Raw genomic sequence first — 40555 nt, 5'->3', positions numbered from 1 at the left:
GGGCGCCCCCCGCCAGTGCGGTGAGCAGGGTGTCGTCCCCGGTGACGGGTGCGGCGGGGGTGGCGCGGTCGTCGCGGGAGGCGCGGCTGACGGCGAGGTTGGAGCGGAGCGTGCCCTCGAACAGGACGCTGCCGTGCTCCTCCACCAGGACGGTGCGGCGCAGCGAGGTGAGGTCGAGTTCGTTGACCGGTTCGCCTCCCACGAGGGTGGTGCCCCCGGCTCCGGCGGCACGGCCGGTCAGGAGGTCGACCAGATCCTCGGCGTCGCGCGGGTCGGTGGCGAGCACCGCGACGAGCTCTCCCTGGGCCACGGTCAGGTCCACGCCGTCGAGGTTGCGGTGGGTGACGCCGCGCAGTTCCACGGCGGGCGGGACCTCGGGGAGCGTGTCCGGGAGGAGCCGGTCACCGGGGGCGACGGCGTCGGGGGCGTTGAGCAGGCGCACGAGGCGCTGGGCGGAGGCGCGGGCGACCGCGAACATCTGGCCGACCATGCCCAGCGCCCGGACGGGTTCGGCGAGGAACTGCGCGAGACCGACCACGATGACGAGTTCGCCGATGGTCAGGTGCCCTTGGAGCGCCATCCATCCTGCGACTCCGGCGACGCAGGCCAGGAAGACCGCGCCGGCGGCGGTGACCAGGCCCTTGTAGAGGCCGTTGGTGGCGGCGGCGCCCACCGACGCGGTCAGGGCGACGTCGCTGGCCCGCCGGTAGCGCAGGGAGGCGTTGTGGCGAGCGCCGATACCCATGAGGACCCGCAGGCCGCCGACGAGGTCGGTGGCCATGGCGGTGGCGCGGGCGGCGGTGGCCTGTTTGGCCTCGGTGCGGCGGGTGATGCGGGCGGCGGGCAGACGCAGGAGCAGGAGCATCAGCGGGACGCCGAGCAGGACGCCGAGGCCGAGGGGCAGGTTGATGGTGAGCAGGACGACGGTGGTGACGACGATCGCGGTGACCTGGGCGATCCCCACGGCCCAGGCGCGCACGAACGTGGAGGCCTGTTCGGCGTCGGAGGTGGCCACGGCCAGGACCTCCCCGGAGCGCAGGCCGCTGCGTTCACCACGGGGGTGGAGGACGCGGCGGGCGGACTCCAGGCGCAGCAGGTGGGCCTCGCGTTCGACGGCGTTGAGGGTGAAGCGGGCGCCGGAGCGGTAGGCGAGGGCCAGGCAGGTGAAGAGGAGTGCCAGTCCGCCCACGCACCAGAGCAGGGCGGTGGTGTCACCGGTGGAGACGGCGAGGTCGATGGTGACGCCGATCGCCACCGGGACCAGGGCCTCACACACCTGGTGGAGGGAGAGCAGGAGGACGCCGAGGGTCACCCGGCCCCGGTGGCGGCGCAGGGTGCGCGCGCGCAGGGCCTTCGCGGTGGTGGGGACCGGTTCGGCGGCGACCGGGGTGGCGTTGGCGGTGGCCGCGGTCACGGGGAGACTCCGTTCGGGCTGGAGGACGTGGCGGCGAGTGGCCCCTGGGCCGTCAGGGGCGTCTCGGCCGGGGCCTGTTTTCTGGATGCTTCCGCCGGTGGTGGCGGAGCCGCCACCGGTGCGAGCGGCCATCCTCCCCGCTGCGCTGCTACGCGAGATCCGCAGCGTGGCACAGCGGGGCCCGGCACTCTCTCGCTGGCCGTGGAGCGACGGCCAGCCCGGGCTGGCTGTCCGAGCTTCGTTTCGGTGAAAGCGAGAGCACCTGGTGGTCGCGAGCGCGGAATGATCCGAAGAACAGGGCCCAGCACAGCGTAGCCATCGGTGACACGACCTCCGACCAGGATGACCCCTTTGTCGCAGATACGGGCATTGCCGACCGCCCATGATATTGGTTAGCCTAACCTCACCAACCGCCGCCACTCCTCCGCGAAGGGTCACCCGCTTGCGTATCCAACCCCCGCGTCACCGCCAGATGATCCGTGCCCGGGTCGCGCGCGCCGAGCGGACCACCGACCACTTCATCACCGTGACCGTCAGCGGCCCGGAGCTGGCCGGGTTCGAGTTCCTCGGCCGCGACCAGTGCGTGCGGGTCTTCCTCCGCCGACCCGGCCAGGAGCGATTGGTCCTGCCGGACGCCGACGACGACGGCTGGTACCCGCAGTACCGCGACATGGGCGACGACACCCGCCCCTACGTCCGCAACTACACCATCCGCCGGTTCGACCCCGAGGCACTGGAACTCGATATCGAGTTCGTGGCGCACGGCGACGGCGGCCCCGCCTCGACCTGGGCGATCTCTGCCAGCGAGGGCGACGAGGTGGGCCTGTTCCCCGAGGGCATCTACTACCTGCCCCCGGCCGAGGCCGACTGGCACCTGCTCGTCGGCGACGAGAGCGCCGTGCCCGCCCTGCTGTCCATCGTCGAGCAGGCCCCGCGCGACCTGCGAGCCAAGGTCTACCTGGAGGTCCCCTCCCCGCAGGACGTGCGACAGCTGGACGTGCCGCCGGGGGTGGAGGTGCACTGGCTGCCGCGCGAGGACGCCCACGCCACTCCGGGGCGCCTGGCCCTGGAGACGGTGAGCGCGGCGGACCTGCCCGAGGGCCGCCCCTACTGCTGGGTGGCCGGGGAGAACGCCCTGCCCACCGGCCTGCGCCGCGCCCTGGTACGCGACCGCGCCGTGTCCAAGGACGACATCACCTTCGTGGGCTACTGGCGCGCGGGCGTCGCCGGGGTCGACTGAGCGCTCCCGTTCCGGGGCCGCCGAGAGTGGCCCCGACCGGGTGTTTCACGCCACCCCTCCCCCACTGGTCACACCATCCCCAAGCCACGCTAATCTGGACCATCCCAGCTTAGGCAAGGCTAAGCTCATCTTCGCCAGCGAGGTCCCATGAACCCCGGTCCGTCCACCCGCTTCGGCCTGGTCGCCGCCGGTGCCCTGTCCACGGTCCTGCTCGCCGCGTGCGGTGGCGGCGGCTCCGGCGCCTCCTCCGACTCCTCGGGAGAGACCGCCGAGGGCTACCCCGTCACCGTCGAGACCCTCTTCGGCGACGTGGAGATCGAGGACCGCCCCCAGAACGTGGCCGCGCTCGGCTGGTCCGACGCCGAGACCGCCCTCGCCCTCGGCGTACAGCCGGTGGGCGTGGCCGACTGGCAGGACTACGGCGGCGCCGGCGTGGGCCCCTGGGCGGCCGACCTGTTCGATTCCGAGCCCACGCAACTGGGCACCATGGAGCCCAACATCGAGGCGATCGCCTCCCTGGATCCCGACGTCATCCTGGACACGCGCTCCGACACCTCCCAGGACCGCCACGACCTCCTCTCCCCGGTCGCGCCCGTCGTGGGCCCGCCGCCGGGGGTCGAGGTCACCTACGGCACCACCTGGCAGCAGCAGACCCGCCAGGTCGCCCAGGTCCTGGGGGAGGAGGAGCGCGGCGAGGAACTGGTCACCGAGTTGGAGGGCCGCTTCGAGGAGCTGCGCGGCGACAACCCCGAGTTCGCCGACCTCACCATCGCCGTGGGCGCCTACTTCGACGGCCAGTACGGGGCCTACGTGCCCGGTGACACTCGGGTGGACGTCCTCACCGAGCTGGGCTTCGAGTACAAGCCGGAGCTGGTCGAGATGGCCGACGGCGCCTTCTACACGGACCTGAGCGCCGAGCTCGTGGAGGAGCTGGACGCCGACCTCACGATCGTCTTCCCGATCGGTGACGCCGAGACCACCGCGTTCCTGAAGGAGGACCCGGTCCTCCAGGGCATCGGCTCCGCCGAGGCCGGACGCCTGATCGTCCTGGACGATCCGGAGCTGGCCAACGCCTTCTCCAGCGGCTCCACCCTGGGCATCAACCACGCGCTGGACGAGATCGTACCGATCATCCAGGACACCCTGGAGGACTAGGGGCCACCGCCGCCATGACGGTCCATGGTGTGCGTATCCCGACTGGGGCGCCTTCGCCCTGATGAAGCGCTGATCGTCTGATCCGCCCGAGGACGGCGGCACGTCGTCCGTCCCACGAGGGGCCGGGGTTCACCCCCGGCCCCTCGTGTCGTTTCCGGGCACTACCGGTACCCGAGTGCCATCCCAAGCGCCTAAGCCAGACTCATGTTTGCCTAAAACCCTTAGGCAACCATAGGATCACTTTCGGAAACGAGGAGGATCCCCATGGCAAGGGCAGGACTGACACCGCAACGCCTCACACGCGAGGGCGCCGAACTGGCCGACGAGGTCGGCTTCGACCAGGTGACCGTCTCGGCCCTGGCCCGGCGCTTCGACGTCAGGGTCGCGAGCCTGTACTCGCACGTGCGCAACTCCCAGGACCTCAGGACGCGGATCGCCCTGCTCGCACTGGAGGAGCTGGCCGACCGGGCCGCCGACGCCCTGGCGGGCCGGTCCGGGAAGGACGCACTGGTCGCCCTCGCCAACGTGTACCGCGACTACGCCCACGACCACCCCGGCCGCTACTGCGCCGCCCAGTTCCGACTCGATCCGGAGACAGCGGCGGCCAGCGCCGGAGTCCGGCACGCACGGATGACACGGGCGCTCCTGCGCGGCTACGACCTCAACGAACCGGACCAGACCCACGCCGTCCGCCTTCTGGGCAGTGTCTTCCACGGCTACGTCTCCATGGAGATGGGCGGCAGCTTCAGCCACAGCGCCCCCGACACCCAGGAGACGTGGTCACGGACGCTGGACGCCCTCGACCACCTGCTGCGGACCTGGCCCGCCCCGAACGACACAACCCACGGATGACACCATGCGCACCGGACACCACTGGACCACCACACCTCTGAGCACGGAGTTCCTGCTCGGCGCAGCCGAATGGGAGCACACGGAGCGCGGCCTGCTCCCGCACCGGTTGCCCGCGCGGGCCCGCGCCCAGAACACCGACCCGCTGCTGGCGCTGGCCGAGTCCCAGCCCTCGGGTGTGCGGCTGCTCCTGCGCACCCGGGCGACCGCGATCGAACTCGACGCCCTGCCCACCAAGCGGGTCTACGCGGGTCTGCCCGCGCGCCCGGACGGGGTGTACGACCTGCTCGTGGACGGCCGGCTCACCGCCCGGACCACCGTGTCCGGCGGCGACACCCTGACCTTCGACATGGCCACCGGCGCCGTGGACCACCGGCCCGGGCCCGTGGGCACCGCCCGTTTCACCGACCTGCCCGACCGTGTCAAGGACGTGGAGATCTGGCTGCCGCACGACGAGTCCACGCGCCTCGTCGCCCTGCGCACGGACGCTCCCGTCGAGCCCGTACCGGACCGGGGCCGCCGGGTGTGGCTGCACCACGGCAGCTCCATCAGCCACGGTTCCGACGCGACGAGTCCGACCTCGATCTGGCCCGCCGTGGCGGCCGCGAGCGAACCCGTGGACCTGGTCAACCTGGGGCTGAGCGGCAGCGCCGTGCTCGACCCGTTCACCGCCCGCGCGATGCGGGACACCCCGGCCGACCTGATCAGCGTGAAGATCGGCATCAACCTGGCCAACGGGGACCTCATGCGGATGCGTGCCCTGGGTCCTGCGGTGCACGGTTTCCTGGACACCGTCCGCGAGGGACATCCCGACACACCACTGCTGGTCGTCTCCCCGATCCTGTGCCCCATCCAGGAGGACACCCCGGGCCCCGCCGCCTTCGACACCGAGGCACTGCGGGCCGGTCGGAAGCTGTTCCGGGCCACCGGCGACCCCAAGGAAGGCGCCTCGGGGAAACTCACACTCTCTTCGATCCGGGAGGAGCTGTCCCGGATCGTGCGCGAGCGTTCGGCCGAGGACCCGCACCTGTCCTACCTTGACGGGCGCGACCTCTACGGCGAGGCGGACCACGCGGAGCTGCCACTGCCCGACCGCCTCCACCCGGACACCGCCGCGCACCACCGCATCGGCACCCGGTTCGCGGAGCTCGCCTTCGGCACCGGCGGCCCCTTCGCCCCGGCCACCGGCGCCGCCTGACGACGGGGGCGGACACGGCGGACCGGGACGGACCGGAGCGGGCCCGGCGAGCTATGCTCGCTGGGCCCGGCGGATGTGGGGCGGGCAGGAGATCCGCCCCGTCCGTGTCCGACGACCGAGCCCGCGCGTCCCGGGTGGCGCGGCCGAAGACCCACAGGAGTCCTCCCGTGACCTCACTCCCCGACCTCGACACGATCGTCTTCGACGTCCTCGGAACCATGGTCGACGAGCCCGACGGGATCAGGCGCGGCATCCGCACGGCACTGCCGAACACCGACGGCGAGGAGATGGAGCGGCTCCTCAAGGTGTGGTCCGAGCACGTCGAGGGGCGCCAGCGCGAGATCGTCGCGGGTGGTGTCCCCTACGTCAACGGCGCCGGGCTCGACCTGGAGGCGGCCGCGCACGTGGCGGCCGCGGCGGGCATCGACGACGATGAGGCGGTCCTCGATCTGGCGAACGCCGCGCTGCGCCCGGACCCGTGGCCCGACTCCGTGCGGGCGCTGGAGCGGATCGCCTCGCGCTACTCGGTGGTCGGCCTGTCCAACGCCAGCGGTGCCGCACTCACCCGCATCAGCGCGCACGCCGGGCTGCGCTGGCACCGGGCGCTCACCGCCGAGGACGCTCGCTCCTACAAGCCCCACCCGGACGTCTACCGGCTGGCGGTGGCGAACGCGGGGTGTGCTCCGGAGCGCCTGCTGATGGTCGCCGCCCACGCGTGGGACCTGCGCGGCGCGCGTGAGCTCGGCCTGCGGACCGCCTACGTCGAACGCCCGGGCGGGGACCCGCCCGTCGAGACCGACTCCTTCGACCTGACCGCGAGGAGCCTGGACGAGCTGGCGATCCAGCTCAACGCCGTCTGACCCTTCCACCGGGGCCGATCCGCCCGTCGGTGGTCCCGTGCCCACGAGTTCGAAAGAACCCGTGGGCACGGACCACTGGCGGGCCTTTCGTGTGTCCGGTCGGCTCCCCTTCTCCGAAAGTGGACGCGAGTGCCCAAGTCTGCGCTTAGAATGAAAACCGTTTTCATATCCACTCGTTCTGCGCCCTCACAGGAAGGGAGATCGGATGCGGCACGCCCCCGCTCCCCCCGCTCCCCTCACCGCCCCCGTCGACCCCGGTCCCGAACCCGCCCCCCGGGTCCGCTGGCTGGCCACACCGGCGGGCACCACGACCGCCGCCCTGGTCCTCACCCTCGCACTGGTCGTCTCCGCCGTCCTGGCGATCGGCCTCGGCTCGGCGGTCATCCCCCCGCAGGAGACCGTCCGCTACCTCTGGGCCGCTCTGAGCGGCGGCACCATCCAGGCCGACGAGCTCACGCGCTACCAGGTCATCTGGCAGATCCGCACCCCCCGGGTCCTGCTCGCCGCCATCGTGGGCGCCGGGCTCGGCGCGGTCGGCGTGGCCGTCCAGGCGATGGTGCGCAACCCCCTCGCCGACCCCTACATCCTCGGGGTCTCCTCCGGGGCCTCCGTGGGCGCGGTCCTGGTCGGAGTCCTGGGCGTCTCCGCCCTGGGTGTGCACGCGGTCTCGGCCGGGGCCTTCGCCGGGGCCCTCGCGGCGACCCTGCTCGTCTACGCCGTCTCCTACTCGCGCATGGGCGTCACCCCGCTGCGTCTGGTCCTGACAGGAGTGGCGCTGTCCTTCGGCTTCCAGGCCGTCATGAGCGTGATCGTCTACCTCGCCCCCAGCAACGAGGCCACCAGCACCGTCCTGTACTGGACCATGGGCAGCTTCGGCGCTGCCACCTGGGGCTCGCTGCCCGTGGTCGCGGCCGCCGTGGTGCTGGGCGTGCTCCTGCTGCGCTCCCGGGCCCGCTCCCTGGACGTGACGGCGCTGGGCGACGAGACCGCCGCCAGCCTCGGGGTGGACGCGGACCGTCTGCGCCGGTGGTTGTTCGTCCTGACCGCCGTCATGACCGGCGCGATGGTGGCGGTGAGCGGCGCGATCGGGTTCGTCGGCCTGGTGGTGCCGCACATCGTGCGCATCCTCGTGGGCGCCGACCACCGCAGGGTGCTCACTGTGGCGCCCTTGGCGGGCGCGGTGCTCATGGTCTGGGTGGACCTGGTCTCCCGGGTGGTGGTGGCCCCACGTGAGCTCCCCCTCGGCGTGATCACGGCGCTGGTCGGCGTGCCGGTGTTCATCGCGCTGATGCGCCGTCGCGGCTACCTGTTCGGAGGACGATGATGGACCTGCGCATCGACGATCTTTCCGTGGACCTGGGCGGAGCCCGGATCGTCCGGCGGCTCACCCTGGACGTCCCCGACGGGCAGGTGGTCGGGCTCGTCGGGCCCAACGGCTCCGGAAAGTCCACGGCCCTGCGCTGCGTGTACCGGGCCCTGGGCCCCAGCGCGGGGCGCGTCCTGCTCGACGGCGAGGACCTGACCTCGATGAGCCCGCGTTCGAGCGCCCAGCGCGTCGCGGCCCTCACGCAGGAGAACGGGAGCGACCTCGACTTCACGGTCGAGGAGCTGGTCGCGCTGGGGCGCACACCCCACCTGCGCGGGAACCAGCCGCTGAGCGACAGGGAGCGCGCTCTGTGCCGGAGTTCGATGGAGCTGCTGGACGTGGCGCACCTGGCCGGGCGCGGCGTGCTCGAACTCTCCGGCGGTGAGCGCCAGCGGGTCCTCGTGGCCCGCGCCCTGGTGCAGGAGCCGCGCGTGCTGGTGCTGGACGAGCCCACCAACCACCTGGACGTGCGCCACCAGCTGGACCTGCTCTCGCTGTTGCGCGACGTGGGCGTGACGGTGCTGGTGGTCCTGCACGACCTCAACCTGGCCGCCTCGGCCTGCGACGTGGTCGGTGTGCTCTCCGAGGGCGCGCTGGTGGACGCGGGCACGCCCGAGAAGGTGCTCACCCCCGCCCTGCTCCGGGAGGTCTTCGGCGTGGAGGCCACCGTGGTCCCCCACCCCCTCACCGGCGGCCCGCAGCTGCTGTACCGGCTCCCACCCTCAAGGAAGGACTCCCGATGAACCCCCGAATCCCGCTCCGTCCGCTCGCCCTGGTCCCCCTCGTGACCGTCTCGGTCCTGCTCGCCGGTTGCGGCGCCCAGGTCGAGGGCGTCTCCGAGGCCGGCGCCGGACCGGTCACCGTCCAGCGCTGCGGTGAGGAGGTGGAGTACACCACGCCGCAGCGGGTGGTCGCCTACGAGGGCGGCAGCGCGGACAAGCTGTTCGCGCTCGGGCTGGTCGACCACGTGCACGGCTACGTGATGCCCCCGGCCAACCCGCCGGTCGAGGAGTCGCCGTGGGCCGAGGACTACGCGGCGGTCGAGTTCCTCAGCGACGACCTGCTCAACCGGGAGCTGGTGGTGGACGCGGAGGCGGACCTGGTGGTCGCGGGCTGGAACTCGGGCTTCAGCGACCAGCGGGGCATCACCCCGGAGATCCTCGACGGCATCGGCGTCCAGAGCTTCATGCACGCCGAGTCCTGCTTCAACTACCCGGGGCACCCCGAGCGGGTGACGCCGTTCGAGGGGCTGTACACGGACCTGGAGCGCATGGGGCGGATCTTCGGCGTGGAGGAGCGCGCCACCGAGCTGGTCGAGGGCTACCGGGAACGGGTCGCGGCGGTGGAGGAGCAGGTGCCCGAGGGTGACCCGGCCAAGGTCTTCCTCTACGACTCGGGCACCGACCAGCCCTTCACCGCGGGCAACCAGGTCCCGCCGCACGACATCATCGAGCACGCCGGGGGCGCCAACATCTTCGGTGACCTGGAGCAGCGCTGGACCCAGGTGGGCTGGGAGTCGGTGGTGGAGGAGGAGCCGGAGGTGATCATCATCCTGGACTACGGCGACCAGCCCGCCCAGGAGAAGATCGACTTCCTCACCTCCTCCCCCGCCATGGCCGGGGTCCCGGCCGTGACCGAGGAGAACTTCTTCGTGCTGGACTATAACGAGGGCATCTCGGGGCCGAGGAACATCGACGGCCTGGAGAAGTTCGCGGAGTACCTGCGCGAACTGGACTGAGGACCCGACGGGGCCGCCCGGAGGAGTCCGGAGCGGCCCCCTCAGTCAGGTTCCGGAGGAGGAGACGGCGGGGTTACGCGGCGCTCCGAGGTCAGAGGCTTGCGGTGCTCTCGTCGCGGAACCTCCGCCCCAGCTCGAGGAGACGGATGAGGTGGCTGGCGAACCGCACGGTGTTGAACGCCTCCGCCATGTCCTCGCTGAGGGTGATCTCAACGTTCGCCAGACGATCGGGGCTCAAGCGGACCCGCATTCCCAGTTCCTCGTCGTCGATCACCAGGAATTCGGGGGTCTCCCGGTCGAAGTCCTGAACCGGCAGGCCAGCGGCACGCAACAGGTCCCGGATGGTGGCGCAGTAGCGCGCGAACTGCTCCGAGGACAGGACCTGAGGGTCCTCGTTGTCGACGGAGGTGTCGATCTTGTCCCACTCCTGGGCAACAATGGGGGTGGGGATGTGGACGTCGTTCATCGGCGTTCCCTCCTCGAAGGCCGCCCGAGGTGGGGCGAAGAGGCTGCAATCTCAGTACCCCACCCCGGGCGGCTGTCTCTTTTGAACGGCCCAGTCGGTAGCTCTCTGCGATCTACCCTGGACATGTTGTCAACAGTGACACGGCTCACGTAAGCTACGCAAGAAGTTGAGGCATATATGCGCGAACTTTTGTGAGGAACCCGTGGCAGCGAAGAGACAGGTCACCCTCCGAGCCCAATGGATCGGTAAGACCTTCAAGGAGCTGCGTCAGCGCAACGGCATGACCATGCAGGAGGTCGCCGAGTACCTGGGACGCGATCAATCGTCGCTGAGCAGGTTCGAGGCAGGCATACATCCACCGCGCAAGGACGATGTGGTCGCGCTCATGGACCTGTTTGGAGTGGATGAGGAATCCCAGCGCCAGGCCACCCTCCACATGGTGGGTGAGGTCTCCAAGACAGGCTGGTGGGAGAAGCATGCCAAGGATATCGGCGGCGGCTGGTTCGTCGACCTCCTCTGGCTTGAGGAGCGTGCCGAACACATGCAATTGTTCGGCGTCGCCGCGGTGCCTGGGCTACTTCAGACATCTGGCTATGCGGAAGCGTTGATCAAGGCGGATGATCCCAAGGCTGCGAAGCAGCAGGTGAAGCGCTGGGTGGATCTCCGAATTCAGCGTCAGCAAGTGCTCGATCGTGAGAGCCTGACGATTTCCGTTGTCATTGACGAGGCCGTGTTGAGACGTCCAGTCGGTGGACCCCAGGCCATGGTGAGCCAGGTGGCCCACCTCGCCAACCAAGCCCAGCGGGACAACATCGACATCAGAGTCCTGCCTTTCGCTGCTGGAGCGCACTGTGGTGGCGCGGGGTCCTTCAGGGTCATTCGTATGGCTGAACCATTTCCCACGGTTGCTCACATCGAGACCCCTGCCGGTGTTCTCTTCGCTGAATCAGAAGGCGCTGAGGAACTGGTTGACCGATACGATCGCCTGCACCAGGGGAGTCTTGACGCGGAAGCATCAATGGACTTCCTACACATGCTGGAACGGGAGTTGCGATGAATCGGGACACGTCGACCGTTATTAGTTGGCGCACAAGCAGCTACAGCTCTGACACTGGTGGGCAGTGCGTCGAGGTGGGCTGGCACATCAGCAGCCACAGCCCCAACGGAGACCGCAGCTGCGTCGAAGCGGGTCCCTTCCTGGACGAACCCCAACGGTTCGCGGTACGCGACTCCACCCAGCGCGACCTGGGTTACCTCTCCTTCCCCTCCCCCGAGTGGTCCGCGCTGCTGCGCGTCTCCTCATCCTGAGCCCTGTTCCGGGCTCTGACCACGGTCAGAGTCTTCCCCCACGTCAGCCCGGGAGCTGCTCCGCGCTCCTCGTCCCCACATGCCGAACACGCGCGATCCCGTTCCCGGGAGAGCCATACATCCCTCCCGGGAACGGCAGATGAGGGGTATGGCGGTCACACGTCCGGCTGGGAGAACCAGGACAGCACCGACCTCTTGTACCCCTCCGGCATCGGCAGACGGGGTACCTCGTCTTCGGTGAACAGCCCGGCTTCCTTGTGCTCGCTGGAGACCACGACCGGGGCGTCCGAGTCCACATGACAGCCGTAGGTGACGATGAAGACGTGCTTGTCGACCTGGGTGATGTGGTAAATCCACGAATCGAGGATCTGGGCCACCGTGACCGGCCAGCCCGTCTCCTCCTCGATCTCCCGCGCCAGGCACTCCTCCGGGGTCTCCCCCAGTTCGATCTTTCCGCCGGGGAGCTCCCACTCGTCACGCTCGTTGCGCAACAGGAGTACCCGCCCGTCACGGATGACGACGCCTTTGACTGAGACGGGGAACGTGCGCGGTGCGTAGGGGGCGTCGGACACGGGAGGGCTCGCTTTCGACATACGGGCTCGATGGTGGTGAAGCTGGCAGGCCTCAGAGATTGCCACGGGCCGCATCGCCTGGCACACATGAAGCCGGGCGGGGCGTGCATGACGACACCTCTCCTGCCGATCAGAATGAGATGACCCCCGCTCGGGCTGAGCCGGACACCCGGGGGAAACACTCGGACCCCTGAACGAAACCGGATGTCCGAGATCTCGGACGCTTTCTCCTCTCAAGCCCGGGTGTCCCGCGTCACTTTCTGCTTCGATTCCGGGAATACTCCCATTTCAGAGGCAGGAGGAGCCCCCCGTGAGCGACAACGCGACCGCTTCGAAGGCGGCCGGGACGTGGCGCCTGGTCGTCTACAGCGGTATCGGCATCTTCATGTTCTTCGTCCCGGTGACCTTCGAGGGCCGGAACGCCATCCCGCTGGACCATCTGGTGACCCTCCTCCAGACCGCGCTCGGGCCCGCGCTGCCCTACGTGATCTGGCTGCTCATCGCGGCTGGGACGGTGGTCCCCTTCATCACCGGAACGTGGCGGCACAGCAGGGTGAAGCTGGTGTTCGCCCTGCTGAACATCGTGGGCCTGGCCGTGGCGTCCATGGTGATCCTGGACGTCGGCCCGGACTGGTTCATGGGCGAGGATCTCGCGCCCTTCCTGTTCAACGCCGTGGCCGTCAACGTCGGACTCCTGGTCCCGGTCGGCGCGATCTTCCTGGCGATGCTGGTGGGGTACGGGCTGATGGAGTTCGTCGGGGTCCTGCTGCAACGCGTGATGCGACCCGTGTGGCGCACTCCCGGGCGCTCGGCCGTGGACGCCGCCGCCTCGTTCGTGGGCAGCTACTCGCTGGGGCTGCTCATCACGGACCGCGTCTACCAGTCCGGGCGCTACACGGGCCGGGAGGCGGCGATCATCGCGATCGGGTTCTCCACGGTCTCGGTCACGTTCATGGTGGTCATCGCCAACACCCTGGACCTGATGGGGATCTGGCTGACCTACTTCTTCCTGACGTTCTTCGTCACCTACGCGGTCACCGCGATCCTCGTGCGCGTCCCCCCGCTGAGCCGTATCCCGGACGACCACTTCCCGGGGGCGACGCCGCAGCCGGAGGAGGAGGTCACCGGGAACCGCCTCGGCCACGCCTGGAAGGAGGCCCGAGGGGCCCTGCTCGCGGCGCCGTCGCTGCCGCGCAACGTGTGGGTGAACTTCGCCGACGGGGTCCGGATGAGCATGTCCATCCTTCCGTCGATCATGTCCGTGGGCACCATCGGCCTGGTGGTGGCGCACTCCACCCCGGTCTTCGACCTGCTGGCCTACGTGTTCGTCCCGTTCACGTGGCTGGTGGGGCTCTCCGACCCCATGCTGGCCGCCAAGGCGCTCTCGGTGGGGATCGCCGAGGTGTTCCTGCCCGCGACCGTGGCCGCCGGGTCCGAAGACCTCGTGCTCCGCCTGGTGGTCGGTGTCGTGTCGGTGTCCTCGATCGTCTTCTTCTCCGCTCTGGTCCCCTGCGTCCTGGCCACGCGCATCCCGCTGACGGTGGGGCAGCTCGTGGTGATCTGGTTCCAGCGGGTCATCCTCAGCGTGCTCATCGCCGGTCCCCTGGCCTACCTGCTGGTCGGTCTCTGACCGCAGGAGAGCGGGTTCCCTGACCGCGAGGGGGCGGTGGCTCTGGCGAAAGTCACGGGAACCGTTGAGGCGCGGTCGGCCCGCACCGGTCGGAACGGTTCCGCACGTGGTTCCTCCCCGGCGGGAATTCGTTCCAGCGGTACGCCCAGGGCCCGCAGGAAGCGGCCAAGCACGTCCGGTCGCCACCTGTGGGCCCTGGATCGCGACCGCGCGGATGGACACACGAAGGCCCCGTCAGGACGTGGTTCCTGAACCGACGAGTGTGGTCGCGGGGAGTGGGTCGAGCAGTCAGCCGACGACACAACCGGTCGTCGGGAGTAGGGCGTTTTACCGCCAACGGTCGTTGCCACCACCAGTGTTCGCGCTTTGGCCACCGACCATTTCCCACATCGTGATGACTTCTTGCAACCAGGGAAGATGTGACTGGTCGTCGACCATACAACAGGACCGCCCCGCGGGGAAGTGGTTGACAGCGCCTCGATCGTACAGTTAATCTTCCCCAGAAAGCATTGGGAGCGCTCCCAAGTTCCCATTCGATTCTCACGTGAATTGTTTACCCCGCCGCAACACCCCCTCGGATATCAACTGATAAATTCACACTCCGCATCCTTTCCCTTCACCCCCCAGGCCGCAGCATCCACCCCCGCAGGCACGCCGCCACGCCTCTGATCTGAATTTATACAGCCGACGGTGACAGAGTCACGAGGTGCGCTATCGGCACAGGCAGAGGCCTCGGCGACCCATGCGCGAACACCCCTACGGTCTCACCTTCGAAGCAAATCCCCCATTACCCACAAGGTGAGCCAACCACTCTTGCACCTACCGCTCGCCAATCGAGGCAGACGTGGTGTCTTTTCCGGACAACCCAAGCCTTTTTGAAACGGGTCATCACATGTCACGCAACATTCTCGTAACCGGTGCCAGTGGAATGTTGGGCAGTCGGGTGATGCGGGCGCTCCGCACAGGAGTTCCGAAAGATACGCAGTTCCCGGAAACTGTGAACACTGTCACGGGTTGGTCGTACCGCAACGACGCCCCAGGGCTGCACAGAGTCGACGCGACGTCCCCGGAACAGGTCAACCGTTACTTCGCCGACCACACCCCACAGGTGTGTGTGCACTGTGTCGCCGCCCCCGATGTCCAGGTGTGCGAGCGCGCCCCGCACACGGCCCACCTGCTGAACGCCAAGAGCACCGAGAACGTCGCACTGGCATGCGAACGGTACGGCGCCAAGCTCGTCCACATCTCCACGGAGTACGTCTTCGACGGATCGGCCAGCGACGGGTACCGCGAGGACGACACCCCCGCTCCGCTCCAGACCTACGGCGAGACAAAACTCCTCGGAGAGCACCGCGCCGCCCTTGCTCCCGGTGCGCTCACGGTCCGCCTGCCCGTGCTGTACGGCGATCCGGTCCCACACCGCGCCCCCACCTGGCTCGAAGCCATGCTGGAGGCGTTGGGCCAGGGCCACTCCGTCGACCTCGACGACCACTACGGGCGCCAACCCACCTGGAGCCACGACGTGGCCGCGATCCTGGCGCGCGCCATCGCTGACGACCTCACGGGAGTCCTGCACGTGGCCGCGCAGGAGGGCGCCACCAAATACGAGTGGGGGCGGATCGTCGCCGAGGCCGCCGGACTGTCCCCGGACCTGCTTCGCCCCACCCAGCCTGCCCCCGGCGGGGTCCTCCGGCCCGAACGTCCCTGGCTGCGCACCGAACGACTGGAATCCCTCGGCCTGCTACCGCCCCCCGGGATCCGCCGACGAGCCGTCGACTACCTGCGCTCGACGGGGTCCCGACTGCGGTCTTCCCACTGAGGGCGCAGGCGTCCCGGTCGTCCGGCGGAACCACTCGCAGAAGGAGATCTCTCGTGGAAGCCATCGTGTGCAGCACCACGTGCCGACGACACTCCAAGGCGCCCGTCGGGGTGGTCGACCGCGTCCGCGGCGCTGTCCTGAACGGCACTCTCAGCCGTGTCAGCGTCCTGGCCTCGGAGGCCGCCGCAACAGACAACGAAGCGCCGACCCGGTGGTCCGGTGTCGTGGAATGGACGGTCCCGGCACTCGAACGGCAGCGCGACTGGCTGCTCACGGCCATCCTGCGCCGCGGAGCCGGAAGCATACTCGTGCTCGACTGCGCCTGCGACATCCGGCGCGGTACCGTCGAAGGGTTCGCCGAGCTGGCCGACACGACAGCACTGGTGACCGGGCGCCCCGACGCCCTCGGCCGCCCAGCCGCCGCCACGGCCGCGACCCGTCGCGAAGGTCGGCACCTGCGACTGGAGAGCTTGTTCCGGTCGGATAGGCAGTGGCCCACAGAAGACACCCGAAGACCCATGGACTACCTCGGCGCCCTGTTGGTCGGCGGTGCGGCGGACCGCGTACTCCTCGCCGACATACTCGAAGCCCGTTCCGACCACCACCGCGATGCCGCCTCCCTTTCTCCCTGGCACGACGCACTCGACTCCCTGGCCCGACGTACCCGAGTCCTGTGCGCGGAGGTGGCCCGCGACGTCCACGGGGATGAGGCGGTGATCGGGGAGCGGCTGGCCGGGGGTTCCCACGCCCGCACCTACCTCCGTCTGCCCAACGACCACGGCAACAGAACGGTCCGCAAAGAGGCCACCGGCGTCGGCCTCGGCAAACTCAACGACGAGATCGAGTGGCTGCGCGGCCTGGAACCCGACGCCGGACGGCACTTCGCCGACGTCGTCGCGCACCGGGTCGAGCCCGGCCGCGCCTCCATGGACCTGAGGTTCCACCGCCTACCCACCCTGCGAGGGCTCATCCTCAGCGAGGAGATCGACGCCGATGAGGCGGCCCTGTGGACGCGCCGAGTCCTCGCCTCCCTCCGCCGCGACGTCTACCCCGGCGGTTCCAGGCCGACCCCCACCGACTACGTGCGCCGCACCCACCTGGACCGCGTCGAGACCAGACTGGCCGAGACCGCCGCCGCGCTGCCGGACCGGCGCACGCTGTGGAACTCGGACACCCTCCTGATCAACGGTGTCCGCCTGCGCAACCCGGGTGCCCTCGTCACCGAGCTCGCCCGCGACGGGCAGGCGCTGGGCATGCTCACCCCGAACCGGCTGGTTCGTACGCACGGCGACCCGCACTTTGACAACGTCCTCATCGACCGACCGGGCCACCGGTTCGTGCTCATCGATCCCAGGGGCAACGCGGGCTACGATCCGGCCTATGACCTGGGAAAGGTCTGGCACTCCGTCAACTCCCTGTACGACCTGATCCACGGGGGCCACGTGGAGGCCTCGGCAGGCAGGGACGGCATCGACTACGCGTTCACCTCCCCCCGTCTCGTGGCGTTCTACCACCGGGTCCGCGACCGCGTTCACGCATGGCTCACCGCGACCGGCTGGCACCAGGACGACCCGCACTGGATGCTGAAGGTCCGCCTGGCCGAGGCCGCCCACATGTGCAGTGTGATGCCCTTCCACATCGCCCACGACCAGCGCGAGTCCGTCGCGCTCGCTTGCTACGCGCGCGGGGTGGAGCTGTTCAACGCGCTCCACCGTGACCTGGTCGCCGCCCGCCCCCGACCCATCCGGGCCAGGATCCGGGCCGAGCCCCGGCGAGCGGCACTCGTGGACCGCACCTCCGGCTGACCCACCGCCCAAGGCAACAGACCCGACAGAGAGGAACCCGCAAGATGCAGGTCATTCGCAGATCCGAACTGGATCCGGACCGACGCCCCGATGGTCGGACCGTGCTGCCCCTGCTCGACCTTCCCCTTGGTCCGTCAGTGGACCGCGCGGCGATCCTCCACGTTGTGCACCCCGCCGACTTCACCGAACGCAGGCACTACCACCGGCACCTCCACGAGGTGTTCTACTTCCTGGACAGCGCCGACTACTGGGTCAACGGCGCTGTGGTCCGGTTGGCCCCCGGCGACGTACTCGTCCTGGAGCCGAACGATGTTCACGGCGCGTTGCCGGTTCCCCACCCGGTCCGGATCATCGTCCACCACCTGCCCAAGGTCCCCGGTGACAAGGTGGAGGTGGAGGTGGACGAGGGCGCCATCGCCCCCGAAGCTCCCGAAGGGACGGTGCGCCGGTGACCGTCGAAGGGTGCATGTTCGACTTCTCCGGCACACTCATGCGGATCGAGCCCGTCACCGACTGGTTGCGCGCGGTCCTGACCGAGGTCGGAATCGCTGCCACCGACACGGAGATCGAGGAGTACGCAGCCCGGCTGGATCGTTGCGGGGCGCAGCCCGGGGGTTCCGACCCAACGGCTCTACCGTCCCGCCTGAACCGCTTGTGGGACGAACGCGACCTGTCCGCGACAGCTCACCGCGCCACGTACACCGCTCTGGCCCGTGAAGCGAACCTTCCGTGGGGCCAGGCCGTGTACGACGCCCTGTACACCCGCCACATGACACCGGACGCCTGGCGCCCCTACCCGGACACCTCCGAGGTCCTGGACGAACTACGTGGACGCGGCATCCCGGTGGCGGTGGTCAGCAACATCGGCTGGGACCTGCGCCCGGTGCTGAAGGCCCACGGCATCGCGGAGCCGGTTCAGGAGTTCGTCCTCAGCTACGAGCACGGCCTGCGCAAGCCTGACCCTGAGCTGTTTCGTATCGCCTGCGATGCCCTGGAGCTCGCACCCGAGGTGGTGCTGATGGTCGGCGACGACCGCCACGCCGACACCGGCGCGCTGGCCCTCGGCTGCCCCGTCCACCTGGTCGACCACCTCCCCGTGCATGCCCGTCCGGCCAGTCTGCGCCCGGTCCTCGACCTCGTCCGCCAGGGCGACGCCGACCATCAGCACCGTCGTCCCCGTTCCGGTCCGGGGGAAGCCGGAGCGGGCCCCGACAGGTAGTGCTCACCGCTGCGAGCGGCTCCCTCCCGCGGTCGACGACCCCGTGACGAGGTGTTCCCGGTGTGGGACGAACCCCGGGAATGACGGAGCACGGAAGGCAGTGGCCCCTCCTCTGCTGTGAGCGCGGCCCCTGCCTTCCGCAGCCCCGAGCTCAGTCGTCCCGGTGGACGGCCTGATCCGGTGCGGGCTGACGCCCCCAGTCCATCCGGCACCAGGGCGGCGACAGCTCCTTGAGGTCACCGATCTCCCGGGGGGAGAGGTCGGCGACGTCGGCGGCCTCCTCGTGACGGGCGAAGACGGTGTCCACGTACCGGTGCCCGGTGTCGGGGGCCACGAACACCACCCGCCGGTCCGGGGCTGCCGCCGCCTCCCAGCGCGCCACCAGGTAGGCCGCGCCCGTGGAGAGCCCGGCGAAGACCGCGTGGCGGCGCAGGAGGTCCGTGCTCCCGGCCAGGGCGGCGTCGAAGCCGGTCCAGTGCACCGTGTCGTAGAGGGTGTGGTCGACGTTGCCGAACGGGATCGAACTGCCGATCCCCGCGATGATGATCTGCGGGTCGGTGACGTGGTCACTGCCGAAGGTGACGCTGCCGAACGGCTGCACCCCCACGAGCGGGGTGTCGGGGGCGCCCTCCCGCAGGTAGCGGGCGAGCGCCCCGGTGGAGGCCCCGGATCCGACCCCGCCCACCAGGGTGAGCGGGCCGTCTCCGGCCTCCTTGCGGATCTGGTCGGCCACCGCGCGGTAGCCGAGGCCGTGGACGACGTCGTGGTACTGGCGCATCCAGTGGTAGTCGGGGTTCTCGCGGAGCACCTGTCTGACCCGTCGGACCCGGCGGTCCTGGTCCAGCCGGAGGTCGTCCGAGGGCGGCATCTGCTCCAGGGTGGCACCCAGGACCGCGAGCTGGAGACGCAGGGGGCGGTCGACGGTGGTGGAACCGATGATGTGGCAGTGCAGGCCGAACCGGTGCGCGGCCAGGGCCAGTCCGTAGGCGTAGATGCCGCTGGAGCTGTCCATCAGGGTGTCACCGGGCCGGACCACCCCGGTGTCCAGCAGGTGGCGCACGGCCGCGAGCGCGGAGGCCACCTTCATGGACTCGAAGCGCAGGCACAGCAGGCCCCCGCCGAGGTCGATCAGGTCGGGTCTGGCGATGGCTTCGGAAACGTGGTCGTCCAAGGTGGCTCCGAGGTGATCGAGGGTGGAGGGGCCGGTGGGGAGGGGGTCGGGGTCGAGGTGACCCCGGTGAGGACCGGCCGCGCGGAGGGGTCCGCCACGGCGGGCAGGGCGCCGGACCTCGTGGCCGTGGAGAACACGCGGTGAGGAGTGAGCCCAGCGGCCTGGAGACGGTCGATGGCCGCCTCGAGGCGTTCCACGAGACCGGGAGCGGCCGCGTCGAAGAGCACACCGGCCACGTTGCCGCTGTGCGCCACCTGGATGCCCGCCGCCCCGCACTCGCGGGCGACCTCCCGCAGCGTGCCCAGCTCGTCCTTGGGCAGCACACGCTGGTTGAGGATGGCGCTCTCGGTGCTGACGTGCCCGACCCCGGCCACGTCTGCCTCGGTGATCGCGGTACGCAGCGCGGCACGCAACCTCTCGTAGACGGCGATGTCCCCCCGTCGTGCGTTCCCCGCCAGGGAGAGGGTGTCGACCGGTTGGCCGCTTCCGGTCAGGCAGCCCACGACCGCCATCTCCGGCAGCGCGGGGCCCAGCTCCTCCAGGACCCGGCCCTCACGCTGGGCGAACAGCAGGGGGCGGTCGCCGAACATGACCGGGTCGCTGGCGCCCTCCGCCGCGACCGCCACCCCGGCCACGGACTCCGGCGTCAACTCCACGCCGAGCCCCGCCGCGACCGCGCGCACCGCCGCCGTCACGTCACTGGTGGACGACCCCATGCCGAGGCCCGGCCGGGCCCCGCCCCGGACACTGAGGAAGCCGCCCGCCCGCGGGGTCCCGGCCACACGCGCGCACTCCTGCACGGCGAGCTCGGCGGCGCGGGCCGCCTTGGCCCGGTCGGGCGGGTCGACGACGACGTGGCGGGGCGCACTCGCGGAGAACGGGGTGAACACCGCCCGGGTGCGGGGCTCGGCCATCGGCAGGGTGACCAGGCCACGGGTGGGACGTCCCCGCTCGTCCAGGAACACGCCCTGGAGGATCTCGCCGTGGTGGCAGGTCGCCTGTCCAGTTCCTACGGTCACTCTCGGGTTCCTTCTCGGTAGCGGTAGAGGTGGGTCGGTTCGGCGCTGAACTGTGAGAACGGGAAGGGTTCGGCGGAGACCGCGGTGACGCCGGAGCCGAGGAAGGCCCGTGCGACCGCGCTCCCGCTCTGGGCGTACAGGACCAGCGGCAGGTCCCGTTCGCGGCAGCGCTCCAGGATGCGGTCGAAGGTGCCGTTGCCCAGAGTCATGCCGGTGGCCACGACCGCGTCGGCCTCGGCCAGGACCTCCTCCATGTCCGGGTTGACGGGGTCGCCCCACTGGGTGCGGCGCAGGTTGAGGTCGCAGGGCAGGCACAGGCCGCCCCGCTCCCGGATGGCGGCCACGAGGGGGTTGACCACGCCGATCAGGGCGATCCGCCTCCCGTCGGGTTCGGGGAGGAGTCCGGCGATGGCGCGGTCGCGGGCGACGGCGCGCTCCTCGGGGGTGCCGTACGGGAGGGTGACCCGTTCGGCACGGGGGTCCTCGGAGTGGGGTCGGGCATGGCCCAGGTAGGCGTCCAGAGCGGCCAGCCGTACCGGGGCCGGGGCTCTCAGGAGGTCGGCCAGGGGTCTGCCGGACAGGTCAGCGCAGATCTCGGGGTCCAGCTGGCCCGGTTCGAAGGAGCACGCGCCGAAGGCCCGTCCGATTCGCACCAGGACGTACTGGTTGAGGTAGGTGACGTCGCCTCCGGCCAGGCGGGTTCCGTGGTGGACCCAGAACACGCTGGTGGCGACGGGGAGGTCGGGGGTGTCGAGCACCGACTGCTGGAGGGCCCGGAGGTCGAGGGTGCGCTGGGGGTGGCTCACTTGGCGTTCTCCCGGGTGAGGCGGAACAGGTAGGTCAGAACTCCGTCGTTCCAGTCGTGCAGGTGGTGGACGTGTGCGGTGAACCCGCTGTCGACGGCGTGCTCGATGATCCCGCGCAGGTCGGCGGTGTTGGAGGCGACGAAGTAGACCTGGCCGCCGGGGGCCAGGAGGTCGCGTTCGGCGAGCTGGGTGAAGAAGGCGTCGGTGACGGGGCGCCCGGCGCAGACGTTGCGGACGACGTCGGGATCGTCGCTGACGGGCTGGCTGACCGCTGGCGGGTTGAAGGTGACGACGTCCAACCGGGGTTCGGGCGGGAACTCGGCGAACAGGTCGGAGACCAGCGGGACGAACTCGGTCCCTTGGCGGGACTCCCCCGCGCCGACGACGCGCCGGTAGTTGTGCTCGGTGGCCCGCACACTGGCCGGGTGGACGTCCGCGGCCAGGATCCGGGCGGCGCCGCGCAGTCCGGCCACGGCGGCCTCCACGCCGAGCCCGGCGCCCATGGCGGCGTAGACGCGTCCGCGCACGTCGATGTCGTCGTCGAGGATGCGCTGGTGGATCATGCGGCTGGTCGCGCCGGGGAGGAACACCTCGGGTGGGACGTCGAACTCCCACCCGTTCCAGGTGTAGGAGCGGAGGGTGTGCAGGTCGACCTTGGGCCGGTTGAGGCCGATGATCTGCTCGGGCGGCAGTGGCGGGGGCAGCTGGGCGATCTGATGGGGGTCCACGCGGGGCCTTTCGGGGCTGTCTGCGGGCAGGGGGCACCGGTCGGTACGTCCTGGGGGGTACCGGTTCCGACGACCATAGCGAAAACGATAATCGTTGTCACCAGAAGCTCTTCACTCCACGGGGTCGCTGCCCCGTTACCGCGAGCGCCAATCCCCACAGAAGCGGACATCCGCCGCGCCGCAGGCAAACCACCCCGGCACACCACTCCAGTTTCACGAAGAGCGACGCAACTGATAATCGTTTTCAATAGAGTGAGACCCTACCCACCCCGAACCGAGATGAGTACTCCTCGTGTCCACGACGCCGAACACGACCCGCCCACAGGAGCGCCGCGGCGCACCGCTGCTCCGGCCGACCTTCGTCCGCCTGTGGTGCGCGACCACCGCGTCCGGCCTGGCCACCTGGGCCATGCCGTTCATCCTGGGCCTGGCGGTCCTGCACGGTTCGCTCAGCGCGGTGGGCCTCGGACTGGTCCTGGCCGCCCGCACCGCCGGCTTCCTGGTCGCGGTCCCCCTGGGCGGCCTGTTCGCCGACCGCCACTCACGCCGGGCGGTGGTCCTCTGGTCCGGGCTCGCCGCAGCCCTCGCCAGCCCCGTCCTCGCGGCGGGGCTGGGCGGTTCGATCGCGCTCATGACCGTGGCCGCCGCGGTCGTGGGCGTCGGCCAGGGGGCCTGCCGACCCGCCTTCCAGGCCCTGACCGCCGAGGTGGTGCCGGTGGAGGACCGCCAGCAGGCCAACGCGGCCCTGACCTTCTCCGTCCGCGGGGTCACCTTCCTGGCCCCCGGGCTGACCGCCCTGCTGGCCACGGTCACCAGCCCCCAGGTGCTGCTGCTGGTCACGGCCGCTCTGTGGCTGGCCGCCGCGCTGCTGCCCCGTGGCGGCGACACCGCGCCCGTCGAGCGCCCCGCGCGGGCGCCCTTCCACGTGGAGTTCATCGAGGGGCTCACCGAGGCGCGCCGCCACAGCTGGTTCCTCGCCGGTCTGGGCGCGCTGACGGTGGTCATCGCCCTGGGCTACTCGGCGACCAACGTCCTGCTCCCCCTGGCCAGCCGTGACCACTACGGAACCGAGGCCGTCCTGGCCGGGGCGCTGACGGCCTACACGGCCGGGGCGCTGATCGGAGCGCTGCTGGTGGCCCGCTGGAAGCCGCGCGCGCAGGGCTGGTGGGCCCTGTTCGGCCTCGGCCTATACGCCCTCGCCCCGCTGAGCCTGGTGTTCCCCGTCGGCGGGCTCTGGGTGTTCGCCGCCTACGCCGTGGTGGGCCTGGGTGTGGAGCTGTTCAACGTCCCGTGGTTCACCGCCGCCCAGCGCGAGGTCGCCCCGGACAAACTGGCCCGGGTGTCGTCACTGGACTTCCTGTTCGCCTACGGTCTGGCCCCGGTCGGCCTGGCCCTGATCGCCCCCGCCGCCCAGGCCTTCGGGGCGCAGAACGTGCTGCTCGCCTGCGCCGCCCTGTGTGTCCTGGCCCCGGCGCTGGCCGCCCTGGCCCCGGGCGCCCGCGACTTCCGCACACCCCGCGACTGAGCCGGGCCCGGCCCGGCGCAGCGGTTCCACCCGGGCCTCGGGCGCGTGCCCCAGGAGCGCGCGGGGGCCGCGCTCACCGGGCCGGGCACGGGCCGGTGTCAGCACCGGACCGACCGCGACCCCTGGCGTGCGCCCCTCGACCCGTGGCACCCTCCGTGTGACCGGGGGCCGCCCCCCGGCCACACGGCTCAGACGGTGGGGTCGAGTCGCGCCGCCTCGTCGGAGGCGCTCTGGGGGATCACGATCTCCAGGCTGACGCCGACCTCCTGTATGGCGCGCGCGGACGACTCGGCCAGGCGGTCGTCGGTGATCACCATGGAGAAGCTCTCCAACGCGGCGACCTTGAAGGTTCCGAACGCGCCGTACTTGTCGGCCCCGGCGACCAGCACCGACGAGGACGCGGCCGCCATGGCCGCGCGCTTGACGGCCACCTTGGACCGTGAGGGCGTGGTCGAACCGCGTCCGATGTCCCACGAGCTGGTCGACATGAAGGCCACGTCGATGTTGAACTCCGCGACCGTCTCGGCGGCCATGTCGCCCACCGCGGAGCGGTTCTCACGGTCGATCTGCCCGCCGACGAAGTACAGGGACAGGTCGGGGTGGTCGGACAGGGAGGCCGCCGTGGTGAGGTCGTTCGTGATGACGGTGAGGCCGGTCACTCCCCACAGGGACGGCACGAGGTGTCCCAGGGTCGTTCCGGCGTCCAGGTAGATTGTGTGGCCGTCCTCGACCAGGGCGGCGGCGGCCTGGGCCATCGCGCGCTTCTCGTCCAGGTCCACACGGGACTTGTCCAGGTAGGAGGGCTCGGAGCGGACCTGTGAGGCGAGTTCCACGCCGCCGGGGACCGACCGGACCCGCCCCTCTTCCTCCAGGGTCATGATGTCGCGGCGGACCGTCATGTGCGAGACACCGAGGATGTCGCAGAGCTCCTTCACGCTCAGCACACCCGTACCGCGCAGTTCTCTCAGGAGCAGTTCGCGCCGTTGCGCCGGGATCATCGTCCTCCTTCGAGTGCGTTCACAGATACATGCTAGCGAGTGTTACCAGATGATACGAGGCGTGATAATTGTTGACGCGCATGTTCCTCTCCTGTTAAACAGGGCGTGTTGCCGTTACGGGTGAGGACAACGTGTCCACCGTGACGTGAGAGAAGGAGAACCATGCAAGCCACCAGCACCACGGGCACGCCCCCGCCGACCGTGCGCTACGCGATCACCGGGGCACGGGGCGGGTTCGCCCGCACACTGCTCGCCCAGACGCCGCGCATGGACCGGCTGCGCCCCTCGGTCCTGTGCGACCTGGACACCGAGGGAACCGTCGCCCTGTGCGCCGAGCTCGGTTACCCGGTCGACGCGCTGAGGGCGTGTTCGACCCCGGGCGAGCTGGCCGCGCTCACCGGTGACGAGATCGCCGTGATCGACGACGCCGCCCTGCTCGAACACGCCGCCTACGACGTCCTCGTCGAGGCCACCGGCAGCCCTGCGGCGGGCACCGACGCCGCACGACTGGCCATCGGGACCGGACGCCACGTGGTGATGGTCTCCAAGGAGGTCGACTCCGTCTCCGGCGTCGCCCTGGCCGAACTGGCCGAGGAGCACGGCGTCGTCTACACGCCCGGCATCGGCGACCAGCCCGCCAACCTCATCGAGTGGTACGAGCGCACCCGACTGCTCGGGCTCGACGTCGTCGCCATCGGCAAGTCCGGCGAGTACGACCTCGTCTTCGACCCCGCCACCGGGCGCGTACGCCAGCTCGACCAGGAGATCGACGCACCCGAGCTGGCCTCCCTGCTCACCCTCGGCGAGGACGTGCCCGCCACCCTCGCCGCCCGCGCCCGGGCCGTGTCCGACATCAAGCGATCGGCCGCCGCCGACTACTGCGAGATGGGCGTGGTCGCCAACTTCACGGGCCTGGTGCCCGACGTGGAGACCCTGCACTACCCCGTCGCCCGCACGGCCGAGCTCGCCGACGTCTACTCGCTCGCCGAGGACGGCGGAGTCCTCACCCGCTCCGGCGTCGTGGACGTCTTCAGCGTCCTGCGCCTGCCGGAGGAGGCCTCCTTCGCGGGCGGCGTCTTCGCCGTGGTGCGTACCGGGGACGACGTCTCCTGGTCACTCTTGGCACAGAAGGGCCACGTCGTCTCGCGTTCGGGACGCTACGCCTGCCTCTACCTGCCCTACCACCTCATGGGCGTCGAGACCCCGCTGAGCATCCTGGCCGCCGCCGACCAGCACCGGGCCGCGGGCACCCGTCCCCCGGCCCCGCACGCGGTGCTGGCCGGACGGGCCCGCACCGCGCTCGCCGCCGGAACACGGCTCGACATGGGCGGACACCACCACGACGTGACCGGTGTGGCTCCCGTCCTGCTGGACTCCGCCGACGCCCCCGCCGACGTCGCTCCGCTCTACCTTGCGGCGCACACCACCCTGAAGCGCGACGTGGCGGCCGGAGAGCTGCTGCGCCTCGGCGACCTCGCCGACCCCGAGGACACCCTCCGCGACACCTGGAACCTGGCGCGCTCGCGCTCGCCTCTGAACACCGGAGAGCAGTGACATGTCGGACGTCCTCACACTGCTGGCGTTCCTGGGCGCCATCGCCGTGCTCGTGCTGTTCATCGCACGCTTCAAGGTCCACCCCGTGGCCACGCTTTTCATCGTCGTCGTGGCGCTGGGACTCGTCCTGGGTATGGGCGGCACCGGAACCATCGAACTGGTCAAGGACGGCTTCGGGAGCACGCTGGCCAACGTCGGCCTCCTGATCATCTTCGGCTGCGTCCTGGGCAAGATGCTCGAACTGAGCGGCGCGGCCATGAAGATCACCGAGACGGCGCTGCGCCTGTTCTCGGAGAACAAGGTCCCCTGGGCGATCGCCCTGGCCTCCACCGTCCTCGGCATCCCGCTCATCGCGGACACCGCCGTGGTCATGCTCATCCCCATCGTGTCCGCCCTGGCCTACCGCACGGGCATCTCGATGATGAAGCTCGGCCCGATCCTCTACATCGGCGCCTACGTCATGACCTCGGTCATCCCGCCCGGTCCCGGCCCGCTCGCGTCCGCCTCGCTCCTGGACGTCAGCATGGGCGAGGCCATCATCTACGGTCTGGCCGTGGGCGTCCCCGGCATCCTGGCCGCCACGATCTACCTGTCGCGGACCAAGACACACGTGCCGCCCAAGCCCGAGTTCGTCGAGCACCTGGCCAACGCTGGCAGCGGTTCCTCGGGGGCCGCCGGGTCGACCGGGTCCGCCGACGCCTCCTCCGACTCCGTCACCGGCGGCGACGAAGCACCCCGTGTCGGTCTCTTCGGCTCCCTGCTGCCGATCCTGGCGCCCATCGTCTTCATCGTGTTCGCCTCCCTGACCGCCCCGGTCCTGCCGGAGGGTTCGTGGTTCACCGCGACCGTGCTGTTCGTCGGTGAGCCGACGATGGCGCTGTTCCTCGCGTGCCTGCTCGCCCTGCCCCTCTTCCGGGGGCGCTGGCGGGACAAGGCCACCCTCAACGACCTGTTCGAGTCCGGTCTGCGCATCGCGGCCATGCCCCTCGCGCTGACCGGTGTCGGCGGCGCGCTGGCCACCATCATCCGGGAGACCGGGGTGGCCGAGAACGTCGCGGGAACGATCGAGAGCACCGGGTTGTCCCCGGTCATCATCCCGTTCCTCATCGCCGCCGCAGTGTGCACCATCACCGGCTCCAACATCCTGGGCGTCATGACCTCGGCCGCGATCATGCAGCCGCTCCTGCCCGCCCTCGACCTCTCACCGCTGGTGGTGTACCTGGCCTGCGCGACCGGCGCGCAGATCATGAAGCACGCGAACTCCTCCGGTTTCTGGGTCACGACGACACTGTCGAACATGACCGTGGGGCAGGGCATCCGCTCCATCGGGGTGGCCTCGATCATCTCCGGTGTCACCGGGTTCGCCGTCCTGAACGTCATGATCGCGACCGGTCTCGTCTAGCCGAAGGCGTTCCGTGGGGGCCTCCTCCACGGAACGCCTCACCCGTTCCGTCCACCACCACCGATCCACAGGAGAACCCATGGCGACTCTCGGCGCGATCGCCGACGATCTCACCGGAGCCACAGACCTCGCCATCACACTCACGTCCGCGGGCTTTCGCACCACTGTCGTCCTGGGAGCGGACGCGGACGGCGAGCGGCGCACGCTCGACGCCGTCACCGACGGGGCCGACGCCGTGGTCGTGGCCCTGAAGTCGCGCACGATGCCCGTCGACGAGGCCGTCAAGGTGTCGTTGGACGCGCTGGCCTGGCTGCGCGGCGCCGGGTGTGAACGGTTCTACGTCAAGTACTGCTCCACCTTCGACTCCACCTCGGATGGCAACATCGGTCCCGTATCCGAGGCGGTCCTGGAGGCCCTGGGCGAGGAGGTCACGGTCATCGCCCCGGCCTTCCCCGCGAACCGGCGCACCGTCTACCGGGGCCACCTGTTCGTCGGCGACCAGCCGCTGGACGAGTCACCGATGCGGCACCACCCGCTGACGCCCATGACCGACTCGAACCTGCTCCGCCTCCTCGAACCCCAGGTCAGCCGCGGCGCGGACGACGTGGCCCTGGTGCCGTGGCCGGTGGTGGCCGAGGGCGCCGACGCGGTGCGCGCCGCCATCGGCGCGGCCCGTGAGTCCGGCGCCCGGTTCGTGGTCGTCGACGCCCTGCGCGACGCCGACCTCAGGACGCTCGCCGCCGCGACGGACGACCTGCGTCTGCTCACCGGTGGCAGCGCCCTCGCCCAGGGCCTCACCGGCCCCCGGAGCGACGACCTCGCGGAGTTCGCGCTGCCGGGAGGTCCGCGCGTGGTGCTGTCCGGCAGCGCCTCCCGGGCCACCCAGGGGCAGGTGCGGCACGCCCTCTCCCTGGGCGCCGGACGCCGGATCCGCGCCGCGGAGCTGCGGTCGGACTTCGACTCCGTGGTGTCCGCCGCCGTCACCGCCGCGCTGGACAGCGAGGACGTCCCGTTCGTCGTGTACGCGACCGCCTCGCCGGAGGACGTTGTCGACACTGCGGACGCGCCGGTCATCGAGCAGGCTCTGGCCGAGATCGCGGAACGCCTCGTGGCCGCCGGAACCCGTGCGCTCCTGGTGGCGGGTGGTGAGACCAGCGGAGCGGTGGTGCGTCGGCTCGGTGTCGGCTCCCTCGCCCTGGGACCCGAGGTGGACCCGGGGGTGGCGTGGATGCGCGGTCTCCGCGACGGCGAGGACATCCACCTCATGCTGAAGTCCGGGAACTTCGGCGCCGAGGACCTGTTCGTGCGGGCGTGGGAGGAGGGCGCGTGAACGAGCAGACGCTCCGCGCCGCGGAGGAGTTGTGCGCGGCGGGACGGCGCGCCGTGGACCTGGGGTTGAGCCCGGGGTCCTCGGGCAACGTCTCGGTGCGCGTCGGCGGCACCGTCCTGATGAGCCCCACCGGGGTCTCCCTGGGGGATCTGGATCCCGAGGGGCTCGCGGTACTGGACGACGAGGGGACGCACCTCTCCGGTCCCGCCCCGTCGAAGGAGTTCCCGCTCCACCTGGAGATGTACCGCAGGTCCGGTGGGGCGCGCGCCGTCGTGCACCTGCACTCGCCGCACTCCACGGCGGCGTCCTGCCTGCCCGCGTGGTCGACCACGTCGGCGCTGCCGCCCGTCACGCCGTACCTGGTCATGCGTGTGGGCCAGGCTCCCCTGGTTCCCTACGCGGCGCCCGGGAGCCATCAGCTGGCCGAGAACCTCGCGAAGCTTCCGGGGCGCTTCGACGCGGCGCTGCTCGCCAACCACGGCTCCCTGGTCGCGGCCTCGTCCCCGGGGGCGGCCCTGGAGGGGGCGGTCGAGCTTGAGGAGGCCTCGCGCGTCGTCGTCGCCCTCAGGGGAAGCACGTTCTCGGTGCTCTCCCCCGAGGAGGTACGTGAGCTGACCGACCGCTACGGGACCACCTGGGACGTGTGAACCTCCGCTCCCCGTCGGCGTCCCTCGGGATGAGGGGCGGACAGCCGTCGGCGGGGAGCGGGGCAGTCCCGGCCCCGCCGACGGTGCGGGCCGTGCGGCTCAGCTCAGCGCGCCGACATGGCGCCGACCGATCCTCAGGAGTTCGAGGTAGCCCTCAACCTCCCAGGCCGAGCGGCCGACGAAGAGGCCGCCCACACCGGGGACGCTCAGCAGGTCGGCCGCGTTGTCGGTGGTGACCGATCCGCCGTACAGGAAGGCCCCGACGCGGTCGCCCCACTCCGCGGAGAGGGCCCCGTGCACGACGGCGACCTCCTCCGGACGCGGTGCCCGGCCGTGCTCCCCGATGGCCCAGATGGGCTCGTAGGCGACCAGGACGCGTCCGAGGCCGNGGGCCGGGGGGGGAGGCCGCCGAGAGCGGCCTCCACCTGCCCGAGCACGTGGTCGACGGAGCCTCCCCGGGCGAGGACCTCCGCGCTCTCGCCACAGCACACCAGCGGGGTCAGCCCGTGGCGTAGGGCGGCGCGGACCTTGAGGCGCACGGTCTCGTCGGTCTCGCCGAAGTGCGCTCGGCGCTCGGAGTGGCCGATCTCGACGATCCGGGCCCCCGCGTCGGCCGCCTGCGGTACCGACAGCTCTCCGGTCCAGGCGCCCGCGTCCTCCCAGTGGGCGTTCTGCACGCCGGTCAGGACGGGCCCGCCCCCGAGGACGTCCGACACCTCCGCCAGGGCGGTCGCCGGGGGGATGACGAAGGCGGTGACCCCCGGCACGCCCGCGCCGACCTCCGCGAGCAGGCGTCGCGCGTAGGCGACGGCCAGGGCCCGGGTCTTCGTCATCTTGAAACTGGTGCCGATCCAGAGCTGCGGCCGCCTCACCGGCCCGGTGTCCCGGTCCCTGGGGAGCCGGTGCCCGGTTCGTAGGCACACAGAGCCGCCACCTTCTCGGCGGAGGGCGAGGAGGTGTCGAAGCTGTAGGTCAGCCACTCGCGGACGAGCCTGCGGCCCAGTTCGATCCCGACGACCCGCTGGCCGAGGCAGAGCACCTGGGCGTCGTTGGACAGGACCGACCGTTCGACCGAGAACGAGTCGTGGGCGGTGACGGCGCGCACGCCCGGCACCTTGTTGGCGGCGATCGCCACGCCGAGGCCGGTACCGCACACGAGCACAGCCCGGTCGACCCGGCCCTCGGCGACCAGGCGTGCCGCCTCGACCGCCACGTGCGGGTAGTCGGTGTCCTGGTCGGAGGCGACCCCGACGTCGATCACCTCCGCCACGCCGGTGTGGGCGGCGAGGTCCTCCTTGAAGACCTCCTTGTAGTCGAAGCCCGCGATGTCGGAGCCGACTGCGACGCGCATCTGCATCAGTGGTTCTCCTCTTGGAGGTCGGGTGCGTGTCGGGAGTGTGTTTCCTGCTGGAAGCGGGGGGTCAGCGCGGTGACGATCAGGGAGAAGGAGACCGCTCCCGCGTCGGGGGTGCCGAGGCTGTTGTCGCCGTGTGCCCGGGCCCGTCCCCGTCGGGCCGGGATCGAGGCGGTGGCGTCGGCCGCGCGGCGCGCGGCCGCGGCGCCCTCCGCCCAGGCCGCGTGCGGGCCCAGGTCACCGAGGGCCGACGCCAGCCGGTCCACGAAGGGCACGGCCGCGTCGACGAGTGTCTTGTCGCCGGGGCTGGCCCCGCCGAGGCGCACCACGGCGTCGACCGCGGCTCGGGCACCCGTCACGGCGCGTTCGGGTCCCACCCTCCCGCTGTCTCCGAGCACGGAGCCCAACGCGGTCAGCGCCGCTCCCCAGAGAGCGCCGGACGTGCCGCCCGCGCTCTCCGACCATGCGGCCCCGGCGCGCGTCAGGACGGCGCGTGCTCCGGCACCGAGCACGACGGCCCGATCCGCCGCCTCGGCCGCGGCCTCGGCCCCGCGCCGCATGCCGATGCCGTGGTCGCCGTCTCCCGCGACGGCGTCGATCTCGCCGAGTCTGCGCTCGTGGGTCGCGACGGTGTCGCGCACGGTTCCCAGCGCCTCGGCGATCAGTGCGCCAAGAGCCCTTGAGGGTTCGTCTCCGGGGGTCACCGGCGGCGTCCGCCTGGCCGCCGCGAGGTCGTCGGTGCGTGGGGGGCGGGGCGTGAGGTGTCCGCGCCGGAAGGCGGGTGTCACGGCGGGGGCCGCCCAGAGCCGCTCCAGTTCGGAGTCGAGGAAGGTGAGGGTCAGGGAGAGCCCCGCCATGCCCAGACTGGTGATCTGTTCGTCCACGACCGGCGCCACGACGGTGAGGCCCTCGGCGGCGAGCCGCTCACTCACCCGGCGGTGGACGACGTACAGCTCCTCGTACTTGGTGGCGCCGAGGCCGTTGAGGACCAGCGCCACGCGCTCGGAACCACCGACGGCCCCGGCGGCCGCGCCGCGTTCGGCGAGCACACCGTCCACCAGCAGGTCGGCGACCTCGTCCGCGGTCGGCAGGGGGCGCTGCTCGATACCGGGCTCACCGTGGATGCCCAGCCCCACGCCCATCCGGCCGGCGCCGACCGTGAACAGGGGCCGGTCCGCGCCCGGGAGGGTGCAGCCGTCGAAGGCCAGCCCCAGGGACCGGGTGGCGGCGTTGGCCCTGGTCCCGGCACGGTGGACCGCCGCGATACCGAGCCCCGCCTCCGCTGCCGCGCCCAGGATCTTCAGGACCGTCAGGTCACCAGCGATCCCCCTGCGCAGGGCGGTCTCGTCCGCGGGCCCGGAGGCGACGTCGTCGGTGACCGCGAGGACGCGCACGTCCAGCCCCTCGGCCCTGAGCTGTTCGGCCGCCTGCCCGAAGTGGAGCACGTCACCCGCGTAGTTCCCGAAACCGAGGACGACACCGCCGCCGTTCTCGGCCGCGCGCGCCACGGAACAGATCTGGGAGGCGGAGGGTGAGGAGAAGATGTTGCCGCAGGCGGCCCCGTGCGCGAACCCGGGGCCGACCCAGCCCGCGAACGCCGGATAGTGGCCGGTGCCTCCCCCGAGGACCGTGGCGACCTGCCCGTGCGGGGTGGCGGAGGCCCGCACCACTCCCCCGTGCACGACACGGATCGCGTCCGGGTGCGCGGCGCCGAATCCGGCGAGCGCCTCGGCGGCGAAGTCGGCTGGGTCGTTGACCAGGAGTGTCATGCCTGCTTCTCCCCTCTGGCCCGGGCCGCCACGGGGAGTTTGACGGCGAGGACGCGACGCACGTAGTCGCGGTTGCGCGCCGACACCCCCAGCCCGTCGCCCCCGTAGTGCTCGGTGCAGACCGGGCCGTCGAACCCGGCGCCCAACGCGAGCTCGAACGCCCTCCGGTAGTCGATGACGCCGCCCTCCAGAGGGGCGGGCACGGTGAAGTAGGCGCCGGTCGCGGGGTCGAAGTCGCGGTGGTAGTTCTTCACGTGCCAGTAGTTGACGTAGGGCAGGACCGGGACCAGCAGTTCCTCCCAGTGCGGTACCGGGCGGTGCAGACGGACCAGGTTGCCGATGTCGGGGTTGATCCCCACGTTGGGGAGCCCGATGTCGCGGACCATCCGGACCGCGCTCTCCGGGATGCCGAGGTAGGTGTCCTCGTACATCTCCAAGGACAGGCGCAGCCCGTGCCGCGCCGCGCGTTCACCCGCGGCGCGCAGGCGTTCCACCGCCAGCGACCAGGAGCGCTCGTCGTCCACCGGATCCGAGCCGCCGGGTTCGTGCCAGAACCAGAGGGCCCGCCGCTGTGCCTCGGTCAGGGGCCGGTGCAGTCCGGCGCACACGACGGTGGTGCCCAGCTCGGCGGCGGCGTCGACGGTGCGCAGCAGGTAGTCGAAGTTGTCCTCGGCAACGGCCGGTTCGGGGTCGATCACGCTGCGGCGGGTCACGGAGATCGCGGAGACGCCGAGCTCGTGGGTCCCGAGGACTCGGGCCAGTTCCCGCAGGCGCTGACGGGAGAGGTCCCCCGGCCGCAGCCAGGAGTCGGTGAGGTCCACGTGGGCGAACCCCTCGGCGGCCACCTCGTTCAGTACCGCGGACCACGCCGCGGCCGGTGCGTCCTGAACCGGTGTGCCGTCGGGTGCGGTGTCGGGGAACTGGAGGAGCGCGGCACCGATCGGCCAGTCCTGCGCGGTATGGGGCATCAGTCGTCTCCGGGGGTCGGTCCTGAGGGGGCTGCGCGAGCCGGCGTGGGACACCGGTCCGGGCACGGACGGAGCCCCAGCGGGCTTGGAATCATAGACCCTATAGGATCTTTCCGATGCCGAACAGAGTTGACCGACGAGTCACACCACCGTCGGGCTAGGATCGGGTGGAGATGAACAAAAGAGAGACCACCTCCACCGGGGGTTCAACCACGAAGGGCACCGTGGTCGCCCGCCGGGCCCTTCGGGACGGCGTGTACGACGCGATCCTGGAGAAGCTGCTCGACGGCTCCGCACCCCCGGGGAGCTCCCTGGGCATCGACTCGCTCGCCCGCGAACTGGCCGTGTCCCCCACGCCGGTACGCGAGGCCCTGGTCCAGCTGGAACACACCGGCCTGGTGTCGCGTGTGGCGCTCAAGGGGTACCGGGTCGCTCCGCCCATGACGCCCGAACAGCTGGAGGAGCTCTTCGACATGCGCACGATCCTCGAGGTCGCCGCGGTCGAGCGCGCGGCGGGGCGCTCCGACGACCTGCTGCCGGAGCTGCGCGTGGCCCACGCCCAGCACGTCCTCGCCGCTCACAAGGTGCGGGAGGTTCGCGGAGCCGGCGAGACACCTCCCGACTTCGCCGACCTGCGCGAGTACTTCGCCGCCGACTGGGAGTTCCACCTGACGATCATCAGGGCGGCGGGAAACCGTTTCCTGACGCAGTCGGCCGAGTCCTTGAGCGCGCACGTCCACCGGCTCCGACAGACCGTCCAGCACGGGACGATGGACATGGACCAGGCGATCGCGGAGCACACCGCGATCCTCGCCGCCTTCGAGTCCGGCGATCCCGAGGCTCTCCGCGCCACCATGCGCTCCCATCTGGAGGCGGTGGCCCGCCGGGCCTCGGCGGAGGGCTGACCCCTCACAGGTCAGCGCGGCGGTGGGCCCTCTCCGGCACGGGAGAGGGCCCACCGCCGTCTCTTGTTCGTTCGATTTTGTTTCGCCCTCTTGTCAATCCTGTGTCAGACACCTAGCTTGGTCCGATATCCAATAGGATCTTTGATGTCGCTCAGGTTGCGCGTCAGAGAACTCCTCCACCCCCTGGACGCAAGAGGGCCTGACATGAAGCCATCACCGCGCATGGCACTGGCAGCGCCAAGCGCCTGCATCCTGCTCGCGGGATGCACGGTGTTGAACGCGAGCCCCGCTCCCCCCGACGACTGGACCCCCCGCGGTTCGGTCTCCGCACTCGTCGCCTTCGCCCCCGGCGGCGGCAGTGACCGCTCCGCCCGCGTCGTGGCCGAAGCGCTCAACGACCTCGACGCCGGGTTCAACGTCAACGTGGAGAACAGGGAGGGGGGCTCCGGCGCGGTCGGCTGGGCCACCTTCATGTCCGAGCAGGGTAACGGCAACGCCCTGCTCGTGGCCGAGAGCGCCCTCAACACCCTGCCCCTCGTCTACGACGTGCCCTTCACCTACCGCGACTTCACCCCCCTGGTCATGTTCGCCCAGGACTCGCGGATGGTCGTCGCCTCCCACGACGCCCCCTACGAGACCTGCACCGAACTGATCGAGGCCAGCCAGGACCAGAGAGTCAAGACCGGATCGAGCGGCCGGACCGGCGCCGACTCCCTGGTCACGGCGGAGTTCGAGAGGAACGGCGGGCAGTTCTCCGTCGTGCCCTACGGCTCCACCGGCGAAGTCCTCACCGGACTGCTCGGCGGCCAGATCGAGGTGGCCCCGGCCAGCGCCGCCTCCGCCAAGCCCTACGTGGAGAGCGGCGACTTCAAGGCCCTGTGCACGCTCAGCGAGGAGCGGTACGACGACCCCGTGCTGGGCGACGTGCCCACCGCCGTCGAACAGGGTCTGGACGCCGAGGTCACCATCTGGCGCGGTGTCCTGGCCCCCGACGGGATCGCCCCGGTACAGCGGGACTACTGGATCGACTCGATCCTGGAAGCCATGGACTCCGACACCTACCACGACTACATCAAGGACGACCTCCTCATCCCGGCGGTCCTCTCGGGCGAGGAGTTCGAGGAGTACCTGGCGGAACACGACGAGGAGATGGCGGAGGCGTTCCGGTGACCGGTGACTCCACTCCCCACCCCACCGGCGCGGACACCGGCGGCGCGCCCCGGGCCCGGCCCTCGGTCCTCGCCGCGCACGCCGCGCTTTCGGTCCTCGGCGCGCTCTTCTTCCTGGGCTCGTTCGCCTACCCCTGGACCACGGCCGAGGACGGGACCGTCGGACCCGGGGCACTGCCCCGCGTGGCCGGACTGGCCCTGGCCGTCATCGGCGTCGTGCTCCTGTACCGGGAGACGCGCACCGGGACGGTCCTCCAGGGCGACGGCCACGTGGAGGACGACTCCGAGCGCTCCGCCGAGGAGCACCGGGCGATCCGCCGCAAGCTGGTCGTCGTCTCGGCGGCCCTGGTCTGCACCGGCGCGCTCATTCCCTTCCTGGGCATGCTGCCCGCGCTGGCCGTCCTGACCCTGTTCCTGACCATCGGCGTCGAACGCCTGCGCTGGCCTGTCGCGCTCACCGCCTCCGTGGGCGTCCTGGTCGTGTGCTACCTGCTCTTCGTCGTGCTCCTGAGGGTTCCGCTTCCCCTCGGCGTGTTCGATCCGACCCTGTGGAGCGCCCCGTGATCGACAACCTCGTCGTGGGTTTCAGCGCCGCGCTCACTCCCGAGAACCTGTTCTGGTGCTTCGTGGGCGTCCTGCTCGGCACCGTCATCGGCATCCTGCCCGGACTCGGGTCAGCCACGGGCGTGGCCATCCTGATCCCGGTCACCCTCACCTTCGACCCGCTCACCGCGCTCATCATGCTCGCGGGCATCTACCACGGCTCACAGTTCGGAGCCACGACCACCGCCATCCTGGTGGCCACACCCGGTGAGGCCTCCTCCGTGGTCTCGACCTTCGACGGCTACCGCATGGCGCGCGCCGGACGGGCGGGACCCGCCCTGGCCATCTCCGCGATCGGTTCGTTCACGGCGGCCTTCGTCGCGCTGATCGCCCTGACCACGCTGGCACCGATCTTCGCCAACATCGCCCTCGGCTTCGGCCCGCCCGAGATCCTCGCCGTCATGGCCCTCGGCCTCTGCACGATCGTGGTGTTCTCCGGAGGCAACCTGCTGATGGGCGCCGCCCTCGGCCTGGTCGGCGTCCTGATCTCCAGCGTGGGGGTGGACGTCGGATCGGGGACGCCCCGCTACACCTTCGACCAGGTGGGCCTGTTCGGCGGCCTGCCCTACGTCGAGGTGATGATCGGGCTCTTCGCCATCGGGGAGCTCCTCAACCAGCTCCACCGCGGGATGGCCACCCCCATCCGCGCGCGTTTCCGCGACCTCCTCCTCACGCGCGAGGACCTTCGCCGCTCGGCCCCGGCCACCGCGCGCGGCACTCTGGTCGGCTTCGTCCTCGGCTGTCTGCCCGGGGCGGGGACCACGCTCGCCTCCTTCATGGCCTACGGGGTCGAGAAGCGGTTCTCCCGGAACCGCGCCCAGCTCGGCACGGGCGCGATCGAGGGCGTCGTCGCACCCGACGCCGCCACCAGCTCGGGGTCCAACGCCAACTTCATCCCGACGCTGGTCCTGGGGGTCCCCGGCGGCGCCACCACCGCCGTCCTCCTTGGTGCCTTCCTGGTGTACGGCATCCAGCCGGGGCCGCTGCTCTTCGAGAACCAGCCCACCCTGGTCTGGGGCCTCCTGGCCTCGTTCTTCGTCGGCAACGCCATCCTGCTCCTGCTGAACCTGCCGCTGGCGCCGGTCTTCGCCCAGCTCCTGCGGATCAGGTACTCGATCCTCTACCCGTTGATCATCGTCACGAGCCTGGTCGGCGCCTACTCGATCAAGAACAGCATGCTGAGCGTGTGGATCGTCATCGTGTTCGGTTTCGTGGGCTACGCCATGAAGCGACTCAACCTGCCCGTGGCACCGCTCGTGCTCGGCCTGGTCATCGGCCCGCTCTTCGAGACCGCCCTGGTGCAGACCTCGGCACTGGGCGAGGGTTCGGTCCTGCCGCTGCTCGCCTCCAGCGGCACCGCGCTCGCCATCCTCGGGGTGGCCCTGCTGCTGATCGTCGGCCCCGCCGCCGTGAAGGCGCTCCGGTCCAAGCTCCGGGGGAACGGCGACGCCGACGGCCACGAGGACACCACCCACGCCACGACCACCGACCCCACCGGGACCACCGAGCCGAAGGCCGCCAGCTCCGCCGAGGGCCACACCGCGAACGACGGCACCGACACCGGTCACAAGCCCCAACCGCCAGAAAGGCAGTCATGACCACCTCTTCCCAGCCCCGCCCCCGCGTCGCGATCACCCTGGGAGACCCGGCAGGGGTCGGACCCGAACTGATCGCGAAACTGCTGTCCCGCCCCGAGAACACCGAGGCCGCCGACATCGTTCTCATCTCCGACCCGGACGAGCTGCGGTCCGCGGGCGAGGACGCGGGGGTCCCCATCGAGTACGGCGACGCCGGAAGCGGGCTCCCGGTCCTCCACGACAACAGCGCGGCCCGCCCCGTCGGAAGCGAGGCCGGCTTCGAGCGCCGCAAGGCGACCGAGGCGGGTGGCAGATGGGCGCTGGCCAACCTCGCTGTCGCCCTCGACATGGTCAAGGACGGGCGGGTGGACGCCATCCTGTTCGCTCCGCTCAACAAGTCGTCCCTGCACCTGGCCGGGATGGCGGAGAACGACGAGCTGCGCTGGTTCGAGGAGGTGCTGGGGGTCGACTCCTTCACCTCCGAGCTGAACGTGCTCCCGGGCCTGTGGACCGCGCGCGTGACCTCGCACGTGTCCATCGCGGACGTGCACTCGGGCATCACACGCGACAACGTGGTGGAGGCCGGTCTCCTCCTCGACCAGGTACTGCGCGGCTCCGGGCTGGCCTCCCCCAGGATCGGCGTGTGCGCGCTCAACCCGCACGCCGGGGAGAGCGGCAGGTTCGGCCGCCACGAGATCGACGTCATCAGTCCGGCCGTCGGCGATCTCGCGGACCAGGGTCTGGACGTCAAGGGCCCGTTCCCCTCGGACACCATCTTCCTGCGCGCCAGGAGCGGCGAGTTCGACGGCATCCTGACCATGTACCACGACCAGGGGCAGATCGCCATGAAGCTGATGGGGTTCGACGGAGGCGTCACCATCGCGGGCGGGCTCCCGGTCCCGATCTGCACGCCCGCCCACGGCACCGCCTTCGACGTGGTCGGGCAGGGCGTGGCCAACACCGGGTCCATGCAGAACGCGTTCGACCTGGCGGTGCGGATCGGCGGTCGGCGTTCCGTCGACGCCTGACCCCGGATTCCGCTGTCCGCCCCGGAGGCACACCACCGGGGCGGACACCCGTCGGCGGCCCGCGGGGACTCGACACGCTCCCCGGGGCCGGGGCGCCGTCAGGGCTGGACCAGCACCTTGAGGACCTCCCGCTGGTCCATCAGCCGGTAGCCCTCGGGGACGCCGTCGAGATCGGTGGGGTGGTCGAAGACCAGGCCCGGGTGGACGTTGCCCTCCAGGATGTCGGGGAGCAGTTCCTCGATGTAGGAGCGCACGGGGGCGGGTCCTCCGGTGAGGGTGACGTTGGCGGCGAACATCGCCGACATCCCGATCGGCCCCTGCTCGTACTGGGGCAGGCCCACACGGCTGACGGTTCCTCCGGGGCGGGCCACGCCCAGCGCCGTCTCGTAGGCGTCCAGGTGGCCGACGGCCTCGATCACCACGTGGGTGCCCTGGCCCCGGGTCAGGTCCCGGACCAGTTCCACCCCCTCGGCGCCGCGCTCGGCGACCACCTCGACGGCGCCGAACTCGCGGCCGAGGTCGGTGCGGTCCTTGTGCCGGCCCATGAGGATGATCTTCTCGGCTCCCCTTCCCCGCGCGGCCAGCACGGACATCAGGCCCACCGCGCCGTCGCCGACGACGGTGACCGAGGTGCCGGGACCGACCCCGGCGGTCAGGGCGGCGTGGTGTCCGGTGGGGTAGACGTCGGCCAGGGTCAGCAGCGAGGGCAGCAGGGCGGACTCCTCGCGTACCGGCAGCCGGACGAGCGTGCCCTGTGCCTGGGGCACGCGGACCACCTCCGCCTGCGCCCCGCTGATCAGCCCCCCGTTCACGCACGAGGTGTGCAGGCCCTCCCGGCACAGCCCGCACGTGTGGTCGGCGTAGGAGAACGGCGACACCACGAGGTCGCCGGGACTGACCCAGGTCACCTCTGATCCGGTCTCCTCCACCACCCCGACGAACTCGTGCCCGGCCCGGACACCCTCATGGGAGGCGGGCATACCCCGGTAGGCGTGCAGGTCGCTGCCGCACACGCACGTGCGCACCACGCGCACGAGGGCGTCGGTGGGATCGACGAGCTCCGGGTCGGGAACGTCCTCCACCCGTACGTCACCGGCGCCGTACATCAGGGCCGCTCGCATCGGTTGCCTCCTTCGGGGTCGGACCCGCCCGACCACTGTGACTTTGAGTGATGTTTTGATTACGACTCGCAAGATAGCGTGTTCGGCCGCCTCCCGGGGCGGGTTCGGCGGCTCCGAACGCCGTCGCCGTCGGGTCGCTGGAGTCCGTCGGTCCGTCGTGGCACGATGAGTCGGGTGACCAGTAGATCCACCTCCGAGCAGCACCTGAGTGATCTCGCCCGCCTGCGCCGCGTCCGGGACCG

General features: G+C 70.8%; 39 protein-coding genes and 1 pseudogene (1 of these 40 only partly in view). 26 read left to right on the top strand and 14 right to left on the bottom strand.

Going from position 1 to position 40555, the window contains the following annotated elements; translation table 11 throughout:
• A partial coding sequence (locus D452_RS29060; RefSeq protein WP_017547144.1) for an ABC transporter transmembrane domain-containing protein occupies positions 1-1414 on the bottom strand: 1414 nt, incomplete at its 3' end.
• A gap of 472 nt (positions 1415-1886) precedes the next feature.
• Between D452_RS29060 and D452_RS0126405 the strand changes: the two genes are divergently transcribed.
• The 8 genes from D452_RS0126405 (at position 1887) to D452_RS0126370 (ending at position 9820) form a co-directional block, all read left to right on the top strand.
• Positions 1887-2654, top strand: a complete 768-nt coding sequence (locus tag D452_RS0126405; protein WP_017547143.1) for a siderophore-interacting protein — start codon at positions 1887-1889, stop codon at positions 2652-2654.
• A 147-nt stretch (positions 2655-2801) separates the two neighbouring features.
• On the top strand, positions 2802-3809 hold the full coding sequence (locus D452_RS0126400) for an ABC transporter substrate-binding protein (RefSeq protein WP_017547142.1): 1008 nt from the start codon (positions 2802-2804) through the stop codon (positions 3807-3809).
• Between the two features lie 264 nt (positions 3810-4073).
• Complete coding sequence (locus D452_RS0126395; protein ID WP_017547141.1) at positions 4074-4661, top strand: TetR/AcrR family transcriptional regulator; 588 nt, start codon at positions 4074-4076, stop codon at positions 4659-4661.
• Between the two features lie 4 nt (positions 4662-4665).
• Positions 4666-5856 carry a GDSL-type esterase/lipase family protein gene (locus D452_RS0126390; RefSeq protein WP_017547140.1) on the top strand — a complete coding sequence of 397 codons (1191 nt, stop codon included), beginning with the start codon at positions 4666-4668 and terminating at the stop codon, positions 5854-5856.
• A gap of 167 nt (positions 5857-6023) precedes the next feature.
• Complete coding sequence (locus D452_RS0126385) at positions 6024-6716, top strand: haloacid dehalogenase type II (RefSeq protein WP_017547139.1); 693 nt, start codon at positions 6024-6026, stop codon at positions 6714-6716.
• 205 nt (positions 6717-6921) lie between these two features.
• Positions 6922-8040 carry a FecCD family ABC transporter permease gene (locus D452_RS0126380; RefSeq protein ID WP_017547138.1) on the top strand — a complete coding sequence of 373 codons (1119 nt, stop codon included), beginning with the start codon at positions 6922-6924 and terminating at the stop codon, positions 8038-8040.
• Positions 8040-8825: an ABC transporter ATP-binding protein gene (locus D452_RS0126375; RefSeq protein WP_017547137.1), complete on the top strand. Its 786-nt coding sequence runs from the start codon at positions 8040-8042 to the stop codon at positions 8823-8825. Before D452_RS0126380 ends, D452_RS0126375 begins: the two co-directional genes overlap by 1 nt.
• Positions 8822-9820, top strand: coding sequence for an ABC transporter substrate-binding protein (locus tag D452_RS0126370; RefSeq protein ID WP_017547136.1), 999 nt, complete (start codon positions 8822-8824; stop codon positions 9818-9820). Before D452_RS0126375 ends, D452_RS0126370 begins: the two co-directional genes overlap by 4 nt.
• Before the next feature lie 91 nt (positions 9821-9911).
• Here D452_RS0126370 and D452_RS0126365 read toward each other — a convergent pair whose 3' ends face one another.
• On the bottom strand, positions 9912-10286 hold the full coding sequence (locus D452_RS0126365) for a hypothetical protein (protein WP_017547135.1): 375 nt from the start codon (positions 10284-10286) through the stop codon (positions 9912-9914).
• Positions 10287-10488: 202 nt separating this feature from the next.
• Between D452_RS0126365 and D452_RS0126360 the strand changes: the two genes are divergently transcribed.
• Both D452_RS0126360 and D452_RS29335 read left to right on the top strand, forming a co-directional pair.
• Positions 10489-11343 carry a helix-turn-helix domain-containing protein gene (locus D452_RS0126360; RefSeq protein WP_017547134.1) on the top strand — a complete coding sequence of 285 codons (855 nt, stop codon included), beginning with the start codon at positions 10489-10491 and terminating at the stop codon, positions 11341-11343.
• Positions 11340-11594, top strand: coding sequence for a DUF397 domain-containing protein (locus tag D452_RS29335; RefSeq protein WP_051061369.1), 255 nt, complete (start codon positions 11340-11342; stop codon positions 11592-11594). Before D452_RS0126360 ends, D452_RS29335 begins: the two co-directional genes overlap by 4 nt.
• A 155-nt stretch (positions 11595-11749) precedes the next feature.
• On the opposite strand, the gene D452_RS0126350 is transcribed toward D452_RS29335, so the two are convergent.
• Positions 11750-12187 carry an NUDIX hydrolase gene (locus tag D452_RS0126350; RefSeq protein ID WP_051061368.1) on the bottom strand — a complete coding sequence of 146 codons (438 nt, stop codon included), beginning with the start codon at positions 12185-12187 and terminating at the stop codon, positions 11750-11752.
• 289 nt (positions 12188-12476) lie between these two features.
• On the opposite strand from D452_RS0126350, the gene D452_RS0126345 reads away from it, so the two are divergent.
• The 5 genes from D452_RS0126345 to D452_RS0126325 all read left to right on the top strand — a co-directional run bounded on the left by D452_RS0126345 (position 12477) and on the right by D452_RS0126325 (position 18639).
• Complete coding sequence (locus D452_RS0126345; protein WP_017547131.1) at positions 12477-13796, top strand: YjiH family protein; 1320 nt, start codon at positions 12477-12479, stop codon at positions 13794-13796.
• Between the two features lie 892 nt (positions 13797-14688).
• Complete coding sequence (locus D452_RS0126340) at positions 14689-15615, top strand: SDR family oxidoreductase (protein WP_083927632.1); 927 nt, start codon at positions 14689-14691, stop codon at positions 15613-15615.
• Positions 15616-15668: 53 nt separating this feature from the next.
• Positions 15669-17420, top strand: a complete 1752-nt coding sequence (locus D452_RS0126335) for a phosphotransferase (RefSeq protein ID WP_017547129.1) — start codon at positions 15669-15671, stop codon at positions 17418-17420.
• 44 nt (positions 17421-17464) lie between these two features.
• A complete protein-coding gene (locus D452_RS0126330) occupies positions 17465-17872 on the top strand; it encodes a cupin domain-containing protein (RefSeq protein ID WP_017547128.1) in 408 nt (135 codons plus the stop codon).
• Entirely contained in the window at positions 17869-18639 is a 771-nt protein-coding gene (locus D452_RS0126325; protein WP_169336579.1) for an HAD family hydrolase, read from the top strand. Before D452_RS0126330 ends, D452_RS0126325 begins: the two co-directional genes overlap by 4 nt.
• A gap of 151 nt (positions 18640-18790) precedes the next feature.
• Here the strand turns inward: D452_RS0126325 and D452_RS0126320 are convergent, their stop codons facing one another.
• Genes D452_RS0126320 through D452_RS0126305 form a run of 4 tightly spaced genes read right to left on the bottom strand, consistent with a single transcriptional unit; the run spans position 18791 to position 22363 of the window.
• Positions 18791-19810, bottom strand: a complete 1020-nt coding sequence (locus D452_RS0126320; RefSeq protein WP_017547126.1) for a pyridoxal-phosphate dependent enzyme — start codon at positions 19808-19810, stop codon at positions 18791-18793.
• Positions 19768-20829 (bottom strand): GHMP family kinase ATP-binding protein, encoded by a 1062-nt coding sequence (locus D452_RS29055; RefSeq protein WP_017547125.1) that lies wholly within the window; start codon positions 20827-20829, stop codon positions 19768-19770. The genes D452_RS0126320 and D452_RS29055 overlap by 43 nt, the downstream gene beginning before the upstream one ends.
• Entirely contained in the window at positions 20826-21635 is an 810-nt protein-coding gene (locus D452_RS0126310) for a Rossmann-like domain-containing protein (RefSeq protein ID WP_017547124.1), read from the bottom strand. The genes D452_RS29055 and D452_RS0126310 overlap by 4 nt, the downstream gene beginning before the upstream one ends.
• Entirely contained in the window at positions 21632-22363 is a 732-nt protein-coding gene (locus D452_RS0126305) for a class I SAM-dependent methyltransferase (protein WP_017547123.1), read from the bottom strand. The genes D452_RS0126310 and D452_RS0126305 overlap by 4 nt, the downstream gene beginning before the upstream one ends.
• A gap of 292 nt (positions 22364-22655) precedes the next feature.
• On the opposite strand from D452_RS0126305, the gene D452_RS0126300 reads away from it, so the two are divergent.
• Entirely contained in the window at positions 22656-23888 is a 1233-nt protein-coding gene (locus D452_RS0126300; RefSeq protein WP_017547122.1) for an MFS transporter, read from the top strand.
• A 188-nt stretch (positions 23889-24076) separates the two neighbouring features.
• Here D452_RS0126300 and D452_RS0126295 read toward each other — a convergent pair whose 3' ends face one another.
• Positions 24077-24886 (bottom strand): DeoR/GlpR family DNA-binding transcription regulator, encoded by an 810-nt coding sequence (locus D452_RS0126295; RefSeq protein WP_017547121.1) that lies wholly within the window; start codon positions 24884-24886, stop codon positions 24077-24079.
• 162 nt (positions 24887-25048) lie between these two features.
• Between D452_RS0126295 and D452_RS0126290 the strand changes: the two genes are divergently transcribed.
• The 4 genes from D452_RS0126290 (at position 25049) to D452_RS0126275 (ending at position 29819) form a co-directional block, all read left to right on the top strand.
• Complete coding sequence (locus D452_RS0126290) at positions 25049-26440, top strand: NAD-binding homoserine dehydrogenase (protein ID WP_017547120.1); 1392 nt, start codon at positions 25049-25051, stop codon at positions 26438-26440.
• Between the two features lies 1 nt (position 26441).
• Positions 26442-27842 carry a GntP family permease gene (locus D452_RS0126285; protein WP_017547119.1) on the top strand — a complete coding sequence of 467 codons (1401 nt, stop codon included), beginning with the start codon at positions 26442-26444 and terminating at the stop codon, positions 27840-27842.
• Positions 27843-27921: 79 nt separating this feature from the next.
• Positions 27922-29172 (top strand): 3-oxo-tetronate kinase, encoded by a 1251-nt coding sequence (gene otnK / locus D452_RS0126280; RefSeq protein ID WP_017547118.1) that lies wholly within the window; start codon positions 27922-27924, stop codon positions 29170-29172.
• Complete coding sequence (locus D452_RS0126275) at positions 29169-29819, top strand: class II aldolase/adducin family protein (RefSeq protein WP_017547117.1); 651 nt, start codon at positions 29169-29171, stop codon at positions 29817-29819. Before otnK ends, D452_RS0126275 begins: the two co-directional genes overlap by 4 nt.
• A gap of 99 nt (positions 29820-29918) precedes the next feature.
• On the opposite strand, the gene D452_RS31800 is transcribed toward D452_RS0126275, so the two are convergent.
• The 5 genes and pseudogenes from D452_RS31800 to D452_RS0126250 all read right to left on the bottom strand — a co-directional run bounded on the left by D452_RS31800 (position 29919) and on the right by D452_RS0126250 (position 33910).
• Positions 29919-30308, bottom strand: a complete 390-nt coding sequence (locus D452_RS31800; protein WP_275040752.1) for a triose-phosphate isomerase — start codon at positions 30306-30308, stop codon at positions 29919-29921.
• Positions 30281-30652: pseudogene (locus tag D452_RS31795) on the bottom strand (triose-phosphate isomerase); the annotation flags it as partial. The gene D452_RS31800 and the pseudogene D452_RS31795, both read right to left, overlap by 28 nt.
• Positions 30653-30687: 35 nt before the next feature.
• Positions 30688-31176 carry a ribose-5-phosphate isomerase gene (locus tag D452_RS0126260; RefSeq protein WP_017547114.1) on the bottom strand — a complete coding sequence of 163 codons (489 nt, stop codon included), beginning with the start codon at positions 31174-31176 and terminating at the stop codon, positions 30688-30690.
• Complete coding sequence (locus D452_RS0126255) at positions 31176-32942, bottom strand: dihydroxyacetone kinase family protein (RefSeq protein ID WP_017547113.1); 1767 nt, start codon at positions 32940-32942, stop codon at positions 31176-31178. The genes D452_RS0126260 and D452_RS0126255 overlap by 1 nt, the downstream gene beginning before the upstream one ends.
• Positions 32939-33910, bottom strand: coding sequence for a sugar phosphate isomerase/epimerase family protein (locus tag D452_RS0126250; protein WP_017547112.1), 972 nt, complete (start codon positions 33908-33910; stop codon positions 32939-32941). Before D452_RS0126250 ends, D452_RS0126255 begins: the two co-directional genes overlap by 4 nt.
• Before the next feature lie 173 nt (positions 33911-34083).
• Here D452_RS0126250 and D452_RS0126245 point away from each other — a divergent pair, with 173 nt between their 5' ends.
• The 5 genes from D452_RS0126245 (at position 34084) to D452_RS0126225 (ending at position 39192) form a co-directional block, all read left to right on the top strand.
• Positions 34084-34815: a GntR family transcriptional regulator gene (locus D452_RS0126245; protein ID WP_017547111.1), complete on the top strand. Its 732-nt coding sequence runs from the start codon at positions 34084-34086 to the stop codon at positions 34813-34815.
• Positions 34816-35019: 204 nt separating this feature from the next.
• Complete coding sequence (locus tag D452_RS0126240; protein ID WP_083927631.1) at positions 35020-35985, top strand: tripartite tricarboxylate transporter substrate binding protein; 966 nt, start codon at positions 35020-35022, stop codon at positions 35983-35985.
• Positions 35982-36548, top strand: a complete 567-nt coding sequence (locus D452_RS29330; protein ID WP_017547109.1) for a tripartite tricarboxylate transporter TctB family protein — start codon at positions 35982-35984, stop codon at positions 36546-36548. Before D452_RS0126240 ends, D452_RS29330 begins: the two co-directional genes overlap by 4 nt.
• Positions 36545-38185: a tripartite tricarboxylate transporter permease gene (locus D452_RS0126230; protein ID WP_083927630.1), complete on the top strand. Its 1641-nt coding sequence runs from the start codon at positions 36545-36547 to the stop codon at positions 38183-38185. The genes D452_RS29330 and D452_RS0126230 overlap by 4 nt, the downstream gene beginning before the upstream one ends.
• Entirely contained in the window at positions 38182-39192 is a 1011-nt protein-coding gene (locus tag D452_RS0126225) for a 4-hydroxythreonine-4-phosphate dehydrogenase PdxA (protein WP_017547107.1), read from the top strand. Before D452_RS0126230 ends, D452_RS0126225 begins: the two co-directional genes overlap by 4 nt.
• 98 nt (positions 39193-39290) lie before the next feature.
• On the opposite strand, the gene D452_RS0126220 is transcribed toward D452_RS0126225, so the two are convergent.
• Positions 39291-40313: a zinc-binding dehydrogenase gene (locus D452_RS0126220; protein ID WP_017547106.1), complete on the bottom strand. Its 1023-nt coding sequence runs from the start codon at positions 40311-40313 to the stop codon at positions 39291-39293.
• 165 nt (positions 40314-40478) lie between these two features.
• Between D452_RS0126220 and D452_RS0126215 the strand changes: the two genes are divergently transcribed.
• Positions 40479-40555, top strand: partial view of a helix-turn-helix transcriptional regulator gene (locus D452_RS0126215; RefSeq protein WP_193374286.1) — the start only. 376 nt of this gene lie beyond the right edge of the window; 77 of the gene's 453 nt are visible here — the first part of the coding sequence; the start codon lies at positions 40479-40481; the stop codon falls past the right edge of the window.

The organism is Nocardiopsis prasina DSM 43845, assembly GCF_000341265.1.
In the GTDB taxonomy this organism is placed as follows: domain Bacteria; phylum Actinomycetota; class Actinomycetes; order Streptosporangiales; family Streptosporangiaceae; genus Nocardiopsis; species Nocardiopsis prasina.
This window is presented reverse-complemented; position numbering and strand designations above follow the sequence as displayed.

Excerpts from the sequence above, each read along its gene's own strand:
- D452_RS0126405 (WP_017547143.1), top strand. The coding sequence starts at position 1,887 with ATGATCCGTGCCCGGGTCGCGCGCGCCGAGCGGACCACCGACCACTTC.
- D452_RS0126400 (WP_017547142.1), top strand. The coding sequence starts at position 2,802 with ATGAACCCCGGTCCGTCCACCCGCTTCGGCCTGGTCGCCGCCGGTGCC.
- D452_RS0126395 (WP_017547141.1), top strand. The coding sequence starts at position 4,074 with ATGGCAAGGGCAGGACTGACACCGCAACGCCTCACACGCGAGGGCGCC.
- D452_RS0126390 (WP_017547140.1), top strand. The coding sequence starts at position 4,666 with ATGCGCACCGGACACCACTGGACCACCACACCTCTGAGCACGGAGTTC.
- D452_RS0126380 (WP_017547138.1), top strand. The coding sequence starts at position 6,922 with ATGCGGCACGCCCCCGCTCCCCCCGCTCCCCTCACCGCCCCCGTCGAC.
- D452_RS0126375 (WP_017547137.1), top strand. The coding sequence starts at position 8,040 with ATGGACCTGCGCATCGACGATCTTTCCGTGGACCTGGGCGGAGCCCGG.
- D452_RS0126370 (WP_017547136.1), top strand. The coding sequence starts at position 8,822 with ATGAACCCCCGAATCCCGCTCCGTCCGCTCGCCCTGGTCCCCCTCGTG.
- D452_RS0126365 (WP_017547135.1), bottom strand. The coding sequence starts at position 10,286 with ATGAACGACGTCCACATCCCCACCCCCATTGTTGCCCAGGAGTGGGAC.
- D452_RS29335 (WP_051061369.1), top strand. The coding sequence starts at position 11,340 with ATGAATCGGGACACGTCGACCGTTATTAGTTGGCGCACAAGCAGCTAC.
- D452_RS0126350 (WP_051061368.1), bottom strand. The coding sequence starts at position 12,187 with ATGTCGAAAGCGAGCCCTCCCGTGTCCGACGCCCCCTACGCACCGCGC.
- D452_RS0126340 (WP_083927632.1), top strand. The coding sequence starts at position 14,689 with ATGTCACGCAACATTCTCGTAACCGGTGCCAGTGGAATGTTGGGCAGT.
- D452_RS0126330 (WP_017547128.1), top strand. The coding sequence starts at position 17,465 with ATGCAGGTCATTCGCAGATCCGAACTGGATCCGGACCGACGCCCCGAT.
- D452_RS0126295 (WP_017547121.1), bottom strand. The coding sequence starts at position 24,886 with ATGATCCCGGCGCAACGGCGCGAACTGCTCCTGAGAGAACTGCGCGGT.
- D452_RS0126290 (WP_017547120.1), top strand. The coding sequence starts at position 25,049 with ATGCAAGCCACCAGCACCACGGGCACGCCCCCGCCGACCGTGCGCTAC.
- D452_RS0126285 (WP_017547119.1), top strand. The coding sequence starts at position 26,442 with ATGTCGGACGTCCTCACACTGCTGGCGTTCCTGGGCGCCATCGCCGTG.
- otnK (WP_017547118.1), top strand. The coding sequence starts at position 27,922 with ATGGCGACTCTCGGCGCGATCGCCGACGATCTCACCGGAGCCACAGAC.
- D452_RS0126260 (WP_017547114.1), bottom strand. The coding sequence starts at position 31,176 with ATGCAGATGCGCGTCGCAGTCGGCTCCGACATCGCGGGCTTCGACTAC.
- D452_RS0126255 (WP_017547113.1), bottom strand. The coding sequence starts at position 32,942 with ATGACACTCCTGGTCAACGACCCAGCCGACTTCGCCGCCGAGGCGCTC.
- D452_RS0126250 (WP_017547112.1), bottom strand. The coding sequence starts at position 33,910 with ATGCCCCATACCGCGCAGGACTGGCCGATCGGTGCCGCGCTCCTCCAG.
- D452_RS0126245 (WP_017547111.1), top strand. The coding sequence starts at position 34,084 with ATGAACAAAAGAGAGACCACCTCCACCGGGGGTTCAACCACGAAGGGC.
- D452_RS0126240 (WP_083927631.1), top strand. The coding sequence starts at position 35,020 with ATGAAGCCATCACCGCGCATGGCACTGGCAGCGCCAAGCGCCTGCATC.
- D452_RS0126225 (WP_017547107.1), top strand. The coding sequence starts at position 38,182 with ATGACCACCTCTTCCCAGCCCCGCCCCCGCGTCGCGATCACCCTGGGA.
- D452_RS0126220 (WP_017547106.1), bottom strand. The coding sequence starts at position 40,313 with ATGCGAGCGGCCCTGATGTACGGCGCCGGTGACGTACGGGTGGAGGAC.